Annotated in this window: 53 protein-coding genes; 34 read left to right on the forward strand and 19 right to left on the reverse strand. The window is 62.2% G+C overall.

Features of this window, described 5'->3' with window-relative positions:
* The 9 genes from J0I79_RS11605 to J0I79_RS11645 form a co-directional block, all read left to right on the forward strand.
* A partial coding sequence (locus J0I79_RS11605) for an aspartyl/asparaginyl beta-hydroxylase domain-containing protein (RefSeq protein WP_292857932.1) occupies positions 1 to 544 on the forward strand: 544 nt, incomplete at its 5' end.
* Between the two features lie 267 nt (positions 545 to 811).
* Positions 812 to 1783, forward strand: a complete 972-nt coding sequence (locus J0I79_RS11610; RefSeq protein WP_292857935.1) for a helix-turn-helix domain-containing protein — start codon at positions 812 to 814, stop codon at positions 1781 to 1783.
* Between the two features lie 142 nt (positions 1784 to 1925).
* Positions 1926 to 3443, forward strand: coding sequence for an aldehyde dehydrogenase (gene adh / locus J0I79_RS11615; RefSeq protein WP_292857938.1), 1518 nt, complete (start codon positions 1926 to 1928; stop codon positions 3441 to 3443).
* Between the two features lie 104 nt (positions 3444 to 3547).
* Positions 3548 to 3916, forward strand: a complete 369-nt coding sequence (locus J0I79_RS11620; RefSeq protein WP_292857941.1) for a DUF779 domain-containing protein — start codon at positions 3548 to 3550, stop codon at positions 3914 to 3916.
* Between the two features lie 39 nt (positions 3917 to 3955).
* Positions 3956 to 4330, forward strand: coding sequence for a fluoride efflux transporter CrcB (gene crcB / locus J0I79_RS11625; protein WP_292857944.1), 375 nt, complete (start codon positions 3956 to 3958; stop codon positions 4328 to 4330).
* Between the two features lie 60 nt (positions 4331 to 4390).
* Positions 4391 to 5371: an RluA family pseudouridine synthase gene (locus tag J0I79_RS11630; RefSeq protein ID WP_292857946.1), complete on the forward strand. Its 981-nt coding sequence runs from the start codon at positions 4391 to 4393 to the stop codon at positions 5369 to 5371.
* Between the two features lie 2 nt (positions 5372 to 5373).
* Complete coding sequence (locus J0I79_RS11635; RefSeq protein ID WP_292857949.1) at positions 5374 to 6291, forward strand: DMT family transporter; 918 nt, start codon at positions 5374 to 5376, stop codon at positions 6289 to 6291.
* Between the two features lie 11 nt (positions 6292 to 6302).
* A complete protein-coding gene (locus J0I79_RS11640; RefSeq protein ID WP_292857952.1) occupies positions 6303 to 7094 on the forward strand; it encodes an ATP12 family chaperone protein in 792 nt (263 codons plus the stop codon).
* Between the two features lie 183 nt (positions 7095 to 7277).
* Complete coding sequence (locus J0I79_RS11645) at positions 7278 to 9167, forward strand: MFS transporter (protein ID WP_292857954.1); 1890 nt, start codon at positions 7278 to 7280, stop codon at positions 9165 to 9167.
* Positions 9168 to 9244: 77 nt separating this feature from the next.
* Here J0I79_RS11645 and J0I79_RS11650 read toward each other — a convergent pair whose 3' ends face one another.
* Entirely contained in the window at positions 9245 to 9439 is a 195-nt protein-coding gene (locus J0I79_RS11650; protein ID WP_292857957.1) for a DUF2735 domain-containing protein, read from the reverse strand.
* A gap of 311 nt (positions 9440 to 9750) precedes the next feature.
* On the opposite strand from J0I79_RS11650, the gene J0I79_RS11655 reads away from it, so the two are divergent.
* The gene (locus tag J0I79_RS11655; RefSeq protein ID WP_292857960.1) at positions 9751 to 10791 is read left to right on the forward strand and encodes a glutamine synthetase beta-grasp domain-containing protein; all 1041 of its coding nucleotides are present in this window, start codon (positions 9751 to 9753) and stop codon (positions 10789 to 10791) included.
* A 113-nt stretch (positions 10792 to 10904) separates the two neighbouring features.
* Here the strand turns inward: J0I79_RS11655 and J0I79_RS11660 are convergent, their stop codons facing one another.
* On the reverse strand, positions 10905 to 12071 hold the full coding sequence (locus tag J0I79_RS11660) for a P1 family peptidase (RefSeq protein ID WP_292857963.1): 1167 nt from the start codon (positions 12069 to 12071) through the stop codon (positions 10905 to 10907).
* A 32-nt stretch (positions 12072 to 12103) separates the two neighbouring features.
* The gene (locus tag J0I79_RS11665; RefSeq protein WP_292857966.1) at positions 12104 to 12706 is read right to left on the reverse strand and encodes a TetR/AcrR family transcriptional regulator; all 603 of its coding nucleotides are present in this window, start codon (positions 12704 to 12706) and stop codon (positions 12104 to 12106) included.
* Between the two features lie 147 nt (positions 12707 to 12853).
* Between J0I79_RS11665 and J0I79_RS11670 the strand changes: the two genes are divergently transcribed.
* On the forward strand, positions 12854 to 14278 hold the full coding sequence (locus J0I79_RS11670; RefSeq protein ID WP_292857969.1) for an APC family permease: 1425 nt from the start codon (positions 12854 to 12856) through the stop codon (positions 14276 to 14278).
* A 770-nt stretch (positions 14279 to 15048) separates the two neighbouring features.
* On the opposite strand, the gene glnA is transcribed toward J0I79_RS11670, so the two are convergent.
* Together glnA and J0I79_RS11680 are read right to left on the reverse strand one after the other, a co-directional pair.
* Positions 15049 to 16458, reverse strand: a complete 1410-nt coding sequence (gene glnA / locus J0I79_RS11675) for a type I glutamate--ammonia ligase (RefSeq protein ID WP_140730138.1) — start codon at positions 16456 to 16458, stop codon at positions 15049 to 15051.
* A gap of 63 nt (positions 16459 to 16521) precedes the next feature.
* Entirely contained in the window at positions 16522 to 16860 is a 339-nt protein-coding gene (locus tag J0I79_RS11680) for a P-II family nitrogen regulator (protein ID WP_006205430.1), read from the reverse strand.
* A gap of 356 nt (positions 16861 to 17216) precedes the next feature.
* On the opposite strand from J0I79_RS11680, the gene J0I79_RS11685 reads away from it, so the two are divergent.
* On the forward strand, positions 17217 to 18746 hold the full coding sequence (locus J0I79_RS11685; protein WP_292857975.1) for an NAD(P)H-hydrate dehydratase: 1530 nt from the start codon (positions 17217 to 17219) through the stop codon (positions 18744 to 18746).
* Between the two features lie 25 nt (positions 18747 to 18771).
* On the opposite strand, the gene J0I79_RS11690 is transcribed toward J0I79_RS11685, so the two are convergent.
* Both J0I79_RS11690 and J0I79_RS11695 read right to left on the reverse strand, forming a co-directional pair.
* Positions 18772 to 20304: an acyl-CoA carboxylase subunit beta gene (locus tag J0I79_RS11690; protein ID WP_292857978.1), complete on the reverse strand. Its 1533-nt coding sequence runs from the start codon at positions 20302 to 20304 to the stop codon at positions 18772 to 18774.
* Positions 20301 to 20618, reverse strand: coding sequence for a hypothetical protein (locus tag J0I79_RS11695; protein ID WP_292857981.1), 318 nt, complete (start codon positions 20616 to 20618; stop codon positions 20301 to 20303). Before J0I79_RS11695 ends, J0I79_RS11690 begins: the two co-directional genes overlap by 4 nt.
* A gap of 77 nt (positions 20619 to 20695) precedes the next feature.
* Between J0I79_RS11695 and J0I79_RS11700 the strand changes: the two genes are divergently transcribed.
* Positions 20696 to 22132 (forward strand): DEAD/DEAH box helicase, encoded by a 1437-nt coding sequence (locus J0I79_RS11700; RefSeq protein ID WP_292857984.1) that lies wholly within the window; start codon positions 20696 to 20698, stop codon positions 22130 to 22132.
* A gap of 92 nt (positions 22133 to 22224) precedes the next feature.
* Here J0I79_RS11700 and J0I79_RS11705 read toward each other — a convergent pair whose 3' ends face one another.
* Positions 22225 to 23199, reverse strand: coding sequence for an alpha/beta fold hydrolase (locus J0I79_RS11705; protein ID WP_292857987.1), 975 nt, complete (start codon positions 23197 to 23199; stop codon positions 22225 to 22227).
* Between the two features lie 94 nt (positions 23200 to 23293).
* Positions 23294 to 24115, reverse strand: coding sequence for an SDR family oxidoreductase (locus tag J0I79_RS11710; RefSeq protein ID WP_292857990.1), 822 nt, complete (start codon positions 24113 to 24115; stop codon positions 23294 to 23296).
* Between the two features lie 227 nt (positions 24116 to 24342).
* On the opposite strand from J0I79_RS11710, the gene J0I79_RS11715 reads away from it, so the two are divergent.
* The 6 genes from J0I79_RS11715 to J0I79_RS11740 all read left to right on the forward strand — a co-directional run bounded on the left by J0I79_RS11715 (position 24343) and on the right by J0I79_RS11740 (position 28885).
* Positions 24343 to 25377: a cysteine synthase A gene (locus J0I79_RS11715; protein WP_292857993.1), complete on the forward strand. Its 1035-nt coding sequence runs from the start codon at positions 24343 to 24345 to the stop codon at positions 25375 to 25377.
* Positions 25377 to 26120, forward strand: coding sequence for an alanyl-tRNA editing protein (locus J0I79_RS11720; protein WP_292857996.1), 744 nt, complete (start codon positions 25377 to 25379; stop codon positions 26118 to 26120). Before J0I79_RS11715 ends, J0I79_RS11720 begins: the two co-directional genes overlap by 1 nt.
* Positions 26121 to 26161: 41 nt before the next feature.
* The gene (sseA, locus tag J0I79_RS11725) at positions 26162 to 27028 is read left to right on the forward strand and encodes a 3-mercaptopyruvate sulfurtransferase (RefSeq protein ID WP_292857999.1); all 867 of its coding nucleotides are present in this window, start codon (positions 26162 to 26164) and stop codon (positions 27026 to 27028) included.
* Between the two features lie 5 nt (positions 27029 to 27033).
* Positions 27034 to 27597: a GNAT family N-acetyltransferase gene (locus J0I79_RS11730; RefSeq protein WP_292858002.1), complete on the forward strand. Its 564-nt coding sequence runs from the start codon at positions 27034 to 27036 to the stop codon at positions 27595 to 27597.
* Positions 27598 to 27696: 99 nt separating this feature from the next.
* Entirely contained in the window at positions 27697 to 28254 is a 558-nt protein-coding gene (locus J0I79_RS11735; protein ID WP_292858005.1) for an OmpA family protein, read from the forward strand.
* 163 nt (positions 28255 to 28417) lie between these two features.
* Positions 28418 to 28885, forward strand: a complete 468-nt coding sequence (locus J0I79_RS11740) for a DUF1203 domain-containing protein (RefSeq protein ID WP_292858007.1) — start codon at positions 28418 to 28420, stop codon at positions 28883 to 28885.
* A gap of 237 nt (positions 28886 to 29122) precedes the next feature.
* Here J0I79_RS11740 and J0I79_RS11745 read toward each other — a convergent pair whose 3' ends face one another.
* Together J0I79_RS11745 and ald are read right to left on the reverse strand one after the other, a co-directional pair.
* The gene (locus tag J0I79_RS11745; RefSeq protein WP_292858010.1) at positions 29123 to 30430 is read right to left on the reverse strand and encodes an outer membrane beta-barrel protein; all 1308 of its coding nucleotides are present in this window, start codon (positions 30428 to 30430) and stop codon (positions 29123 to 29125) included.
* A 210-nt stretch (positions 30431 to 30640) separates the two neighbouring features.
* Positions 30641 to 31756 carry an alanine dehydrogenase gene (ald, locus tag J0I79_RS11750; protein WP_010909316.1) on the reverse strand — a complete coding sequence of 372 codons (1116 nt, stop codon included), beginning with the start codon at positions 31754 to 31756 and terminating at the stop codon, positions 30641 to 30643.
* Positions 31757 to 31913: 157 nt separating this feature from the next.
* On the opposite strand from ald, the gene J0I79_RS11755 reads away from it, so the two are divergent.
* Complete coding sequence (locus J0I79_RS11755) at positions 31914 to 32387, forward strand: Lrp/AsnC family transcriptional regulator (RefSeq protein ID WP_013531467.1); 474 nt, start codon at positions 31914 to 31916, stop codon at positions 32385 to 32387.
* 16 nt (positions 32388 to 32403) lie between these two features.
* Here J0I79_RS11755 and J0I79_RS11760 read toward each other — a convergent pair whose 3' ends face one another.
* Positions 32404 to 33057, reverse strand: coding sequence for a 5-formyltetrahydrofolate cyclo-ligase (locus J0I79_RS11760; RefSeq protein WP_292858014.1), 654 nt, complete (start codon positions 33055 to 33057; stop codon positions 32404 to 32406).
* Between the two features lie 163 nt (positions 33058 to 33220).
* Here J0I79_RS11760 and J0I79_RS11765 point away from each other — a divergent pair, with 163 nt between their 5' ends.
* The 3 genes from J0I79_RS11765 to J0I79_RS11775 all read left to right on the forward strand — a co-directional run bounded on the left by J0I79_RS11765 (position 33221) and on the right by J0I79_RS11775 (position 37537).
* A complete protein-coding gene (locus J0I79_RS11765) occupies positions 33221 to 34486 on the forward strand; it encodes an NAD(P)/FAD-dependent oxidoreductase (protein WP_292858017.1) in 1266 nt (421 codons plus the stop codon).
* Between the two features lie 149 nt (positions 34487 to 34635).
* On the forward strand, positions 34636 to 36615 hold the full coding sequence (locus tag J0I79_RS11770; protein WP_292858020.1) for a bifunctional 2',3'-cyclic-nucleotide 2'-phosphodiesterase/3'-nucleotidase: 1980 nt from the start codon (positions 34636 to 34638) through the stop codon (positions 36613 to 36615).
* 262 nt (positions 36616 to 36877) lie between these two features.
* The gene (locus J0I79_RS11775; RefSeq protein WP_292858023.1) at positions 36878 to 37537 is read left to right on the forward strand and encodes a hypothetical protein; all 660 of its coding nucleotides are present in this window, start codon (positions 36878 to 36880) and stop codon (positions 37535 to 37537) included.
* 71 nt (positions 37538 to 37608) lie between these two features.
* Here J0I79_RS11775 and J0I79_RS11780 read toward each other — a convergent pair whose 3' ends face one another.
* From J0I79_RS11780 to J0I79_RS11795, 4 genes are all read right to left on the reverse strand, one after another.
* The gene (locus J0I79_RS11780) at positions 37609 to 37911 is read right to left on the reverse strand and encodes a hypothetical protein (protein ID WP_292858026.1); all 303 of its coding nucleotides are present in this window, start codon (positions 37909 to 37911) and stop codon (positions 37609 to 37611) included.
* Between the two features lie 120 nt (positions 37912 to 38031).
* Complete coding sequence (locus J0I79_RS11785; protein ID WP_292858072.1) at positions 38032 to 39288, reverse strand: cyclopropane-fatty-acyl-phospholipid synthase family protein; 1257 nt, start codon at positions 39286 to 39288, stop codon at positions 38032 to 38034.
* 59 nt (positions 39289 to 39347) lie between these two features.
* A complete protein-coding gene (locus tag J0I79_RS11790) occupies positions 39348 to 40193 on the reverse strand; it encodes a DUF1365 domain-containing protein (protein ID WP_292858029.1) in 846 nt (281 codons plus the stop codon).
* Positions 40194 to 40207: 14 nt separating this feature from the next.
* Positions 40208 to 41551 carry an FAD-dependent oxidoreductase gene (locus J0I79_RS11795; RefSeq protein ID WP_292858032.1) on the reverse strand — a complete coding sequence of 448 codons (1344 nt, stop codon included), beginning with the start codon at positions 41549 to 41551 and terminating at the stop codon, positions 40208 to 40210.
* A 211-nt stretch (positions 41552 to 41762) separates the two neighbouring features.
* Here J0I79_RS11795 and J0I79_RS11800 point away from each other — a divergent pair, with 211 nt between their 5' ends.
* Together J0I79_RS11800 and J0I79_RS11805 are read left to right on the forward strand one after the other, a co-directional pair.
* Positions 41763 to 41897, forward strand: a complete 135-nt coding sequence (locus tag J0I79_RS11800) for a hypothetical protein (protein ID WP_292858035.1) — start codon at positions 41763 to 41765, stop codon at positions 41895 to 41897.
* Between the two features lie 164 nt (positions 41898 to 42061).
* Positions 42062 to 42352, forward strand: a complete 291-nt coding sequence (locus J0I79_RS11805; protein WP_292858037.1) for a Dabb family protein — start codon at positions 42062 to 42064, stop codon at positions 42350 to 42352.
* On the opposite strand, the gene J0I79_RS11810 is transcribed toward J0I79_RS11805, so the two are convergent.
* Positions 42322 to 43581, reverse strand: a complete 1260-nt coding sequence (locus J0I79_RS11810) for a glycosyltransferase family A protein (RefSeq protein WP_292858040.1) — start codon at positions 43579 to 43581, stop codon at positions 42322 to 42324. The genes J0I79_RS11805 and J0I79_RS11810 overlap by 31 nt on opposite strands.
* A 49-nt stretch (positions 43582 to 43630) precedes the next feature.
* Positions 43631 to 43798 carry a hypothetical protein gene (locus J0I79_RS11815; protein ID WP_292858075.1) on the reverse strand — a complete coding sequence of 56 codons (168 nt, stop codon included), beginning with the start codon at positions 43796 to 43798 and terminating at the stop codon, positions 43631 to 43633.
* Between J0I79_RS11815 and J0I79_RS11820 the strand changes: the two genes are divergently transcribed.
* From J0I79_RS11820 to J0I79_RS11835, 4 genes are all read left to right on the forward strand, one after another.
* Positions 43751 to 44647: a VOC family protein gene (locus tag J0I79_RS11820; protein ID WP_292858043.1), complete on the forward strand. Its 897-nt coding sequence runs from the start codon at positions 43751 to 43753 to the stop codon at positions 44645 to 44647. The genes J0I79_RS11815 and J0I79_RS11820 overlap by 48 nt on opposite strands.
* A complete protein-coding gene (gene kdsA, locus J0I79_RS11825; RefSeq protein ID WP_292858046.1) occupies positions 44644 to 45489 on the forward strand; it encodes a 3-deoxy-8-phosphooctulonate synthase in 846 nt (281 codons plus the stop codon). Before J0I79_RS11820 ends, kdsA begins: the two co-directional genes overlap by 4 nt.
* 85 nt (positions 45490 to 45574) lie before the next feature.
* Complete coding sequence (locus J0I79_RS11830) at positions 45575 to 45778, forward strand: dodecin family protein (RefSeq protein WP_056567944.1); 204 nt, start codon at positions 45575 to 45577, stop codon at positions 45776 to 45778.
* A gap of 84 nt (positions 45779 to 45862) precedes the next feature.
* A complete protein-coding gene (locus J0I79_RS11835; RefSeq protein WP_292858051.1) occupies positions 45863 to 46228 on the forward strand; it encodes a PRC-barrel domain-containing protein in 366 nt (121 codons plus the stop codon).
* A 52-nt stretch (positions 46229 to 46280) separates the two neighbouring features.
* On the opposite strand, the gene J0I79_RS11840 is transcribed toward J0I79_RS11835, so the two are convergent.
* Positions 46281 to 46406, reverse strand: a complete 126-nt coding sequence (locus J0I79_RS11840) for a hypothetical protein (RefSeq protein WP_292858054.1) — start codon at positions 46404 to 46406, stop codon at positions 46281 to 46283.
* Positions 46407 to 46605: 199 nt separating this feature from the next.
* On the opposite strand from J0I79_RS11840, the gene eno reads away from it, so the two are divergent.
* The 5 genes from eno to J0I79_RS11865 all read left to right on the forward strand — a co-directional run.
* On the forward strand, positions 46606 to 47880 hold the full coding sequence (gene eno, locus J0I79_RS11845; protein WP_292858057.1) for a phosphopyruvate hydratase: 1275 nt from the start codon (positions 46606 to 46608) through the stop codon (positions 47878 to 47880).
* A gap of 154 nt (positions 47881 to 48034) precedes the next feature.
* The gene (locus tag J0I79_RS11850) at positions 48035 to 48358 is read left to right on the forward strand and encodes a septum formation initiator family protein (protein WP_292858060.1); all 324 of its coding nucleotides are present in this window, start codon (positions 48035 to 48037) and stop codon (positions 48356 to 48358) included.
* A 190-nt stretch (positions 48359 to 48548) separates the two neighbouring features.
* On the forward strand, positions 48549 to 49586 hold the full coding sequence (gene pdhA, locus J0I79_RS11855) for a pyruvate dehydrogenase (acetyl-transferring) E1 component subunit alpha (protein WP_292858063.1): 1038 nt from the start codon (positions 48549 to 48551) through the stop codon (positions 49584 to 49586).
* A 14-nt stretch (positions 49587 to 49600) separates the two neighbouring features.
* Complete coding sequence (locus J0I79_RS11860; RefSeq protein ID WP_292858066.1) at positions 49601 to 51001, forward strand: pyruvate dehydrogenase complex E1 component subunit beta; 1401 nt, start codon at positions 49601 to 49603, stop codon at positions 50999 to 51001.
* Between the two features lie 18 nt (positions 51002 to 51019).
* On the forward strand, positions 51020 to 51660 hold a 641-nt coding region (locus tag J0I79_RS11865), incomplete at its 3' end, for a biotin/lipoyl-containing protein (protein WP_292858069.1).

Genomic DNA, 51660 nt, shown 5'->3' on the forward strand with positions numbered 1-51660 from the left:
GGTCAACGAGGTCCTTGATCTCTTCAAGGCCCGCAAGGACGAGATCATCGCCGACATCGACGCCAATTTCGGCGCCGGCCGGCGCGGCATGTATGTCTACCAATGGTACGGCAAGCACAAGATCGACAACGTCGCTGAATTCAACAAGGATTTCAAATACATCAAGACGATCGCCGTGTCCGTTTTCAGCAAGCGCGAATCGACCTCCTGGCACTTCGGTCCGCTGCGGCTCAGCTTGCGCATCCTGTACAATCTGATCCCGGTGAAAGCCGAGATTTTCGTCGAATGCGGCAACGTCAAGAACTACTGGTACGACAATCCGCAGTTCATCTTCGACGACACGCTGCTGCATCGTTCGGTCAACGAATATGACGGCCGCCGCTACTGCGTGTTCATGGACATCATCAGGCCGTCTCCGTTCCCGCGCCTCATCGCGGGCATGCTGGCCGTGGTGTCGGTCAGCGTCGAGCGCATCAATTCGATGTTCTACAAGAACTGGAAGATGATCGGCTCGACCAAGCCGAAGAAGGTCGAAACCACCTGAGCTGAAAAAGCTAGAGAAGATGCCGCCGCCGCGACTGTCGGCATCTTCCGCGTTGTGATGTCGGCCGTCGCGCCGCGATGCAATTTCGGCTAGCTGCGACTTCCGCCGGAGATCCCGGACCGGTCGCCAATCCTTCCCGATGACCCTTGTTACACCATCGTCCTATAGCGGGGCCGCGCCGCGATCCTTAAAACTCGATGCGGCGGATATATCTGGTCCGATATAACGCCGTTGAGTTGGAAGCGACAATCGCCTTGGGAGGAAGAGGTGAGCGGAAGGCAGCCGACTGGCCATCATGCGGATTTCATCCAGGCGTCCATCGCCAGCAGCGATGCGGCCCGTTCAGCGCTTGTTGCGTCATGGCGACGCTCGCTGACCCTGCACGGGCTTGATCCGGCCGAACGCAAAGCGCCAAGACGCCTCACCGCCGGCGAACTGAGCGAGGCCCGGCAGCGTATAGAACCATTGCTGCGCGCCGCCGATGCCAGCCTCGACCGCCTCTACCTTGCCGTAGGCGGCGTTGGCTGCTGTGTCCTGCTTGCCGATCGCGAGGGCATTCCCGTGGAACGCCGCGGCGCTGTCGCGGACGATGACACGTTCGATGAATGGGGGCTGTGGACTGGTACGGTTTGGAGCGAGGACTCCGAAGGGACGAACGGCATCGGTACCTGCCTTGCCGATCAGCGCGCGCTTACCATCCATCGCGATCAGCACTTCTTTTCGCGCAACACGCTGATGAGTTGCACCACGGCGCCGATTTATGATCACGAGGGCAATCTCGCGGCGGCGCTCGATGTTTCGTCGTGCCGGTCGGACCTGACCGAGGGCTTTGTCAACCTCATCGCCATCGCGGTCGGCGACGCGGCGCGGCGCATCGAAGCCGAGAACTTCCGCCTGGCATTTTCCAATGCCCGCATCCTGCTGGCCCCCGTCGCCGAGCGCAGCGCCAGTGCCTTGATCGCCGTCGATGCCGACGATCTGGTGGTCGGGGCGACACGCTCGGCGCGTCTCGGCCTCGGCATCACCCAACAGGTTCTGGCCAAGGGCCTTCCGGCGGCCGACATCCTCGGCGCCTTGGCCAGGACGGCCGAAGATCTGGACGAAGCCGAGCGCGGCGTGGTTCAGCGGGCCATGGCGCGCGCCGAGGGCAATGTGTCGGCCGCCGCCAGCAATCTCGGCATTTCGCGGGCAACCCTGCACCGCAAGCTTGTCCGGTTCGGCATCCGCCGTCCGCATTGAGCTTTGCGCCCAGGGACTGTCGCAGATCTGCGACAGTCCCGCCTTGCCGAGTACCCGGCACTGGCTGACAGAGATCGAGACATCCGCAATTCTTGCCTCCGACGCGTCACATCCTGTGGCGCCGCCACTTGGGAGGAAGATCATGAACAAGGTGGAATTTTCCCGCACGGCCAAGGTTCCCTTCGCCAAGCGCTATGACAATTACATCGGCGGCAAATGGGTCGCGCCGCATTCGGGAAAATATTTCGAGAACATTTCGCCGGTGACCGGCCGGCCGCTCGGCGAGGTCGCCCGTTCCGATGCCCATGACATCGAAGCCGCGCTCGATGCCGCGCACAAGGCCAAGGACGCCTGGGGCAGGACAAGTGCCGCCGCCCGCGCCCTGATCCTCAACCGCATCGCCGATCGCATGGAAGACAACCTCGATCTGCTCGCGCTGGCCGAAACCTGGGACAATGGCAAGCCTATCCGCGAGACGACCGCCGCCGATTTGCCGCTGGCCATCGACCACTTCCGCTATTTCGCCGGTGCCGTACGCGCGCAGGAGGGCGGCATCTCGGAAATCGACCACGATACCGTCGCCTATCATTTCCATGAACCGCTCGGCGTCGTTGGCCAGATCATTCCATGGAACTTCCCGCTGTTGATGGCGGTCTGGAAACTGGCGCCGGCACTGGCCGCCGGCAACTGCGTGGTGATCAAGCCGGCGGAACAGACGCCCGCCACCATCATGCTGTGGGCGGACCTGATCGGCGACCTGCTGCCGGAGGGGGTGCTCAACATCGTCAACGGTTTCGGCCTGGAGGCCGGCAAACCGCTCGCCTCGTCGAACCGCATCGCCAAGATCGCCTTCACCGGCGAGACCACGACGGGCCGGCTGATTTCGCAATATGCCAGCCAGAACCTCATCCCGGTGACGCTGGAACTCGGCGGCAAATCACCCAACATCTTCTTCCAGGACGTGACGTCGGAGGATGACGATTTCTTCGACAAGGCGATCGAGGGCTTCGTCATGTTCGCTCTCAACCAGGGCGAAGTCTGCACATGCCCGAGCCGTGCGCTGGTGCATGAGAAAATCTACGACAAGTTCATGGACAAGGCCTTGAAGCGCGTCGCCGCGATTGTCCAGGGCGATCCGCTCGATCCGGCAACCATGATCGGCGCCCAGGCCTCGAGCGAACAACTGGAGAAGATCCTGAGCTACTTCGACATCGGCCGCAAGGAAGGCGCCGAGGTGCTTGCCGGCGGCGAGCAGAACCATCTGCCCGGCGATCTGGCCGGCGGCTACTACGTCAAGCCGACCGTGTTCAAGGGCAACAACAAGATGCGCATCTTCCAGGAAGAGATCTTTGGGCCGGTCGTGTCCGTGACGACCTTCAAGGACGATGACGAGGCGCTGTCGATCGCCAACGACACGCTTTACGGCCTCGGCGCGGGCATCTGGAGCCGCGACGCCAACCGCTGCTACCGCTTCGGCCGCGCCATTCAGGCTGGCCGGGTGTGGACCAACTGCTACCATGCCTATCCCGCGCATGCCGCCTTTGGCGGCTACAAGCAGTCTGGCATCGGTCGCGAGAACCACAAGATGATGCTCGACCACTATCAGCAGACGAAGAACATGCTGGTCAGCTACAGCCCCAAGAAGCTCGGCTTCTTCTGATCGCCTCCCAAGGCGGCGCATGATCCTTTCCGAAGGGTCATGCGCGCTCTATCTGGGGCGGGACCTGCTGGGTCATGCCCCGGTTTGTCGTCAAGGAGGAAGACATGCCCGACAAGGTTTCCCTTGGAAAAGTCTCGGCCACGCCCGAGGCCTCGGCCTTTCTGGCGGAGATCATCGCCGACCATGGGCCGGTGCTGTTCCACCAGTCGGGCGGGTGCTGTGACGGCTCCTCGCCAATGTGCTACCCCCAGAACGATTTCATCGTCGGCGACAATGACGTGATGCTGGGTGAGATCGGCGACACGCCGGTCTATATCAGCGCCTCGCAATACGAGGTCTGGAAGCACACCGACTTGCTCATCGATGTGGTGCCGGGCAGGGGCGGCATGTTCTCGCTAGACAACGGGCGCGAAAAGCGGTTTCTGACCCGCTCGACCGTCTGTGCCATTCCCGAAACGCCGCCGCGGGCCTGAGGGTTGACGCCGCTCCCTTTGCGGGGGCAGTAAACGGTGATGTTCAATCTCTTTCTCGTCGTCACTGGCGGTGGCATCGGCGCCGGCATACGCCATCTGACCAATCTGGGCGCACTGCGCCTCGTCGGTCCCAACTATCCCTGGGGCACGATGGTCATCAACATCGTCGGCTCGTTCGCGATGGGCCTGTTCATCGCGACGCTTGTGCGTCGCGGCGGATCGAACGAGCTCAGGCTTTTTGTCGCCACCGGCATCTTTGGCGGCTTCACCACCTTCTCGGCCTTTTCGCTCGACTTCGCGACCTTGTGGGAGCGGGGCGCTACCTTGCCGGCCCTGGGATATGCGCTGGCCAGCGTCATTGGCGCCATTATCGCCCTGTTTTTGGGTCTTTGGCTCGCAAGAAGCCTGCCATAATGCTATTGCCGCGCCGAGAACAGGCCGAGTCCTGGCCGGAAAACAGGTAGACGAAGAACTATGGCAGGCGTCGAACAGATCACGGTGGAGGCCGGCGAGGCGGGCATGCGGCTCGATCGCTGGTTCAAGGCCCATTTCCCGGGCCTCGGCTTCGGTCACCTGCAGAAACTGCTGCGGTCGGGCCAGATCCGCGTCGATGGAGGCCGCGTCAAGGCCGACACCCGTGTCGAGCCGGGCCAGATGGTGCGCGTGCCGCCGCTCGAGGTCGACAAGAAGGGCGATGTGCCGCTGACCGGCCATTCGATCCGCAACCAGGGCGATGCCGACGTTCTGGCGAAAATGCTGATCCATGAAGACCCGAAGGTTTTCGTCTTCAACAAGCCCGCAGGCCTGGCGGTGCAGGGCGGCTCGGGCGTCACCCGCAATGTGGACGACATGCTGGAAGCCTGGCGCAACCAGAAGGGCGAGAAACCAAGGCTGGTGCACCGGCTCGACCGCGACACATCAGGTGTGCTGGTGGTGGCCCGCACGAGACTGGCCGCGATGAAGCTCTCCGAGGCGTTTCGCGCGCGCGAAACGAAGAAGACCTACTGGGCGCTCGTGAAGGGCGTGCCGCCCAAGCGCGAGGACAAGATCTCGACCTGGCTGATCAAGGAAGCGACGCCGGACGGCGACCGGGTACGCATCGCCAAGCATGGCGAGAAGGGCGCCGACCATGCCGTCTCCTATTACCGCATCGTCGAACAGGCGGCGCAGGCGCTGAGCTGGCTGGAGATGGAGCCCTATACCGGGCGCACCCACCAGTTGCGCGTGCATGCCGCCCATATCGGCTGCCCGATCATCGGCGATCCCAAATATTTCGAGGCCGATACCAACTGGGAATTTCCAGGCGGCATCCAGAATCGCCTGCATCTGCATGCCCGCCGCATCATCATCCCGCATCCCGACCAGGGCGTTATCGACGTCACCGCGCCGATGCCGCCACACATGCGCCAGAGTTGGAACCTGATCGGCTTCGACGAGCAGAGCGCGGAGGACTGACCTTGAGCGGCGTCACCGATGCGCTCGATCGGCGCGACACGGTCGACCTGGCCGCAGCCGCGATCATGGTTGGCCTGACCTTTTCCTGGGGGCTGAACTACGTCGCCGCCAAGATCTCCTATGCCGGCTATGATCCTGTCTTCCTGTCGATAGCCCGCTCGGTCATCGGCGGTTTCTGCGTCTTTCTCTGGTGCCGCTGGCGCGGCATCGCCCTGTTCGGCCGCGATGGCACATTGCTCGCGGGCACTGCCGTCGGCGTTCTGTTCGGGATCGAGTTCCTTTGCCTCTATGTCGGCCTGGAGCATACGACCGTTGCCCGCAATACGCTGCTGGTCAACTCGATGCCGTTCTGGATGCTGGTCGGCGGCCACTTCCTGCTTGGCGAGCAGATCACGCTGCGCAAATTCCTCGGGTTGCTGCTCGCTTTTGGCGGTCTTGCCGCGGTCTTTTCCGACAAGCTTGGCGGCGGGGGGGACATGCTGTTCGGTGACCTGCTGAGCCTCGGCTCGGGGTTTTTCTGGGCTTTGACCAACATCCTCATCAAGCGCTCGAAGCTGGTCGAGGCGAGCGCCGAGAAGCTGCTGCTCTATCAGCTCGCCGGAGCCGCGGTCGTCGGCGTCCTGGTCATGCCGCTCGCCGGCCCGCCTATTCGCGACCCCGCGTTGTTGCCGACACTGGCCCTGCTTTTCCAGGCGATTTACGTCGTCGCCTTCACCTATGTGCTGTGGTTCTGGCTGCTGCGCCGCTATCCCGCCTCAGGCCTGTCGAGCTTCACCTTCCTGTCGCCGGTCTTCGGCGTCCTGTGCGGCGCGCTGATCTTGAAGGAGCCGCTGACAATACGCATTTTCCTGGCTCTTGGCCTCATCGCCGCCGGCCTGATCATCGTAAACCGGCGGGCGCGCAAGCTGACGCCGGTCTGAGAAAGATTCACATGCGCGATATCCTGAACGACCTCGAAGCCGGAAAACTGCTTTCCGATCCCGATCCGGTGCGCCGCGCCCAGATCCAGATGAAGACGCCGCTGCCGAAGCGATTCTATGCGACTGTTTCGGTTGCGCCGATCGAGAACGGTTTTGCTGTCCATCTCGACGGCAAGCCGGTGCGCACGCCCGGCAAGGCCTTGCTGGCATTGCCGACCGAGAAGGCGGCGTACCTGGTCGCCGAGGAGTTCGCCGCCCAGGGCGAGACCATCGATCCGGTGACGATGCCGGTGATGCGCCTGGTCAACACCGCGCTCGACGGTGTCGCCATCGATCCGCAGGCGGTGCTCGAGGACATACTGCGCTTTGCCGCTTCGGACCTGCTCTGCTACCGCGCCGACGCGCCGCAAGGGCTTGTCGAGCGGCAGAACGAGCAGTGGGATCCGGTGCTCGACTGGGCGCGTGCCTCACTTGGCGCGCGCTTCAACCTCGCCGAGGGGATCATCCATGTCGAGCAGCCGCGCGAGAGCATCGCGGTGCTGGGGGCGCATCTTGGCCAGCGCGCGCAACCGCTGCGCCTTGCCGCAATTCACGTGATGACCTCGCTGACCGGTTCGGCGCTGCTGGCGCTGGCCGTGGATTTCGGCGAACTCGACGCGGAGGCGGCGTGGGCCGCCGGCCATGTCGACGAGGACTGGCAGATCGAGCATTGGGGGCAGGATGCCGAGGCGGTCGCGCGCCGGTCCGCCCGCAAGCGCGACATGATGGCCGCCGTCGGCCTGCTGGACGCGCTCAAGGTGTGACCTCGAGCGCCAGGATACCGCACCGCATCTAAGACCAAAGTCATAATCCCATCGTCGCTCTGCCGCGGGCGGGGGCTTTCTGTCATTTTTTCGTGATGGCTCGGCATTCGAGTCCGCGTTCGGAGGAGAGCGCGGACATCGGTGCACAGCATCGAGGACAGGGTCTCACGGGAGGACATATCAATGGCAATTGCATCGACCGTCGGCGGAGAAAGCCGCGGCATGACGCGAGAGGAGAAGAAGGTCATCTTCGCCTCCTCGCTCGGCACCGTTTTCGAATGGTACGATTTCTATCTCTACGGATCGCTCGCGGCCTTCATCGGCTCGACTTTTTTCAGCCCCACTATTCCAGAGGCGACGCGTAACATCTTCGCCTTGCTGGCATTTGCCGCCGGTTTTCTTGTTCGCCCGTTTGGCGCTCTCCTGTTTGGCCGTATCGGCGACCTTGTCGGGCGCAAGTACACATTCCTCGTCACCATGACCATCATGGGCCTTTCGACCTTTCTGGTCGGTCTGCTGCCTGGCTATGCGACCCTGGGCATCGCGGCTCCCGTGATCCTGATTGTCCTGCGCATGCTGCAGGGCCTGGCGCTCGGCGGCGAATATGGCGGGGCGGCGACTTATGTTGCCGAGCACGCGCCTGACGACCGTCGAGGGTTCTACACGTCATGGATCCAGACGACGGCAACGCTCGGCCTGTTCCTGTCGCTTGTCGTCATCCTGATCGTCCAGGGTTCGCTCAGCAAGGAAACCTACGCCGCCTGGGGTTGGCGCATTCCTTTCATCGTCTCTTTCTTGCTGCTCGCCGTTTCGATCTGGATTCGCTTGTCTCTGTCCGAGTCCCCAACCTTCAAGAAGATGAAGGAAGAAGGGAAGGGCTCCAAGGCACCGCTTTCGGAAGCCTTTGGGCAGTGGAAGAACGCCAAGATCGCCCTGCTGGCGCTGCTCGGCCTCACCGCCGGTCAGGCTGTGGTCTGGTACAACGGCCAGTTCTATGCGCTGTTCTTCCTGCAGAACGTGCTGAAGGTCGACGCGCAATCGGTCAACATCATGATCGCCATCGCGCTGGCGCTCGGCTCGATCTTCTTCGTCGTGTTCGGCTGGCTGTCCGACAAGGTCGGTCGCAAGCCGATTATCATGGCCGGCCTCGCACTCGCCATCGTCTGCACCTTCCCGCTGTTCAAGGCGCTGACCTGGGCGGCCAATCCGGCTCTCGCCAAGGCGCAGCAGAACACGCGTGCAACGGTGACGGCAGCACCCGGCGACTGCAAGTTCCAGTTCAATCCGGTCGGCACGGCGAAGTTCACGACATCGTGCGACATCGCGACATCGTTCCTGACCAAGAACTCGGTTCCTTACGACGTGGTGTCGACGGCCGCGGCCGGCACGGCCGCGTCGGTCAAGATCGGCAGCGAGACGGTGGCGTCGTACGACGCGGTCGCCGCCGGCGATCAGGCCAAGGCCAAGGACGCGGCCTTCGTCAAGGCTGTGAACATGTCCCTGCAGGATGGCGGATATCCGCTGAAGCGCGCGGCGATCAAGGTCGCCGACCAGAAACTGGACGCCTTCATCGCGGCCAACCCTGAGCTTAAGCTCGATGCCGCGGCCATACGCGGCGGCGAAAAGACAGCGGTGCCGGTGGATCAGGCGGTCAAGGACAAACTACTGACCACGGATGAGGCAGCGGGTGCGCCCGAGATCACGGTTTACAACATACCGGGTGGTGGGGCGTTTGCCATGTTCGCGGATCCGGCGGCCGTGAACTGGCCGATGACGATCGGTATCCTGTTCATCCTGGTGCTGTTCGTGACCATGGTTTACGGGCCCATCGCGGCGATCCTGGTCGAGATGTTCCCGACCCGTATTCGTTACACCGGCATGTCGTTGCCGTATCATATCGGCAATGGCTGGTTCGGCGGCTTGCTGCCAGCGACGGTTTTCGCACTTAGTGCCTACAAGGGCGACATCTACTACGGCCTTTGGTACCCGGTAGTGATCGCTGCGTTTACGCTCGTCATCGGCATGATCTTCGTCAAGGATACGCTCGGTACGAATCTGCACGCCAAGGACTAGCGATCGGCAGACAAAACAAAAAAGCCCGGCGCGAGCGATCGCGCCGGGCTTCGCCATGTCTGGACCGAAGGAAAGGATCAGCTCTTGGGCAGCCGGTTCTCTTCCTCGACAGCTGCCTCGTGATACCAGCTATCAAAATCAGCGTGCGTGTTGCGCAACGCGGCGAGCTCTGCCGCGAATTTGGCCTTCGCGCCTAAATTTGAGGCAGACCTGCGTGCTGCCAGGGGGAAGGGCAGGATTTTTGCCGACGGACGGGCGGAGACGATCTCCATAGCCGGTCTCCTTTCTTCTCTATGAGCTTTTCGATTCACCTGTTCTGCAAGATAGGTTGTGCGATTCATTTAGGCAATATGCTCACAAAAAGATCAGTAAATGCACAATATTTATGCATATTGAAACTCTGGTTGATCCCGGCGCATTGCTGAGGCGGCTCAGCGAATTCAGTGCGATGTCGCGACCATTTTGCCGCACCCTCCGCCGGGAGAGTGGCACACGAATTGCATTTTAAGAGATTGGCAGGCCGGCTTCGTCCGGCCGCGCGTCGACACCGTTCCGCGGTGATCAAGCAACGAGAGGCTCTAGAATGACCAAATACAAGCTCGAGTATATCTGGCTCGACGGATACACCCCGGTCCCCAATCTGCGTGGCAAGACCCAGATCAAGGAGTTTGCCGAGTTCCCGACGCTCGAGCAGTTGCCGCTGTGGGGCTTCGATGGCTCCTCCACGAACCAGGCCGAAGGCCGCAGTTCGGACTGCGTCTTGAAGCCGGTCGCGCTCTATCCGGATCCGGCGCGCAGCAACGGCATCCTGGTCATGTGCGAAGTCATGATGCCCGACGGCGTCACCCCGCACGAATCCAACAGCCGCGCGACCATTCTCGACGACGAGGGCGCATGGTTCGGGTTCGAGCAGGAATACTTCTTCTACAAGGACGGCCGTCCGCTCGGTTTCCCGGAGAGCGGTTATCCCGCCCCGCAGGGCCCGTACTATACCGGCGTCGGCTACAAGAACGTCGGCGATGTCGCGCGCCAGATCGTCGAGGAGCATCTCGACCTCTGCCTGGCGGCCGGCATCAACCATGAAGGCATTAACGCCGAGGTCGCCAAGGGCCAGTGGGAGTTCCAGATTTTCGGCAAGGGTTCCAAGAAGGCCGCCGACCAGATCTGGATGGCTCGCTACCTGCTGCTGCGCCTTACCGAAAAATACGGCATCGATATCGAGTTCCACTGCAAGCCGCTCGGCGACACCGATTGGAACGGCTCTGGCATGCACTGCAACTTCTCGACCAAGTTCATGCGCGAAGTCGGCGGCAAGGCCTATTTCGAAGCGCTGATGGCGCAGTTCGACAAGAACCTGATGGACCACATCGCTGTCTATGGTCCCGACAATGACAAGCGCCTGACCGGCAAGCACGAGACGGCGCCGTGGAACAAGTTCAGCTACGGCGTTGCCGACCGTGGCGCCTCGATCCGCGTGCCGCATTCCTTCATCAAGAACGACTACAAGGGCTATCTGGAAGATCGCCGCCCGAACTCGCAGGGCGACCCCTACCAGATCGCTTCGCAGGTGCTGAAGACGATCTCGCAGGTCGCGACCGACGCTTCGGTTTCGGCGGCCGCCTGATCGCTCTTGCCGGCAAGCGGGACATAGGCCCGCACTGGCGATTGAGACTGAAAAGCCCCGGCGGGACAACCGCCGGGGCTTTTTCTTTGCGCTGGTGGCCGCGTGAGCCGCGCTCAGGCGGCAGCCGCTCCGCGCGCCTTCAGCGCCGCCGATAGTTTCGTGTGCGGCAGGGCGGGGCTGCGATTGCCGTCGCGGCCGGTCATGTCGCTGTTTGCGACGAGCGCGTTGAGCACGGCTTCCTCGGAGGCCTGGACGACCGCCGCGTAGAAATCGTCCATGCGGCCCCATGGAATGAAGTCCATATAGCTGTAGCTCTGATCGGTCGGCGGTCCCTTCGGGAAGCGGCCGTTGAGAGCGTCGCGGTTGGCGGTCGAGAAGGCGAGGAAGATGTCGCCTGAGAAATGCGAGCCGGAGGTGCCGGTGCGGGCAAGGCCGAGCGGCACGCGGCGGGCCAGGGCCTTGCACTGGCCAGGCAGCAGCGGGGCATCGGTGGCGACGATGCCGATGCAGGAGCCGGCGCCGGTCGGCCCGCCCCGGAAATAGGACTCCATCGGATTGTCGGCCGCCAGGTCAGCGCCAACGGGCACGCCGGCGATCGTGAGCTCATGGCGCGAGCCGAAATTGGCCTGCAGGAAGACGCCGACAGTGTAGGAGCGATGGCCGTAGTCGACGACTCGCGAAGCGGTGCCCGAACCACCCTTGAAGGCATAGCAGTTCATGCCGGTGCCGCCGCCGACCGAGCCCTCCTCGATACGGCCGCTCGCGGCGGCGTCGATCGCGGCAATGGCATGATCGACCGTGACATGCGAGCCGTTGATGTCGTTGAGATAGCCGTCCCAGGTCTCCGCCACCACGGGCAGCAGCCACTGGTTGGCGACATCGGGCTTGTGGCGCGCCACCCAGTCGATGACGCCGCGATGGCATGTGCCGACCGCGTGCGTGTTGGTGATCAGGATCGGCAGGCTTATGCTGCCGGCCTCCTCGATCCAGGAAGCGCCCGTCATTTCGCCATTGCCGTTGAAGGAGTGGTAGCCGGCCGCGCAGGCGAGGCCGACACCTTCACGGCCGAACGGCAGAATGGCCGTGACGCCGGTGCGCACCGGTCCTTGTCCGACAAGCATCTTGCCATCGCCCTTGACGATCGTGGAGTAGCCGACCTGGACGCCGTCGACATCGGTAATGGCATTGGCGGAACCAGGCGTGCCTTGCAGGGGAATGGCGAGCGCGCGGGCGCGCGGCTTGCCGGCTGGGGTGGTGGTCTGCGTCGGCAGTTGGTCCATGCTTTGGTTCCGCTCCGTTTGACTAAGCCGGCTCAGCGAAGGCTGCAGCCGGTGGCAAGTTCCGCATAGCTGGTCAGGATCGCCAGCGCCGAGGATTTATCGACCGCGGGCACAACGTTGACGAGATGCAGCCCAAGGCCGTCCTCCAGGACGACAAGGCTGCGCGCGATCGTCTCGCTGGCCGTTTGCAGTTTGAAGATGCCGGTGGCGGCGCCTGCCTCGAGGATGCCGACATAGATCGACACCTGCCGCTCGAACAAGGTGATGTGACGGGCCGCGTAGCTGGCGTCCGAACGCGAATAGGCGCCGAGCTCCAGCAGCAGGCGGCAGAGCTGGTCGTCCGGGTCGGTAGGCAGGCCGCTTTCGATCATGGTTTTCAGCCGCAGTCGGGGATCGGCGATCTCGGCAATCGATGCCGCACGGATCGTGCAGAACCGCTCGACCGCCTTGCGCTGCACGTCATCCAGAAGGTCCTTCAGGCCCGGATAATAATAGAGCAGGGCGCTCGAGCTCATCCCGGCCTCGTTGGCGACATCACGCAGGGTGACGCCGGCAAGGCCACGTTTGGCGATCATCGATTCCGCCGCCGCGACCAGCGTCAGGCGGCGGTCGGTCTGAGTCTTGGGTCTGCCCATTTTCGTTTCCTGAATTGAATTCAATTTAAAGCGAGCGTCTGAAAATTTGCAAGCACCAATACGCCATATTTGTTGACGATATGCGACTCTGCCGATAGGTTCCGTCGCGGAGGATAATTTTTATCTCATTAAAAAAAGGGGAGGACGATGTCTACAAACGAAGCAACAAGAGGCGCGGTGGACAAGGCCGCGCCAGCCGCCAAGGGCCTTGATCGGGCGCTCAATGCCCTGGGCACGCTGATGATTGTTCTGTCGGCGGTGACGCCGGCATCATCGGTGTTCATCATCGTGCCGGGCGTCATCGCGCTGGCCGGCACGGGCTCGTTCCTGAGTTTCGTGATCGCGGCCGTGATCGGCCTGTTCATGGCCTTCGTCTACGCCGAACTGTCCTCGGCCTATCCGATGGCGGGCGGCGAATACACCATGATCGGCCGTACGCTTGGCCGGTTCTGGGGTTTTGTCACGCTGGTCCTGGTGTTCGTCTCGATCGTGCTGATCGTCGCCGTCATCGCGCTTGGCGTCGGCACCTATCTCGGCGTCCTGATCCCCAATCTCAGCCCGCAATGGGTGGGCGTGGTGACGATCGCGCTCGCGGGTGCCGTGGCGGCGATGCGCATCAAGCTCAATGCCTTCGTCACAGGCATCTTCCTCGGCATCGAAATGCTCGCGCTGCTCATCCTCACAGGCCTGGGCTTTGCCCATGTCGAACGGCCGCTGAGCAGCCTGTTCACGTCGCCGCAGCTCCTCGATGCCACCACCAACTCGCTTGTCCCGGCTTCGGCCGGCATCATCCTGGCGTCAACCGCCGTTTCGCTGTTTGCCTATAACGGCTATGGCGCGGCCGCCTATTTCGGCGAGGAGACACAGGACGCCAAGCGCAATATCGGCAAGGTGGTGCTTTGGGCGCTGGTGATCACCGTCGCGGCCGAACTCATTCCGCTGACGGCGGTGCTGCTGGGATCGCCGGATCTCGCCGGCCTGCTCGCCGCGCCGCAGAAGATCGAATATTTCCTCGAGGCGCGCGGCGGTCATGCGCTGACGGTGCTGATCAGCCTCGCGATCGCCGTCGCCATCTTCAACGCGGTCATCGCCATCATCCTGCAGGCGGCAAGGCTGCTGTTCAGTTCCGGCCGCGACAGGACCTGGTTTGGACCGATCAACGCCGCGGTCGCCTCCGTCCATGGCAGCTATGCCTCGCCGTGGATTGCCACCATCGTGGTTTCGGTGCTGGCGGCTGCCGCCTGTTTTATCGACATCAACCTGTTGCTGGTGGTCAGCGGCACGTCGCTGGTCGTCATCTACGCGCTGCTGTGCGTAGGCGTGTTTGCCGGTCGCCGTAACGGCACGACGGCTGGCGGGCATTACCGCATGCCGCTGTTTCCGGTTCCGGCGATCCTGGCCTTCGTGGCGCTGGTCTATGTCGCCTACCAGAACCTGCTCGACGCCGCCTTCGGGCGCCCGAGCCTGATCGCGACGCTGCTGATCATGGTCGTGGCGGCTGTCTACTACGTGCTGGTCCTGGCCAGGCGGACGGACTGGAATCTGCACGGCCCCGACGAGCTTGCCGGATAGGCGTCACCCTCCGACGGTCTGTCCTTGCGAGAACCCCGGCCCCCTGCCGGGGTTCTTTTTTTTGCTCGGACCAGGCGGATTGCGGTGGGCGGCTATGGCAGCGAGGACGGCGCGGCGGATGCCGGCGAGACTCGCTCCGGCGATGCCACACTCACGGCCAGCGTACGTGTCAGCTACTGAAGGCGCGCCCGAACCTGTCGGGCCGGGACGGCTGGAAATACCCAAAAAAAGTCAAGCGGAAAAGCTCCGGTCAATTGCGGCCTGTGAAGAGCTTTTTCACTGGCATATCGCGGCAGGCCACGATCTTCTGCTTTTGCGAATGCGTTGAAAAAGCCCGGAAAACAGGCTGTTCCGGGTCATCCGTACACCAACGATCCCTCGTATAAGCTACTGTTCAGACACGGAAATCGCCGATTGGCGCCACCCGCCGGCGGCGTTGACAGATGACGATGCGGCATGCGTATTCGTGGTCCTGGGGTTACGCCAAAGCGATGCTGTTCGAACGGGGCGGGGTTTCTTGAACGACAGCGTTGGCGGGGGCGCCGGACGAGCGGGCATTGCAGCCTGAGGCAGTGCGCCGCTCGCTCCTGGCGATTCAGTGCGCAATCAGCAGCGTCGCGCCGACTGTGGGGCGTCTTCTAAGCCATGTTCATTTGACCGCTGCGGCCTTGGCGCGCTGTGCAGGGCCGCCATCGACTGGCTATCGCGGACAGCAAAAAGCCCTTGAGGGAGAAATCCCTCAAGGGCTTGGCTTAGAGTCCGGAAGGACTTCAGACCGAATAGTACATGTCGTATTCGACCGGGTGCGGGGTCATTTCGAAGCGCATCACCTCGGCCATCTTCAACTCGATGTAGCTGTCGATCTGGTCATCGTCGAAGACGCCGCCGGCCTTCAGGAAGCCGCGGTCCTTGTCGAGGCTTTGCAGCGCTTCGCGCAGCGAGCCGCAGACGGTCGGGATCTTCTTCAGTTCCTTCGGCGGCAGGTCGTAAAGGTCCTTGTCCATCGGCTGGCCGGGATGGATCTTGTTCTTGATGCCGTCAAGGCCGGCCATCAGCAGCGCGGCGAAAGCGAGATAGGGGTTCGCGCCCGGATCAGGGAAGCGAACCTCGACGCGCTTGGCCTTCGGCGATGAGCCGAACGGGATACGGCAGGAGGCCGAACGGTTACGCGCCGAATAGGCGAGCAGCACCGGCGCTTCATAGCCCGGCACCAGACGCTTGTAGGAGTTGGTCAGCGGGTTGGTGAAGGCATTGATCGCCTTGGCGTGCTTGATGACGCCGCCGATGAAGAACAGGCAGTTTTCCGAAAGGCCGGCATATTCATTGCCGGCGAAAGTCGGCTTGCCACCCTTCCAGATCGACATGTGGACGTGCATGCCCGAGCCATTGTCGCCGAAGATCGGCTTCGGCATGAAGGTGGCCGTCTTGCCGTAGGCGTTGGCGACCTGGTGCACGACATATTTGTAGATCAGCATCTTGTCGGCGTTGCGCACCAGCGCATCGAACTTGATGCCGAGCTCGTGCTGCGCGGCGGCGACCTCGTGGTGATGCTTCTCGACGCGCACGCCCATCTCGGCGAGCACGGTCAGCATTTCGGAGCGCATGTCCTGCGCCGAGTCGATCGGCGGCACCGGGAAATAGCCGCCCTTGACGCGCGGGCGGTGGCCGAGATTGCCGGTCTCATAATCGGTGTCGTCATTCGACGGCAGTTCGGTCGAGTCGAGGCGGAAGCCGGTGTTGTAGGGATCGGCCTTGTACTTGACGTCGTCGAACACGAAGAATTCGGCTTCCGGGCCGACATAGATGGTGTCGCCGATGCCTTCCGACTTCATATAGGCCTCGGCCTTCTTGGCCGTGCCGCGCGGATCACGGTTGTAGGATTCGCCCGAGACCGGGTCGAGGATGTCGCACAGGATGACCATGGTCGACTGCGCGAAGAACGGATCCATATGGACGGTGTCGGGATCGGGCATCAGCACCATGTCGGACTCGTTGATTGCCTTCCAGCCGGCGATCGAGGAGCCGTCGAACATGACGCCGTCGGCGAACATGTCTTCCTCGACCTCGACGACATCCATCGTCACGTGCTGCAGCTTGCCCTTCGGGTCGGTGAAGCGCAGGTCGACGAATTTTACGTCGTTGTCCTTGATCTGCTTCATGATGTCTTTGGCTGTCGTCATGTCATGTATCCCTGTGTGATGACGTTTTTTGATGATGACGGTTCGGAAGGATGGCCGGTCGGATCAGACCGCGTCCATGCCGGTTTCGCCGGTGCGGATGCGCACGACTTCCTCAATGTTGGAGACGAAGATCTTGCCGTCGCCGATACGGCCGGTCTGGGCCGCCTTGCGGATGGCCTCGATCGCGCCCTCGACGGCGTCGTCGCCGAGCACGACCTCGATCTTCACCTTGGGCAGGAAGTCGACGACATATTCGGCGCCGCGATAGAGTTCGGTGTGGCCTTTCTGCCGGCCAAAACCCTTGGCCTCGGTCACGGTGATGCCTTGCAGTCCGGCCTCCTGAAGCGCTTCCTTCACTTCGTCCAGCTTGAATGGCTTGATGATCGCTTCGATCTTTTTCATGTAAAAAGTGGCCTCCACTGCCAAAAAAACGGGTTGTGAGCCCCCGCTTGCGCCTCTTTCAAGCACGAACCGTGCCAGATAGACGGATTCGAAGCGGTCTCATAGGATTTCGAAGCCGCGCGGCGCCGGAATGCAAATTCGCGTCATTCCCTGCGCCAGATGCGGCACGGGCCTTCAAGGTATGCTCGGCATTTTGGGAAGCTATGGCCTAACAGGTAGGCATATCGCCCACATAATAGGCAACTTCTGCCCGCAGTGCCTCCGATCCGACCATTTTGACCGTGGTCTGCCACTCCTCCTCGTTTGCGTCGGATCGAAAACTGGACAATGCTTGATCGAACGCGGATCGGCAATCCATGAGCAACGAACTTCTTACTTCCGCCGAGATGGGCGAGGCGGACCGGCTGGCGATTGCCACCGGTCCGATCGATGGCATCGGCCTGATGCGCCGCGCCGGGGAAGCGGTCGCGGCGCAGGTTTTGATCCGCTATCCCCAGGCGACCCACGTCCACGTGCTTTGCGGGCCAGGCAACAATGCCGGCGACGGCTATGTCGTCGCGCGCATCCTGGCCGACAGCGGCGTCGGCACCACCGTCTGGGCGTCGGGCGCACCGAAGCCGCAGAGCGACGCGGCGCTCGCCGCGGCAGAGTGCGCAATCGCGTCCCGGCCACTATCCGGCTTCGAGGCCGAGCGCGGATCGATCGTCGTCGATGCGCTCTATGGGGCAGGGCTCTCCAAGCCGCTGTCGGGTGATGCCGCCAGGGCGGTCGACATTGCCGCCGCTCTGCATCTGCCGGTGGTGGCGATCGATCTGCCCTCGGGTGTTTCCGGCGACAGCGGCAAGGTGCTGGGCAAGGCATTTTGCGCAGAGATCACCGTGACCTTTGCTCGCAAGAAACCCGGCCATTTGCTGCTTCCCGGCCGGGAGCAATGCGGCGAGATCGTGCTTGCCGATATCGGTATCGGCGACGACATCATCTCGCTGATCCAACCCCGGACGTTCGAGAATCGCCCCGTGCTCTGGCTAGCTGATTTCCCGGTGCCGGCTGTGGATGCCCACAAATACAAGCGCGGCCATGCTGGCGTCTTTTCCGGCGGGCCGAGCGCCACGGGAGCGGCGCGATTGTCGGCACTTGCCTCGGCCCGGAGTGGGGCAGGCGCCGTGACAGTGCTGTCGCCCGGCAATGCAATGCAGGTCAACGCGGCCCATCTGACCTCGGTCATGCTGCGCAAGACCGATGATGCCGCCGACATCGAAGCGTTTGTCGGCGAGCGCCGGCCTTCGGCTTTCGTTCTCGGCCCCGGTTTCGGTGTCGGTGAAAAGACGCGGACCTTCGGGCTGACACTTCTTTCCCTGAGCTACAAGAAGGATTCCGCCGCGCAGCTCGACGGGCTTGTGTTCGACGCCGACGCGATTACGTCGTTTCGTGAAGCGCCTGACGTCTTGTTCGAAGCGGCACACACACCCGGCGCGCCGGCACTGGTGATGACGCCGCATGAGGGAGAATTCGCCAGGCTGTTTCCCGATATTGCCGGCGACGATGCTTTGTCCAAGCTGGACAAGGCCCGCGCGGCGGCCGGACGCGCCAACGCCATCATCGTCTACAAGGGGGCCGATACAGTGATCGCCGCTCCCAACGGCAGGGCGGCGATCAATTCCAACGGTGCGGCCTGGCTTGCCACAGCCGGTTCCGGCGACGTGCTGTCCGGCGTCTCCGCCGGCCTGCTGGCGCAAGGCATGCCGGTCTTCGAAGCGGCCTGCGCCGCGGTGTGGATCCATGCCGAGGCGGGCAGCCGGTTCGGGCCGGGGCTGATCGCCGAGGATCTGCCGCAGGCCATGCCGGCTGTCCTGCGCGAGCTTATGGCTGATCGAGGCCGGCGCTGATCAAAGGCGCTCGCGCAAACCGCGCTCACAGCGGAATGTTGTCGTGCTTCTTCCAGGGGTTCTGCATGTCCTTGTTACGCAGCATCCTGAGTGCGCGCGCAATCCGTCGACGCGTCGAATGCGGCATGATCACCTCGTCGACATAGCCGCGTTCGGCGGCAACGAAAGGCGACAGGAAGCGATCCTCATAAGTCTTTGTATGGGCTGCGATCTTCTCGGCGTCGCCGATGTCCTTGCGGTAGATGATCTCGACCGCGCCCCTGGCGCCCATGACGGCGATCTGCGCCGTCGGCCAGGCATAGTTCATGTCGCCGCGCAGATGTTTGGAGGCCATCACGTCATAGGCGCCGCCATAGGCCTTTCTGGTGATGACAGTGATCTTCGGCACGGTCGCCTCGGCATAGGCGAACAAGAGTTTGGCTCCGTGCTTGATCAGGCCGCCATATTCCTGCGCGGTGCCCGGCAGGAAGCCCGGCACGTCGACGAAGGTGACGATCGGAATCGAGAAGCAATCGCAGAAACGCACGAAGCGCGCCGCCTTGCGGCTGGCATCGGAATCGAGCACGCCCGCCAGCACCATGGGCTGGTTGGCGACGAAGCCGACCGTGCGGCCCTCCACGCGCCCGAAACCAGTGACGATGTTCTTGGCAAAGCTCTCCTGGATCTCAAAAAAATCACCTTCGTCGGCGACCTTCAGGATCAGTTCCTTGATGTCGTATGGCTTGTTGGCATTGTCCGGGATCAACCGGTCGAGCGACATGTCGTGGTCGGTGACCGACTGGTAGCATTCGATCTCGGGAATATCTGACGTGTTGGAGGCTGGCAGCAGGTCCACCAACCGGCGCATCTGCAACAGCGCCTCGACGTCATTGTCGTAGGCGCCATCGGCGATCGAGGATTTCGTCGTGTGGACGGAAGCGCCGCCGAGACTCTCGGCGGTCACCGTTTCGTTGGTCACGGTCTTCACCACATCCGGTCCGGTGACGAACATATAGGAGGTTTCGCGCACCATGAAGATGAAATCGGTCATGGCGGGCGAATAGACGTCGCCGCCGGCGCAGGGACCCATGATGACAGAAATCTGCGGAATGACGCCCGAGGCGAGTACGTTGCGCTGGAAAATCTCGGCATAGCCGCCGAGTGCCGCCACGCCTTCCTGGATGCGCGCGCCGCCGGCATCGTAGAGGCCGATGATCGGCGCGCGATTGCGCAGCGCCATCTCCTGGACCTTGATGACCTTTTCAGCATGGGCTTCCGACAACGAACCACCGAAGACGGTAAAATCCTTGGCGAAAAGATAGACCGGCCGGCCGTTGACCGTGCCCCATCCGGTGACGACGCCGTCGCCGGCGATCTTGGTCTTCTCCATGCCGAAATCGGTCGAACGGTGCTCGACATACATGTCGAACTCCTCGAACGAGCCTTCGTCGAGAAACACCTCGATGCGTTCGCGCGCTGTGAGCTTGCCCTTCTTGTGCTGGGCGTCGATGCGGGCCTGACCGCCGCCCATGCGGGCGATGTCGCGCCGGCGCTCGAGTTCCTTCAGCACATCCTTCATCGCATGGTCCCCAACAACGGAAGCTGGGTTTGTGGTAATGATGCCCGCGGGGGAGTGCAAGCGTCGGCTTTCAGACGGTTTTTGCTGCGCTGCAACATGATGCCCTTGCATTTCCAAGCGAACTCCGCCATATGCAGCCCATAGGCGCTTGGGCCGGGAATCAATCCGGCCTTCTCGACGAATGAGACTGGTTGCGTCTGTTTTCCCTCTTCCGGCTGATCGGCAAGGTGGTGAAAAAGCCCCGAGGCATAATGCTTGCGGGCACGACAGCGCAGCCGAGCGGACAGTCCTGTCCGCCGCCTTGTCGTTTCCATGAGAGATATCCGACGGCAGGTTGCGCCCTGTCGCCCCCGATGTTTGCGGCCAAGAGGCCGCTCGAAAGAAGATTATTTTGACCAACGAAAACACTTTGCCCGGCAACGACACCGCGGAGCTTTCCGGCTTCGCCGCGCTGGGGATTACGGGTGCGCTGCTCAAGGCCACCCATGCCGCCGGCTTCACCGATCCGAAGCCGATCCAGATGCAGGCCATCCCGCCGCAGCTGGAAGGCCGTGACATTTTCGGCATCGCGCAGACCGGCTCCGGCAAGACCGCGGCCTTCGCGCTGCCGATCCTGTCGAAGATCATCGCGCTCGGCACCAAGCGACGCGCCAAGACGACGCGTGCGCTGATCCTGGCACCGACGCGTGAGCTTGCCGTACAGATCGAAGACACGATCAAGCTGCTCGCCAAGGGCGCGCACATCTCGACGGCACTGGTGCTGGGTGGCGTTTCCCGCTTCAGCCAGGTCAAGAAGATCGGGCCCGGCGTCGATGTCCTGATCGCCACGCCTGGCCGGCTGACCGACCTTGTGCGCGAGGGCGACCTCATCCTTTCCGACACCAAATGGCTGGTGCTCGACGAAGGCGACCGCATGCTCGACATGGGATTCATCAACGACGTCAAGCGCATCGCCAAAGCGACCGCGCCCGACCGCCAGACGGCGCTGTTCTCGGCCACCATGCCGGACGAGATCGCGGAACTCGCCAAGGGCCTTCTGAAGAACCCCGTCCGCATCGAAGTGTCGCCGCAGAGCACGGCCGCCGCCGAGATCGTGCAGAGCGTGGTGCTCGCCCGCACCAAGCAGAAGCGCCAGGTTTTGTCGACGATGCTTGCCGACGAGGCGATGAAGTCCGTCATCATCTTCTCGCGCACCAAGCATGGTGCCGACCGGGTGACCAAGGACCTCGAGCGCGACGGCTTCAAGGCCGCCGTCATCCATGGCAACAAGTCGCAGAATGCCCGGCAGAAGGCGCTGAACGATTTCCGTGATGGATCGGTGCGCATCTTGGTCGCGACCGATATCGCCGCGCGCGGCATCGATGTCCCCGGCATCAGCCATGTCGTGAATTTCGATCTGCCGGATGAGGCCGAAAGCTACGTCCACCGCATCGGCCGCACCGGCCGCAACGGCAGGGACGGCATCGCGATCACGCTTTGCGATCCTTCCGAGAACAGCAAGCTGCGCCAGGTCGAGCGGATCATCCGCACCAAGCTGCCTGTGGTCGCCGACCATCTCGGCAGCCCCGATCCGCAGCGCAATCCGGCGGAGAGAAACGAGCGTCACCACGAGCCCGCCAATGACCGCGCCGACCACAATGGCCGCCGCGATGGCCGGCGGCCCGGCGGCGGCAATGGCAACGGCAAGAAGCGTTTCGGCGCCAAGCCGGCCGGCGACCGCCCGTTCGCGGGCAAGCCGCAGGGCGAACGCCCGGAAGGCCGCAAGCCGTTCAAGGGCAACAACAAGCGCCGCTTCGGCGGCAAGCGGCCGGCAACGCGGGCTGCGTAAGCCGGCCAACTGGTGAAAGAAACAAAGAAGGCGACCACGGCGATGTGGTCGCCTTTTTCGTATGGGCGTTATCTATCAGGATGCTGGCAGGCTTATTTGACCACGGCCTCGATCCAGACCGAAATTCGCTGAGCGACGAATGCCGTCGTCGATGGTGACAGCGCATCGCCGGCAATGACGTGGTTGTCGGGGTCGCCCGTGCCCTCGATCGGCACCAATTCATGCGGCGCCCCCCAGCGGGCGGCGATCTCGCGGGTGCGATCCGGTCGCACCACCTTGTCCGAATCCGAAAAGATGAACAGGGCAGGGACCTGCGCCTTTTCCACCGGCGCACCATAGGCAAGTTCCGTCAGCGCCTGCATCGGCAGGGTCGCGGCGACCGGATATTTGTATGTCCAGAATTTCTCGTGCAGCGCATTGCGCGGCACGAAGCTGCGCTCCCTGCCGATGACCATCTCGGCGATCTGCTTGCCCCATGGCATGGTCAGGATCTCGGCGCCCGATGCCTTCACCCCGAAATTCGGCGAGATGAATGCAATAGCGGCCACGCCGTCCGAGGCGCTGGGCTGCGTTGCCGCCCAGGCCGCGAGCGATCCGCCGGTCGAAGTCGAGATGACGATCACCTTGTCGCCGATGGCGCGGCCGATGGCGAGCGCCTCCTCATAGTCGTTGATCCAGGCATTGACGCTGCCTTGCGTCATGGCCTCGCCGTCCTGCCCATGGCCGGTGAGGCGGGTGTAGAACAGGTTGGCATCGAGCGTGTCGGCCACATCATCCGGCAGCGGGCGCACTTCGCCCTTCGATGCGGAGAAACCGTGGATATAGACGATGGCCAGCGGCGTCTTGGCGTGCACCATCGGATTGGCCCAGACGATCTCCTTCTCCAGCCCGTCGCGGATGCCCGGTACAGCGGCTTCCGCCTTGGCTATGTAAGCTTGTGGATCGTCACCGATGACGGAGGGGTTGAAACGGATCGTCGTGTCGACGGCAACGCGTGGACCAAGTGCGAAGGCCAAGGCAAGGACGGCGATCAGGCCCAGCACAGCAAGCACGATCCGTCGCCCCATCGCAGACTCCACGCAGACAATATCTCAACCTATGGCGGCGGCCAAAGACAGGCAACGGGCGGCACAACGACGTCTTGTGAATTTCGGCGGCGTACTATCCGGCCGGCGGCTTGCGGTCGTAGTTCAGCGGCCGTGCCTTCCAGCGCGTCAACAGGACAATCGCGGCCCTGGACAGGGGTCTGGGCAGCAGGCTCATGAATTTCAGCGGCCAGCTTGTGCGATACGGGAAAGTGACCTCGAAGCCGCCGGACTTGATGCCACGCATCATGCGCCGTGTCGCCCGGCCGACCGGCATCAGGCCCGGCATCGGCAGCATGTTCTTTTCGGTCAGCGGCGTGTCGACAAAACCGGGGTTTATCACCTGGACGCGGATGTTCATCTTGTCGAAATCGTATTTCAGCGACTCGGCCAGGATGTTGATCGCCGCCTTGGTGCCGCCATAGGCGGCCGTGGTCGGCCAGCCGAAATAGGCGGTGACCGAGCCAACCAGCACGACATGGCCGCGCGCACGCACGCGCATATGCTCCACCACCGGTACCAGCCCGTTGATGATGCCGAAATAGTTGACCTCGAAGGAGCGGCGAAAGTCGCTGACGACGAGGGCCTCTCCAGGCGTCGAAATGTAGTTTCCCGCATTGAAGACCGCGAGCACGATGGGCCCCAGTTCCTTCTCGATCGCGGCGACGGTCCTTGCCATGCGCGGCTCGTCGGCGACGTCGCAGGGGAATGCCGTGACGCTGCCCGGCATCTGCGCGGTCTCGACGATGAGCGTATCGATCGGATCGTTGTCGAGTGCCGTTACCGCCACGGCATAACCCTGGGCAGCCAGGTCCCTGGCCAGCGAGCGACCGATGCCGCTGCTGCCACCGGTCACCCATGCGACGCCGTGTTTGGGATCTGCCCGATAAAGTGTCATGCCGTGCTCGTCGAATTACTGGTGCCTTGCTCTAGCGGCGAAGAAATCAGATGAAAAGGGTGCTTTTCGGCCGTGGGGGCAAATGAACCGTGCGATATCGGTCCGGTTTTATCGAGGGACTCGCCCGAACGCAGTGCCCGAAATGCGACTGGACCAGGCAAATTCTTGCCTTGAAACGAAGGCGTCGGGTTTCTAGGGTTTCGGCGCACGCACACAAGGAAACCTGAATGCCCCGTTCTGTGATCGACGCGATCGGCAACACGCCTCTGATCCGCCTCAACAAAGCTTCCGAAGAAACCGGCTGCGAGATCCTGGGCAAGGCCGAATTCATGAATCCCGGGCAGTCGGTCAAGGATCGAGCCGGCCTGTTCATCATCCGCGATGCCGAGCAGCGCGGCCTGTTGAAGCCCGGCGGCGTTATCGTGGAAGGCACAGCGGGTAACACCGGCATCGGCCTGACCCTGGTCGCCAAGGCGCTGGGCTACAGGACAGTCATCGTCATTCCGGACACACAGAGCCAGGAAAAGAAGGATACGATCCGGCTGCTCGGCGCGGAGCTGATCGAAGTGCCGGCGGTGCCCTACAAGAACCCCAACAATTACGTGAAACTTTCGGGACGGCTGGCCGAGCAGATGGCCAGGACCGAGCCCAACGGCGCCATCTGGGCCAACCAGTTTGACAATGTCGCCAACCGCGACGGTCATATCCGTACCACGGCGGAGGAAATCTGGGCCCAGACCGGCGGCAAGGTGGACGGTTTCGTTTCGGCTGTCGGGTCCGGCGGCACGCTTGCCGGCGTCGCCATGGGGCTGAAGGCCAGGAGCAAGGATGTCAAGATCGCGCTGGCCGATCCGCTGGGTGCGGCGCTCTACAGTTTCTACACCAGCGGCGAATTGAAATCCGAGGGCAGCTCGATCACCGAAGGCATCGGGCAGGGGCGTATCACGGCCAATCTGGAAGGGTTCACGCCCGACTTCTCGTTCCAGATCAAGGACGAGGACGCTTTGCCGATCGTCTTCGACCTGATCCAGGAAGAGGGCCTCTGCGTTGGCGGCTCGACCGGCATAAACATTGCCGGCGCGATTCGGCTGGCCAGGGAATTGGGGCCGGGCCATACCATCGTGACCATCCTTTGCGACTATGGCACCCGCTACCAGTCGAAATTGTTCAACCCGGAATTCCTGCGCGACAAGAACTTGCCGGTGCCGGGCTGGATGGAGTTGCAGAGCAAGATTTCCGTGCCGTTCGAAAAGGTCGCGTGATGGCGCACAAGACGGAAGCGCTGTTTCGCGACGACGCCTATCTGCGCACGGCGGAAGCCGCGGTCGTTGCCATCAACGATCGTGGCGGCATTATCCTCGACCGGACGATCTTCTACGCTACGTCGGGCGGCCAACCGGGCGATACCGGTCATCTCGAGCGCATGGACGGTAGCCGCATTGCTATCGCGGCCACCATCACGGGCGAGACCAAGGACGAGATCATCCACGTGCCAGGTCCGGACCAGGCTAAGCCAGAGGTTGGCGAGCGCCTGAAGCTCTCGATCGACTGGGAGCGCCGGTACCTGTTGATGCGCATGCACGCGGCTTGCCATCTGCTCACCGTCGTTTGCCCCTTCCCGATCACGGGCGCGGCGGTTTCCGAGGACGACAGCCGCGTCGATTTCGACATTCCGGACGCCGGCTTCACCAAGGAAGAGGTGACGGCGCGCCTGATGGATCTGGTGCGCGCCGATCATCCGATCTTCACCAGGCTCATCAGCGACGACGACCTTGCCGCCAATCCAGGCCTTGTGAAGTCCAAGAACGTGCGGCCACCGGTCGGCACCGGCAAGATCCGCCTGGTTTGCATCGGCGACAATGGTACGGTGGACAGCCAGCCCTGTGGCGGCACGCATGTGAAGAGCACCGGCGAAATCGGTGAAATCCATATCGGCAAGATCGAAAAGAAGGGCCGTGAGAACAGGCGTTTCCGCATCCGCTTCGGCCCGATGCCCGCAGCCTGACACACACGACTTTGGACTATTCAGAAATAGAGGAAACCGGAATGGCCGAAGACAGTCCTTTCACCGTCGATGCGGACTGGCTGCAGGCGCGCCTGGGCGAGCCGGGCCTGACGATCGTGGACGCGTCCTGGTACCTGCCGGCGCAAAAGCGGGATGCGCGCGCCGAATACGATGCGGCCCACATCCCGGGAGCCCGCTTCCTGGATCAGGACGCGGTGTCCGATCCCGATGCCGCCTTGCCGCATACGCTGGCGTCACCGGAGCACTTCGCCAGATATGTCGGCGCGATGGGGGTCTCGGCCGACGACACGATCATTGTCTATGACGGCCCGGGTTTCTTCTCCGCACCAAGGGCCTGGTGGATGTTTCGCGTCATGGGCGTGTTTCAGACCTATATTCTGGATGGCGGCTTCGATGGCTGGAAATCGGCAGGGCGGCCGGTGACCGCCGAGCCGACGAAGATCGCGCCGAGCGTGTTCCATGCCGATTTCGATACCAATCGAGTGGCCAGCCTTGCCGAAATGCGCAAGATCGTCGAGACCAAGTCAAGTCAGATTGCCGATGCCCGGGGAGTGGGCCGCTTTACCGGCGCCGAGCCCGAGCCTCGTGCTGGTGTCCGCTCAGGCCATATGCCGGGCGCGCGCAATGTGCCTTACTCCGCATTGTCGGAAAACGGCGTGCTTTTGCCGAAGAGCCGCCTGCGCAAAGTGATCGAGGAAGCCGGCATCGACCTGTCGAAGCCCGTCGTCACATCCTGTGGCTCGGGTGTTACCGCCGCCGTGATCACTCTGGCACTGGAGACGCTCGGCCACACCGACAACCGGCTTTATGACGGCTCATGGACCGAATGGGGCGGGCTTACGGATACGCCTGTCGTGACCGGCCCCGCGACCGCCGCCAAGGAATGAACGCGATGGAAAACGGTGCTTTGGAGGACATTGAAGTCACTGTGACTTTCCTCGAAATGCATGCTCCGCCGGCTGTCTCGCCGGCGGTGCCCTACAACCGACAGGTGGCACTGCTGAAAACCAGGGACATTCCGCTGCATTTCTACCGCTACCTGATGGACCGGGTAGGGCGCAAATGGCACTGGGTGAATGTTCTGCGGCTGAATGACGACGAACTCTCGGCCGGGATTCACCGGGAGGATCGCGACATCAGGGTGCTCTATCTCGATGGTTCGCCGGCAGGCTTCTTTGACCTCAAGCCTCATCTGCCGGAAGAAGTCGAACTCGCCTATTTCGGTATGATGGATCATGCGACAGGGCAGGGCATAGGCCGCTGGTTCCTGGGCTCGGCGATCGCCGCGGCATGGTCGCATGGGCCGAAACGGGTCACGGTGCAAACCTGCACGCTCGACCACCCGGCCGCTCTGCCGCTCTACCAGAAGCTAGGGTTCAGGCCGGTCGCGCAGAAAAAGGAAGTCGTGCGCCCATTGCCCTTCGCCGAGCGCTCGGCCAGCGTCATGCGGCCGTGAGTTCAGCCCAAACCTGAACCGGCTGTTCATCGGCGCTTCAGCCTGACTTCTCCATGGTGCCCGCATTACCAATGCGGCGCAGGCCGAAGGAGAAAAGACATGCTGACCCGACGTACACTTGCCGCCGCGCTGATCGCAGCCATCGCCATGCCAAGCCTCGCAGCGGCACAGGCCACAATGCCTTCAGCCGCCACCATCGAGCGTAAGCTCGAAGCAGCGCCCCAGATGAAGTTGCGGCCGAACGAACGCGTCACGATCCGCGAATTCAAGCGCCGCCCGGATCTGCGCCGCATGGCCCGGTCGATCGATATCCAGTCGATCAACTTTGCTTTCGGCTCAGCCGCCATTTCGAGTTCGCAGTACGACAAGATCGAGAACATCGCCGACGCGCTTCACCGCATCCTGCGCCGCGATCGCGGCGCACGCGTCCTGATCGAGGGGCATACCGACGCTGTCGGATCCTTCCAATCGAATCAGGTCCTGTCGGAGCAGCGCGCGGCTTCGTTGAAGCGTACGCTGGTGCGGGAATTCGGCGTCCCCGGCTATGCGCTCGAAACCGTCGGCTACGGCGAGGAGTTCCTGCTGGTGCCGACGCAGAATGAAAACTGGCAGAATCGGCGGGTGACGCTTCGCCGTTTTGACGACTTCATTCGCTGATTCTGCTTATTTGTTAGTCGGCGTAGTTATTGATTCGAAGCCGTCTCGCGCGCTGTTCCGGACTGATCGGCAAGCCAATCGGTCCGGAACATTTGGCAGGAATCGGGTGGGAGCCTCGGGCGTGGACGCATAATTTCTGGTCGACGACACCGGAGATTTCACCATGGCCATCCAGTTCAAGGCTCTTCCAACCCAAGATGTGCGGGCTCTGCAGTTTGGCGGCCCGGATGCTTACGGCCACACGCCGGAGCGAAAGATTTCCGACGGCGACGGCATGCCTTGCCGGCACTGCTTGAAGAACATCGCATCTGGCGACGCCTATCTCGTTCTTGCATATCGGCCGTTCCCGGCGCTTCAGCCCTATGCCGAGACCGGGCCAATTTTCCTGCATGCGCAGGAGTGCGAGCGTGCGCCTGATACGGAGGAACTTCCCGAGATTCTCGGAAGTTCCGATTACATCGTGCGCGGCTATGGCCGTGACGATCGCATCGTCTATGGCACAGGTGGCGTCATCACAACCGGGTCGATTCGTGCGTGGGCAGCGACGCTTTTCGAGCGCGACGACATTGCCTATGTCCATGTGCGTTCGGCACGCAACAATTGCTATCAGTGCCGGATCGAGCGGGCCTGATCTCGGAAACCTTGCCGGCTTACAAATGCGCTGTCGTATTCCCGTCGCATAGATGCGCTAGAACATGACTGTCGATTGATTTGTCGACCGCGGATGGACCGGCGGCACATCTCGACACCGAGGAAGCGGGGCTTTGGCTCCGCTTTTTTGTTGCCCGGATTTCACTACGTCCTTTATCGAGCAACGAAAAAGCCCGCCGGCAGTGCCGACGGGCTTTGGTAGTTTTGCCTGGAGGGCTTAGTTGAACTTGTACTTGGCGCCGATGCGCACGGTGTGGAACGAGGAGGTGTCGGTCACGAGATCGCTCGGGATCGGAAACTCATCCGAAAAATCCTTCTTCGCGAACTGCGAATAGCGATATTCGATGCCGAGAGTAACATTGCTGGAAACGGCAGTTTCCAGACCGCCGCCGACGGAGAAGCCGCTGGAGCCCCACTTGGCAGGCAGGAAGGGTACAGGCTGCGATGCATTCAAGTCGAAATGCTGCCAGCTGTAGCCGCCCAGAACATAGGCAAGCGTCGATTCGTTCATCTTCATGCCGACGCGGCCAAGCACGTCAAAGCCGTAGTCCGTATCCAGATTGATCGATCCACCCGGGATATTGAGCTCGGTGGTCATGCCGGAATAACGAGCGTCGACCATCAAGCCTGCAACCCAGTTACCGAAGTCGTGATCGTAACCAACGCTCAGCTCGCCGAGTACGCCTTCTCCACCCAGGCCGTTAAACTTGGCGCCGCCAAGCGGAGGGATTTCGATCTGATGGACAGATGCGCCTGCGCCCAAAGCGCCACCCGCATAGAAGCCGGTCCAGTTGTAAGCGGGGGCTGCAAACGAAGCAGGAGCACCGTTCTGAGCGCCAAAGCGGTAGGCGGCTGCGATCTGGAATGTGTGCCGCGACGTATCGAGGTTCAGCAGGCCATCAGGCGCGCCGACAAGCCCGGCCTCGTTCAGGAGATCGCCCTTGGTGCCGAAACGGGTGTAACGGTACTCCGTCTTGATCGTCCAGTTGTTGTTGATAGCGGTTTCGAGACCCGCGCCGACGAAATAACCGCTCTGATCCCAGTCGAAGCCGAAGCCCGCATTGGTATCAAGCTTGTACTTCTGCCAGGAATAGCCACCCAGCACATAGCCCAGCGTGTTCGGTGTGAGGAGATAGCCGAGACGCAGACCGGCGTCGAACCCGTATGTCTCCTGGATAGAGGCATTGAAGCCAGCAGCATCCAGCTTGGTTTCAATGTTGCCGACATGTGCGTCCAGCAACCCACCGAGCAAGAAGCGGGGCGAGACCATGTAGTCGTAGCCAACCGTCAATTCGCCATAGACGCCTTCTCCACCGATGCCGTTCAACGAGATCGGGACGAAGTCGCTGCCAAGTTTATGAACATTGGCGCCGGCGCCGACACCGAAGCCGACGTACAGGCCGCTCCAGTTGAAACCGCTCGCTTCGACCGGCTGAACCATGTCAGCGGCATGCGCAGCCGACATCAGAGCCACGGCCGAAACGGCGCCCAAGAGAAAAGATTTCGCGGAAACGCGAAGAAGCATAGCCCAAACCCCTAATCAATAAACCCATCTTGGTTCTAGCAGGCTTGGTAAAATTAGAAATGACAAATATGCAACAGTTTTGGGCAAACCTCCGTCCACACTGACGCGGACCTGCCTAGTAATCCGGCTTACCAGCCTTGATCGGCCAGTAAAAAGCCCGCCGGGGCGAACCGGCGGGCGGCAACGGGACCTTGACTTTTTCTGGGTGTATCAGGCTGCAAGCACTGCCTTGGGCTCGACCAGTTCGTATCCAAGTGCTTCGGCGACCGCCCGGTTGGTGATCTTGCCCTTGTGGACGTTGAGGCCGTTGCGCAGGTGATGGTCGTCGACCAGAGCCTTCAGGCCCTTGTCGGCCAGTTGCAGGCCATAGTGAAGCGTCGCGTTGTTGAGCGCATGGGCCGAGGTGACCGGCACCGCGCCCGGCATGTTGGCGACGCAATAGTGGATCACGCCATCGACCTCGTAAGTCGGCTCGGCATGCGTCGTGGCATGTGAAGTCTCAAAGCAGCCGCCCTGATCGATGGCGACGTCGACCAGCACAGAGCCCTTCTTCATGCCGGACAGCATTTCGCGGGTGACCAGCTTCGGCGCGGCGGCGCCCGGGATCAGCACGGCGCCGACGACGATGTCGGCCGAGAAGCACTCTTCTTCCAGCGCCTCGACGGTTGAATAGCGGGTATGGACGCGGCCGGCGAAGAGATCGTCAAGCTGGCGCAGGCGTGGGATGGAGCGGTCGATGATGGTGACGTCGGCGCCGAGCCCGGCCGCCATGCGGGCTGCATGCAGGCCGACGACGCCGCCGCCGAGCACGGTGACCTTGCCGGGCAGCACGCCGGGCACGCCGCCGAGCAACACGCCGCGTCCGCCATTGGCCTTCTGAAGCGCCGTGGCGCCGGCCTGGATCGACAGGCGGCCGGCGACTTCCGACATCGGCGCGAGCAGCGGCAGGCCGCCACGGTCGTCGGTCACGGTTTCATAGGCGATAGCCGTCACGCCGGAAGCGAGCAGGCCCTTGGTCTGCTCCGGATCCGGAGCCAGGTGCAGATAGGTGTAGAGAATCTGGCCGTCACGCAGCTGGACCCATTCATTGGGCTGCGGCTCCTTGACCTTGACGATCATGTCCGACTTGGCGAACACGTCGGCGGCGGTCTTGGCAATGGTGGCGCCGGCGGCGCGGTAAGCGTTGTCATCGGCGCCGATGCCGGCGCCTGCGCCTGCTTCGACCAGCACTTCGTGGCCATGAGCGACATATTCGCGGACCGAGCCGGGCGTAAGGCCGACCCGATATTCGTGATTCTTGATTTCCTTGGGGCAACCGACACGCATCTTCTTCTCCTGATCCGGGCCCTTTTGGGCTCACTCCCTGTATTTTCGGAGTGAACCATGAATCGGCGCGCAGGTGTTTGCGAATGCGCTTGCCTGAGCAGTCAGCTTTCGATTATTGTTGCGTAAAATAGCCAGATATTCGCAGGATTCACGAAAAATGCCGCTCGACAGGATTGATATCGCCATTCTCGAGGCCCTGCAGAAGGATGGCCGGATACCCAACGCCGCGCTTGCCGAGAAGGTTGGCCTGTCCCAGTCGGCCTGTTCGCGCCGGCTCGACAATCTCGAGAAATCCGGAACCATTCGCGGCTATCACGCCCGGCTTTCCAATGCGGCACTCGGCCATCAGATGACGGCGATCGTGCATATATCGCTGTCGGGCCAGTTCGAGAAAACGCTCTCGGATTTCGAGGCGGCGATCAAGCGCTGTCCCAACGTGCTGTCCTGCCACCTGATGTCGGGAGAATATGACTATATCCTGCGCATCGCGGCCAAGGACCTCGTCGACTATGAGCGAATCCACAAGGAATGGCTGTCGGCCATGCCTCATGTGACCAAGATCAACTCGTCCTTTGCCTTGCGTGAGATCGTTGATCGCACGGCCATGGGCATGAAGCCGGAAATGGCCTGACGCGTCTCTGTGGGTTCTAGCCGGCTTCGGTGACGATCCGGTCCATCGGGATGTCATGGGGTTGCGGATAGATGGTGGCGATGCGCTGCAATTCGTAGCCGACGCCGATGACCAGAGGCTTGAACGGCATCGCGGCCAGCGTGCGGTCGAAGAAGCCGCCGCCATAGCCCAGCCGATAGTTTTGCGGGTCGATGCCGACGATCGGCGAGATGACGATGTCGGGAAGCACCGGATCGCCCTCGGCCGGGATCGGTATGTTCCAGACGCCCTTTTCCAGACGGTCGCCGGGTCTGTAGGCGCGGAAGATCAGCGGCTGTCCCTTCTCGATCACGATCGGCAGCGCGGTGCGGCCGCCGCGTTCGTTGATCGAGGCCATCCACGGGCGCAGATCGGGTTCGCCGCGGAACGGCCAGTACAGGCTGACCATGCGGCCGTCGATCCCGCCGATGATTCTGTCCAGGCCCTCGGCGATGCGTTGCGACATCGCCGCCCGCGTATCGGCCGAAACGGCAAGCCGCGCCGCGATCAGGCGCTCGCGCTCCGCCTTGCGCCAACGCCGGACATCAGACCAATCCGTCATCGATGGTTGAAATGCAGGATCGAGTTCATGCATGAAGCAGGGAGGCGAGGCATATTGCGCCGGACCCGGGTCGTCATGATCGTCAGCCATGCTGTACCTCGTCGCGTGTTCGATGACGCTATACCTCGCGACACGATATAACAGGTGTATTGACGACATCCGACGACGAGTCTCGGGCATCGCCCTGCTGTTGTTGCACTGCACAAAAACACTTACATCAAGGCAGGCAATTTTGCCCGTCGGAGTGCATGAGATGAACGAAGCCAGCCATCATGTCGTGGTCGTCGGGGCGGGTTTCGGCGGCCTTGAACTCACGCACGCTCTCGCCGGTGCCTCCGTGCGCATCACCATGATCGACAGGCGCAACCACCATCTGTTCCAGCCGCTGCTTTACCAGGTGGCGACAACGGCGCTGGCGACTTCGGAGGTCGCCTGGCCGATCCGCCATCTCCTGCGCAAGCGCAAGGACGTGACGACGCTGCTCGCCAATGTCAGCGGCGTCGACCGCGCCGGCAAGCGGGTGCTGTTCGACGACGGCAGCGCCGTCGGCTACGACACGCTGGTGCTCGCCACCGGCGCGCGCCACGCCTATTTCGGCCATGACGAATGGGAGCCTTTCGCACCGGGACTGAAGACACTGGAGGATGCCACCACGATCCGGCGTAACATCCTCCTGGCCTTCGAGCAGGCGGAGCGCGAAACCGATCCCGCCCGACGCCAGGCGCTGCTGACGATCGCGATCGTCGGTGGAGGTCCGACCGGCGTCGAGCTCGCCGGCACCATCGCGGAGCTCGCGCATGACACGCTGCGCGGCGAATTCCGCAACATCGATACGCGCCAGACGCGCGTGGTGCTGATCGAGGCCGGAGACCGTATCCTCGCCAATTTCGCGCCAAAGCTCTCCAACTACGCTCGCAAGGCGCTGGAGAGGCTCGGCGTGACGGTCGAGCTTGGACGCGCGGTCACGCGCTGTGACGCAAATGGCGTCGCCTTTGGCGACACCGTTCTGCCGGCAAGGACCATATTGTGGGCGGCGGGCGTTGCCGCTTCACCCGCAGCCGAATGGCTGGAAGCCAAAGCGGACCGGGCGGGGAGGGTGCTGGTCGAGCCTGACCTCAGCGTGCCGGGCAGCCCCGATATTTTCGTCATCGGCGATGCCGCCCTTGTCATGCGGCCCGACGGAGGGCCGGTGCCTGGCGTCGCCCCTTCGGCCAAGCAGGAAGGCCGGCATGTCGCCGCCACCATCAAGGCCAGGCTGGGCGGGAACAAGGCCCCGCGTCCGTTCCGCTACAAGCATGCCGGCGATCTGGCCACCATCGGCAAGCGGGCGGCGGCAATCGACTTCGGTTGGCTCAAGCTGACCGGATGGCCGGCCTGGTGGCTGTGGGGCATCGCCCACATCTACTTCCTGATCGGTTTTCGTAACCGGCTTGCGGTTTCGTTGAGCTGGCTATGGATTTATGCCACCGGTCAGCGCAGCGCGCGTCTGATCACGCAGGGCGACGACGACAAAAGCTGAGTTTTCGCCACGCCGATATTCATGCGCGCGTCATCTGTTGCTGATCGACTGATCACCCGAAGCGCGACTTCTTGAATGGACTTGGATCCGTTTCAGCGCGAAGTTTGCTTCGGGGCTGGGCTTGTCACGTCGTCGAAGAAAGAGAAATCATGTCGCAACTGCTCCATCCCGTCTCTCGCCGCGGTCTCCTCGCCGGCGTCGCCGCCACCGGGGCACTGATCATGTTGCATCCTTTTTCCGCCCGCGCGCAGGCCAACCAGGCGCATCTGCGCATCATGGAAACCACCGACATCCATGTGAACGTGCTGCCTTATGATTACTATGCCGACAAAGCCAACGACACGATGGGCCTGTCGCGCACGGCGTCGCTGATCGATGCGGTGCGCAAGGAAGCCGTCAATTCGATGCTGATCGACAATGGCGACCTTCTGCAGGGCAACCCGATGGGCGACTATATCGCCTATGAGAAGGGCCTGAAGGACGGCGACCTGCATCCGATCATGAAAGGCATGAACCTGCTTGGCTACGAGTGCTCGACGCTCGGCAATCATGAGTTCAATTACGGCCTGTCATTCCTGGACAAGGTGCTTGCGGGCGCCAATTTCCCCTTCGTCTGCGCCAACCTGATCCGCGGCACCGAGCTTGCCGCCAGCCCGCGCGACGACAAGCTCTATCTCAAGCCCTATGTCATCCTGGACAAGAAAATCAGGGATGGTTCCGGCGCCGAGCAGCCGATCAGGGTCGGCATCATCGGCTTCGTGCCACCGCAGATCATGGTCTGGGACCTCAAGAACCTCGAAGGCAACGTCAAGACGCGCGACATTGTCGAGGCGGCCAAGGCCTGGGTGCCGCAAATGAAGGAAGAGGGCGCCGACATCATCATCGCGCTTTCGCATTCGGGCATCGACGTCAAGCAGGGCGACATGATGGAGAACGCCTCGTTCTTCGTCGCCGGCGTCGAGGGCATCGATGCAGTCTTCACCGGGCATCAGCATCTGGTGTTCCCCGGCAAGAAGGATTTCCAGTCACTCGAAGGTGTCGATACGCAGAAAGGCACCCTTCAGGGCAAGCCCGCCGTGATGGGCGGTTTCTGGGGCTCGCATATGGGCCTGATCGATCTGATGCTGGAGCGCGACGGATCGAAATGGAAGGTCGTTTCCGCAACCTCGGAGGCGCGGCCGATCTTCGAGCGGGTCGACAACAAGAACAAGCCGACCGTACAGGATGACAAGCGCATCGTGGCGGCACTGGAGCAGGACCATCAGGCAACGCTCGCCTATGTGCGCCGTCCCGTTGGCAAGACCTCGGCGCCGCTCTATTCCTATTTCGCGCTGGTCGCCGACGATCCTTCGGTCCAGGTCGTCAGCCAGGCACAGACCTGGTACCTCAAGGATATTCTCAAGAGCACGCAATGGAAGGATGTGCCGCTGCTTTCGGCGGCGGCCCCCTTCAAGGCCGGCGGACGCAACGGCGCGGACTATTATACCGACGTGCCGGCCGGCGACATCGCCATCAAGAACGTCGCCGACCTCTATCTCTATCCGAACACCGTGCGCGCCGTCGAAATCACCGGTGCGCAGGTCAAAGAATGGCTGGAAATGTCGGCCGGTATCTTCAACAGGATCGAGGCGGGGAAGGCCGATCAGGCGCTTATCAACACCGATTTCCCGTCTTACAATTTCGACGTCATCGACGGTGTCACCTACAGGATAGACCTGTCGCAGCCGCCGAAATACGACGCCAAGGGCGGCGTGGCGAACGCCGGCGCCAGTCGCATCATCGATTTGATGTTCGATGGAAAACCGATCGATCCCAATCAGAAATTCGTTGTCGCGACGAATAATTACCGTGCCGGCGGCGGCGGTAATTTTCCGGACATCAATGCCTCGAAGATCATTTACGAGGCTCCGGACACCAATCGCGATGTCATCGTTCGCTACATCGTCAGCCAGGGCACCATCAATCCATCGGCGGACGACAACTGGTCGTTCGCGCCGTTGCCGGGAACCAGCGTGGTCTTCGAAACAAGTCCGAGGGCCAAGGACTTCATTGCCGAGGTGAAGTCGCTGAAGATCGAGCCGGCGGGCGACGGCGAGGCCGGTTTCGCCAAATATCGCATTCTTCTTTGATGCGATCATGGCCAGGCGAGAGATCGCTTCGGCCGCTTCCCCCGTGCGGGAGATGACCCTGCCGTCGTGCGATAGCATGATGGCGTTTCCTGGCGCCCCTTTTTGAGGTGCCAGGGCATTGGCATCTGAAGACCCTTTTTGAATCTGACCGGCGGTGTATCGCCGGTAATGCACAGCCGTGCCCGTGACGGGCGGGCCGGCCCGATGTTTGACGTCGGAAGTCCTATGGGTGGGACCCTTTGGGGATCAAAGGAGTCCTTTCATGACCGACAAGATCTTTACGGGAGCAGCTCTCGAAGAAGCTTTGAAGAATGACGATTTTGGCCTGTCCGGCACGGAAATGACCGGCATGGTCAAGGCATCGAAGAAGGCGGGGCACATCGCCTTCACCCGCTCGGGTTGCGAAAACTGGGTCGACATACCGATTGGGCTTATCGAAAAGGCCGAGCAGCTCGGCAAGGCCCCTTGCAAGGATCATTGGCATCCGATCTTCAAGCTGACGCTGAAAGAGCCCAAGGATGCCGAGGCAAGGGTGTTTGCCGCCCTGTTGGCCGCGGTGCCGCAAGGTGGTGGGAGACCCCCGCAAGGCTGGCCAGCCGGCGGGCCTCCGATGCAGCCACAGCCAATGCCTCATATGGGCTCCGGCAGTTCCTTCAGTCGCGCGGCAGCCTCGGCGCCAGGCCGCGGTTCGCCACCTGGCTCGATGGGCGGGCGCCCCCAGACCGTCGCACGCATGGCGGGTGGACTTGGCGGCTTTGGCGGTCTTGGCAATGGCGGGTTGAATGCCTGGGGTTGCTGGGAATCGGAGTGCTGCGAGTGCATTCAATGGGGCAATTGCTGGTACACGGGCGATGGACGATGCATCCCCGAATGCCTGCAATATGCCTGTGAGCCTTGCGAACGCTGTATCTGGCCCTGGTGAATTTCGGCGTCAACCTGAACAGGCCCGCATCGCGACAGCGACGCGGGCCTGTTCGACAAGCGATGGCGGCTTCAGTTGGTCGTCGGCGTCAAGGCTGTCGCCGGAGCCGGCGGGCTGACCGGTTGCGTCGGCTCCAGGGATGCGCCTGTCGGATCGCTGGGTACGGTCAGGGGCGCCATGCCGGCTGGCGCATGGACCTCGTGGATCGTCGATGTCGGCACGGAGTTGAGAAGATCGCTGGCGCCTGGCGCCAAGGTTGGGCTGATGCTGTGGCCCAGCGGATCGTTCATGACAGTCGGTGGGGCTATGCGTCGGGCATCGGCAGCCGATATGGCGGCGAGCAGAATGGCAATGGCGGCAACGGTTCGCTTCATGGAAGCCTCCTATAGTCAGAGGCGCTCGGCGTTGGTTCTGGGCGCGGGGCGTCGGATGCGGCAGAACGCCGACCATGCGATCGCGGTTTCATCACGCCGTATCAGGAAATCGCGATCCGCTCAGGCCTTATAAACCACCTGGCGGACGTCGATGTAGCTGGCCCGGAATCCGGCCTCGCAGTAGTGCAGGTAGAACTCCCACAGCTTCTTGAACCGATCGTCGAAGCCGAGCGGCACGATCTTCTCCCACGATCCCCAGAATCGCTGGCGCCATTCGGCGAGTGTGCGGGCGTAATCCTCGGGGAAAACGCGCTCGCGCAGATGTGCAAGGCCATGATCCTTGCCGAGCGTTTTCAGGATCGACGGCGTCGGCAGCATGCCGCCGGGAAAGACATAGCGCTGGATGAAATCCGGCCGGGCGCGGTAGGTGTCGTAGGCCGCTTCGTTGATGGTGATGATCTGCAGGCCCGCCGTGCCGCCGGGCTTCAGGCATGACTTCATCTTGGAGAAGAACACCGGCCAATATTTCTCGCCGACAGCCTCGAACATCTCGATCGAGGCAATGCGGTCGTAAGTGCCGGTTTCGTCGCGATAATCCTGTAGCTTGATGTCAACCTTGTCGGCGAGCCCGGCCTTGGCAATGCGGGCCTTGGCAAAATCGTGCTGTTCGCGGCTGATCGTCAGTCCGGTTACGCGGCAGCCGATTTCGCGTGCAGCGAATTCCGCGAAGCCACCCCAGCCGCAGCCGATCTCCAGCACATGGTCCTTGCCGCTGATGCCGGTGTCCCTGGCCAGCGCGCGATATTTGGCGGCCTGGGCGCTTTCCAGATCGTTGGCGCCGTTTGCGTAAAGCGCCGAGGAATAGGTCATGCTGGGATCGAGCCATTCCTTGTAGAAGGCATTGCCGAGATCATAGTGAGCCGAGATGTTGCGTTTCGACCCGGAACGCGTGTTTTCGTTGAACCAGTGGCGGATGCGCTGGACAGCGTTGATCAACCAGCTTGCACCGCCGGCAACCTTCTCGCCGAGCGCGGAATTGACCACGAACAGCTCTAGGAAACTGGTTACGTCAGGACTTTCCCAATCGCCGTCCATGTAGGATTCGGCCACGCCGATCGTGCCGCCGGAAAAGGCGCGGCCAGGCAGGCGCCAGTTCTTCAGCACCAGTTCCGCGTCGGGCCCAGGCGCCTTGCCGCCGACGAGGACAGCGCGCCCATCCGGCATCCTGACCTTCAGCGAACCGCGGGGCAGGTTCATTGCTGCCGAGAGCACCATGCGCGCCTTGGCTGGCAGTCCCTTGACGATTTCGGCGAAGTTGAACTCATCAAGCTTGACCGCGTCGCCCGGCGTCATGCCCGAATGTTCCTCGTAAACCATATCATGCCCCTGGATTTCCACGGCGACGGCGACAATTGCCGGGTCGCGGTTGTCTTGGATCATTCGCCTGCTTCGAACGCCGACGCCTGATCCCGGTAGCTTACCGGCTCCGCGGCGGGCGGGCTCGAACGGAAGCGCGCGCCCTTTAACCAGAGCTTCAGCGCTTCCCAGTGAATGCCGGCGACAATCTTCCACGTCATGAAGGGAAACTTCAAGAGACAAGCCGCGAGCCGGGCTGTGCCAAGCGGCTGGTTTTTGCCGGCAAAGGTCGCGGACAGCAGGGGTTCGCCATTTTCTGTCTCGTGAATGCGCAGGCGCACCACTTTTCCAGGCGGCAGGATATGGAAATGATAGCGAGTCCCCATGTCGATAAATGGCGAGACGGGAAAGATCTTGGTTCTTGTCTGGCGCACGCCGGCAGGAGTGAGATCGCCTGCTTCCAACGGCGCGACATAGGTGTGACGTTGGCCAAACGTGTTGCGGACCGCGTAGATCAGGGCGATCAATGTTCCGGCCTTGCCGTAGCAGAAATAGACCGAGATCGGATTGAAGACGTAGCCAAGGATACGGGGGTAGGCGAGCAGCAGGATGCGCGCGGCAGGCTCCGACAGTCCGGCGCCGGCAAGCAGACGATCGGCAAAGCAGCGCAGCGTTTCGCCGTCGCGCTCGACATGGTCGCTTTCATGGAAAGAGGCCAGGCCTGCCCGATTCACCTTCAGCAGCCATGTCATGCGGTCCAGCTCGGCAAGCCTGTCTATGTCGACCAGCAGCGAAAAGACGGAATAGACGAAACGGTGGCCGAATGGCTTCAGCCGCGCGTGCATGACCTCACCTGGGTAAAGCGCGGCGGCTGCCTGCGGTGGGGCTCCGTTTTCCAACATGGTTGAGATGCGCTGTTTCGGCATGGTTGTGTCCGCGCCTATTCCGCCGCCAGGGCGCGCTCAGGCATGTCGTCGAAGCTGTCACGCCATGGCACTTTAGCACCGAGGGCAACTGCCGCCGCCAATCCCGAGCGCAGCCCGTCTTCGTGAAAGCCGTGCCCGGTCCAGGCCCCGGCAAAGTACACGCCGCGCGTACCCTGGATGTCATCGAGGCGTGCCTGGGCCGACAGAGCAGGGGCATCGTATTGGGGATGGTCGAATGTCCATTCACCGAATACGAGATCCTCGCGCGGCTCGATCACCGGATTGAGCGAAACGAACAGCGGCCGGCTTTCGTCGATGCCTTGCAGCCGGTTCATCCAGTAGGTGACTGAGACTTCCGGCTCGTCGCGATCACAGGAGCAGCGCAGATAGTTCCAGGCCGCCCATGCGGCCCGGCGCTTCGGCATCAGCCTGATATCGCGATGCAGGACGACCCGGTTCGGCCGGTACGGTATGGCGCAGAGAATTGTCTCTTCGACGCTGGTGGCGTCACCCAGCATGGCAAGCGCCTGGTCGCTATGTGCCGCGATGATCACATTGTCGAAGCGGTCCGGCGGCTGCTCGCCTGCCCACACCGTCACGCCAAAAGCGTCGCGCACGAGGGTCCTGACCGGCGATCCGAGTCTGACGCGTCCACGGAGCGGCGCCAGGAGCTTGTTCAGGTAATTGCGGGAGCCGCCGCTGACCGTGCGCCATGTCGGGCGCTCGGCGTGGATGAGCCTATGGTTCTCGAAGAAAGAGACGAAGCTCGCGGCGGGGTAGTCGAGCATGCTTGCCCTTGGCGTCGACCAGATCGCGGCCGCCATCGGCATCAGATAGTTGTCGCGAAAGGCGGCTGAGTATTTCTTCTTCTCCAGATAGCGGCCGATGGTCGTGTGCGCCAGCGAACCGCTGTCGCGGTCGACCACGCATTCCCTGTTGAAGCGCAGGATTTCACGCAGCATCCAAAGGAAGCCGGGTGAGAAAAAATTGCGTTTCTGGGCGAATATCGTTCGCAGCGTCGAGCCGCACCATTCGAGCCTGCCGCCGTCGAGGGACAGTGAAAATCCCATATCGCTCTCGTGCGTGCCGACGCCAAGATGCGCGAACAGAGCCGAAAGGTTCGGATAGGCGAGTTCGTTATAGACGATGAAGCCGGTGTCGACGGAGATCGGCGCGCCATCATAGTCGACATCCACCGTGGCGGTATGGCCGCCGGCGCGCGCCGATGCCTCGAACAGGGTGACGTCGGCCGAGGGATGAAGCGCCCAGGCTGCGGCGGCGCCCGAAATCCCCGATCCGATGACGGCTATTTTCTTCCTGCTGCCGTCTGCGCCGCGGTTGATAGGCACGATGTTCATCTGGTCCCCTTGCATCGACTTGTTTGCTTGAGAGGCGCTCTGGAACGCCAAGGCATGGTCAATGAAAGGTACGGGGCAGGCGACGCCGAGTTTCACCGCCGGGCTTTTCGGCATGCCGGCTGCCCTGGAAGCAATTGTCGGACTTTGAGGGGGCGTCGGCTGGCGATAAAACGCCTATGGCCGCCACGTCGCATGTGCGATAGCTTTAGCCATGCGTTACGTAATCATCATCGCCGCCATCGCATTCTTCCTGATCTGGGACGGCCTCTACAATCAGGGCCGGTATCTCGACATTTCGGTCAGGGAACTCTCCCATGTCGTGCGCTATGTCACCGGCAAGGCCTAGCTAGCTCCAAAAAAAGCGGCGGGCGATTCCTTCGGGATCCATGGTCGCGAGACGGCGTTGCGTACTGCCTCAGGCGCGTCGCAAGGACGCGTGGCGTCATGAACGGTTGACGCCAGGGGAGCGCCGTCACAAAAGACCGCGGCATTCAGATCGAGGAGGCGGAATTGATCCGGCATATCGTTTTCTTCAGCGCGCGGCGCAAGGAGGATGTGGAGGCGGTGCGCACCGGGCTGCAAGCGCTCGGCGACATTCCCCATTCCAGTCTTTTCGAGGTTACGTTCAACACCAAGGTTGACCCGCTGGGCGACGAGATCGATGTCGTCGTCTACGCGGAGTTCGCCGATGACGCCGCGCTGGCCGCCTACAAGGCACATCCGCTCTATGCGCAGACCACGAGCAAGGTCAAACCATTGCGCGAACTGCGCTATTCCGCCGACGTGGTGGCCGGGAGCTGATCCAGGGACTGCCGCGCCAGCAGGCGTCTCTTGCGCCGGCCCATGAAATAGCCCGGCAACACATGCAGGCCGCCAGGCAGATTGTCCGCCCGCCGCCAGGCCTTCAATTCGTCGAGCGCAACACCGAAATGGCCCTGCGCCACCGCTTTCAACGCGCCGCGCACCGTCAGGTAGCTGAGAATCGACCCGTAGCCAGCCGACCGATAGTCGGGGCAGCGGCTGACGAAGTCATCCAGCCCTTTGATGTAGCCGGCATGGGTGCGTGAGATCGAGTTCGCCGATCGGTATTTCAGGACATCGGTGGCCGTGCCGAAGGCTATCCGATGATGCAGCGCCAGGCGCAGCAGGAGTTCCCTATCCTGATGGCGGCGAAGGTCGGGATCGTAGCCGCCGACCGCCTCGAAAGCCGCGCGGCGGACGGTGACGGTCGAATTGGTCAGAGGAATGCAGTGGCAGAGCAGCAACTGCCGCAACGCTTCCCCATCGGGCGCGATCCGCGGCAGCCGATGGACACGCTCACCGCTGGGGGAAATATCGCTGAATCCATCTATGGTGCAGGCGATTTCGGGGTTCTCTTCGAAGAAGGTGATAAGCCTGTCGATACGCCCGGGTCGGAAGGCGTCGTCGGAATCGAGGAAGGCGATCAGCGGCGCGTGCGACAACGCCGCGCCCTCGTTGCGGGCCATGTTGGCGCCCGCCGGCATCGGCAGGCGGCGCCATTTCAGGCGTGGATCGTCGAACGAGGCCAGAAAGCTTTCGGTCCCGTCCGCCGATCCGTCATCTATCACCACCACTTCGATGTCTGTCCGGGACGCACAAAATATGGACGCCAGCGTGCGCGGCAAGCTTTCCCGGCGGTTTCTGGCCGGCACGACGACGGCGAGCCGAGGCGTGTCGAGAACGTTTGCCTGCTCTGGAAGCGTCTTTGTCAGAACTGTCACAGGCAAAGCTCGCTCGTCCCAGACAGCAGCATCGATCTTGGGCTGCCGGGGATGCAGCTGGTCAGGATAGTCTGGGTAGTGCCGACCTTGTCCATGCCTTTCGAGATCGTCCATGACTGATTTTGCAGTCCGCCAACCGGATCGAAGGCAACAGGCCACCTGCCGTGCCGGTAGAAATGCGGCGTGATCCGCAATATCCTGAGCATGCAGTTGCCCGTCATCCGTGGTTCCAGCCATGCAAGCAGGACGATAGCCGCTGTTCGACGTCGACTTGCGACGCCGCGACAATCGTCCAAGGTGGAACTCGGAACATCCCCCGTGCGTGGATATTCTTACTTCAAATCCACAGGCGGCAGAAGAGAACAGTCGTGACTATTTCTGATTGTCGCCATGCAGGGTCGGCAGGATTGACATCAAGCCTTGAACCGGCCGCCGGAATGATGCACATCGCGTCTGCATGACCCCAGCCGACACTCATACGCGCGGTCTCCTGCCGCTCGATCATCTGGTGCTTCCAACCTGGAGCCTTGATGTGGCGAGGGCTCGGCTCAACTCGCTTGGTTTCGTCGTCGCCCCGACCGGCATCCATCCGTTCGGAACCGAGAATTGCTGTGTTTTTCTCGCCGACGGGACCTATCTCGAGCCGCTGGCGATCGGCGATGAACAGCGAGCGAAAGTGGCTGTTGGCGAGGGCAATGTGTTCGTCGCGCGTGACCTGCTCTATCGCGAGAAACGCGGCGAAGATGGATTTTCAGCGGTGGTCCTGGGCACAGCCGATGCCGATCAAGACCATGCACGCTATATCGAAGCCGGCCTGTCGGCGGGAGACATGCTGAGCTTTTCGCGCGCCTTCACCGATGTGACAGGCAAAAGCGATGTCGCGTCGTTCAAGCTCGCCTTCGCGTCCGCCAAGATGGCCACGGATGCCTTTCTCTTTGCCTGCCAGCGGATCAACGCGCCTGATGTCGATCGCTCGGCCTTGCAGGCTCACCCCAACGGCGCCACGGGAATTCTCGAGGTGGTGGCAGTCAGCAAAGCGCCTGCCGAGCAGGATCGATTGATTTCGGTGGCGGCGTGCGGTCCAGCCTCGAAAGGGCAGGGTGGTGCGTTCGACTTGCCGAATGCGAGGCTGAGTGTACTGGACCCCGCAGCTTTCGCCTCGCGCTTTGGCATACCGGCCGGTGCGCCGACAGACCTTCGCTTCGCCGCCGTGGTGTTTTCGGTCCGCAGTTTCGATGCCGTGTCGCGATTGCTTGCAGCGGGTTCCATCGAGCACGATATAGCGGGCAATGACATTGTCGTGCCGCCGGCATCCGGGCAGGGCGCGGCGTTAATTTTCCGGGAGATCCCATGAGCAAGCCCCTGGCGCCCAATTCGTCCGTAACCGTCGGCAACGTCGTCTTCGACAACAAGGCGGCGCTGGCACTGATTGCCGGCCCTTGCCAGTTCGAATCGCGCCAACATGCCTTCGACATGGCCGGTGCACTCAGGGAATTGACGGGCAAGCTTGGCATCGGCCTCGTCTACAAGACCAGCTACGACAAGGCCAACCGTACCTCGCTGTCGGCGACGCGCGGCGCCGGCATGGACGCCGCTCTTCCGGTTTTCGATGAACTGCGTAAGGAGTTTTCGCTTCCCGTGCTGACCGATGTCCACACCGAGGAGCAATGCGCCATCGTCGCGCCGCATGTCGATGTGCTGCAGATCCCGGCCTTCCTGTCGCGCCAGACCGACATGCTGGTCGCCGCCGCGAAAACGGGCAAGGTGATCAACGTCAAGAAGGGGCAGTTCCTTGCGCCCTGGGACATGAAGAACGTGGTCGCCAAGATCACGGGGTCGGGCAACGCCAATGTCCTGACCACCGAGCGCGGCGCGTCCTTCGGCTACAACACGCTGGTATCTGACATGCGCGCTTTGCCTGTCATGGCCGAGATTGGCGCGCCGGTGATCTTCGACGCCACGCATTCGGTTCAGCAGCCCGGCGGGCAGGGTGGCTCCTCGGGCGGCGAGCGCCGCTTCGTTGAGACGCTGGCCCGCGCGGCCGTTGCCGTCGGCGTCGCGGGCGTCTTCATCGAGACCCATCAGGATCCGGACAATTCGACCTCTTCCGACGGGCCCAACATGGTGCCGCTGAAGGACATGCCGGCGCTGTTGGAAAAGCTCATGGCTTTCGACCGGGTGGCAAAAGGCCGCTAAACGGCGGCATTCAGCCGGTGCTTGTGGTCGGCTGGTGGCGGTTGTACGCTTGCCCGGCAAATGAGCGTTTTGGCAGGAGGAAGCCATGTCCGTTGCCCGCGTCACCGAAATCACCTCATCGTCTAAGAAGAGTTTTCAGGACGCCATCGAGAAGGGCATTGCCCGCGCGTCGAAGACCCTGAAGAACGTCGAAGGCGCCTGGATCCAGGATCAGAAGATCGTTGTCGAGGACGGCAAGATTTCCGCCTATCGGGTCAACATGAAGGTGACTTTCATCCTGGCGGAGTGAGCTCACGGCCGCTGAAAAAGTCGGGAACTTTCGCCCCCGCGCCTCATTGTCAAAGCAGAGTTCAACGACAACGAGGAGCGCATCATGACCACTCAGACAGGCCACACCGAAGCCATCGCTGCTTCGCGCGTGATCGGCACATCGGTCTACAACACCGAGGGCAAGAGCATTGGCGCCATCGAGGACATCATGCTCGACAAGACGTCGAACGGCATCATGTTCGCGGTGATCGGCTTTGGCGGCTTCCTTGGCATCGGCGAGAAATATCACGCCATCCCTTGGGCGAGCCTGGACTATGACGAGAACAAGGGCGGCTATGTCGTCCCCTTCTCGAAGGAGCAGTTGAAGGCGGCTCCGGCTTATTCGATCAACGAACTAGCCGGCGCGGACGGCGAAAGCGCGCGCGATGCGTCTTACGAATATTACAAGGTCACGCCTTACTGGCACTGACGCCGTAGTGAAAAGGGCCCCGTTTCGGGGCCTTTTTCAACCAAAGAGATGTTCACTCACTGATGTGAAAGGCAGGCAAAGGCGCGCTGGCTTTCGTTGGTGACTGTTTGGCGTCGCATGACGTCAGGAACGCGGCCGCGATCAGGAACAGACTGACGATACCGCTCAACTCGGACATGGCGAAACTCCTCCTGTTTCGCCCCTCGCGCCTGCAGCCATAACCCGAAATGGCTGGCTGGCAGCATGACTAATGATGACAGAGATTTGCGCTTCGTGACTCGGCGTGATGCCAATAATTGGCGCCGGCCCGATTGCCTTTTGCGTCGCTTTGGCTAAGACGGGCGCGACCTTCCTTCTGATCAATCGGGGACACCGCAATGACCGCCATCATCGATATTGTCGGGCGTGAAATCCTGGACAGCCGTGGAAATCCGACCGTTGAGGTCGACGTCATACTCGAAGACGGCTCGATGGGCCGCGCCGCGGTGCCATCAGGCGCTTCGACCGGCGCGCACGAAGCCGTCGAACTGCGCGACGGCGGCGCCCGGTATCTCGGCAAGGGCGTGCTCAAGGCCGTGGAGGCCGTGAATGGCGAGCTGTTCGAGGCGATCGGCGGCATGGAAGCCGAAAACCAGATCCATATCGACCAGACCATGATCGAGCTCGATGGCACGCCCAACAAGAGCCGCCTCGGCGCCAACGCCATCCTCGGCGTGTCGCTTGCGGTCGCCAAGGCCGCTGCCGATGCCGCCGGCCTGCCGCTCTACCGCTATGTCGGCGGCACCAAGGCGCACATCCTGCCGGTGCCGATGATGAACATCATCAATGGCGGCGCGCATGCCGATAACCCTATCGATTTCCAGGAATTCATGATCCTGCCGGTCGGCGCACCGACGCTGCGCGAAGGCGTGCGCTGGGGCTCGGAAATCTTCCACACGCTGCGCAAGAAGCTGAAGGATGCCGGCCACAACACCAATGTCGGCGACGAGGGTGGTTTCGCGCCGAACCTCAAGAGCGCGCCGGTGGCGCTCGATTTCATCATGGAATCGATCGAGAAGGCCGGCTTCAAGCCGGGCGAGGAGATCGCGCTCGGCCTCGATTGCGCCGCGACCGAGTTCTTCAAGGACGGCAACTACGTCTATGAAGGCGAGAAGAAGACGCGCGATCCCAAGGCGCAGGCCAAATATCTGGCCAAGCTCGCCGCCGACTATCCGATCATCTCGATCGAGGACGGCCTTGCCGAGGATGACTGGGAAGGCTGGAAGTATCTCACCGACCTGATCGGCAAGAAGACCCAGCTCGTCGGCGACGACCTTTTCGTCACCAACACGGCGCGCCTGCGCGACGGCATTCGCATGGGCGTCGCCAATTCGATCCTGGTCAAGGTCAACCAGATCGGCTCGCTAACCGAGACGCTCGACGCCGTCGAGACGGCGCACAAGGCGGCCTACACCGCCGTCATGTCGCACCGCTCGGGCGAAACCGAGGATTCCACCATCGCCGACCTCGCGGTCGCCACCAATTGCGGGCAGATCAAGACCGGCTCGCTGTCGCGCTCCGACCGCATGGCCAAGTACAACCAGCTGATCCGCATCGAGGAAGAGCTTGGCAAGCAGGCGCGCTATGCCGGCAAGTCGGTGATCAAGGGCTGAGTCTCAGCTACATTATTGGTCGAGGGGAAGGGCGGGGCATCCCGCCCTTTTTCATTTGCGGAAAGCCAAGCCGATCCCGCGTAACCGTCCGTTAAGCACAATCGGGCGAAAAAGGCTGACGGTCGTTCGAGTTCGCGGCCATGGGGAATCAGTCATGTGGACGCGTCATCACAAGCAGAGAAACACGGGCCGGCTGATCATTCCCTCGCTCTGCGTGGTGTTCCTGGCCTATTTCGGCTTTCATGCCTATCACGGCGAATTCGGCATCAATTCGAAATACAAGTTGGAGGCCGAGAAGGTCGCGCTGCAGGGGCAGCTCGATGCCATCAAGGCGCGCAGGATGGATTTGGAGCGGCGCGTCAAGCTGATGCATGACGGTACGCTTGAGAAGGATATGCTCGACGAGCAGGCGCGCAGGGCGCTCAATCTGTCCCAGGCTGACGAGATCACCATCATGCTGCCGGCCTCGGCGAATTAATCTTATTTCGGTTAATCGCCAATATTTTCAATGATTTTAATCGCTTAGGCGCATGCCAGCTATGCATTTTCGACATGGCGGAGTGCGTTTTTACGTGTTAGCCTCCCATAAATCGCAGGGGAGGGTGACCTCCCCGGAGTGGATTGTTCCGCTCCAATGTCCGCAAAGAGACGCCAACAGGGAGTGATGCATGGCCACCGCAGCCAGAAAAGCGCCTGCCAAATCCAAATCCGAAGGCAAATCCGGTCTTTCGGCGCCGAAGCCGGCCGACTTCACAAAAGACGAGGAGCTGTCCGCCTACCGGCACATGCTGCTTATCCGACGCTTCGAGGAAAAGGCCGGCCAGCTCTATGGCATGGGCTTCATCGGCGGCTTCTGCCATCTCTATATCGGCCAGGAAGCGGTCGTCACCGGCATGAAGATGGCGCTGATCGAAGGCGATCAGATGATCACCGCCTACCGCGATCACGGTCATATGCTGGCGATGGACCTGTCGCCGCGCGGCGTCATGGCGGAACTCACCGGACGCCGCGGCGGCCTGTCCAAGGGCAAGGGCGGCTCCATGCACATGTTCTCCAAGGAGAAGCATTTCTATGGCGGCCACGGCATCGTCGGTGCGCAGGTGTCGCTCGGCACCGGCCTGGCCTTTGCCAACCGCTATCGCGAGAACAAGAACGTCTCGCTGACCTATTTCGGCGACGGCGCCGCCAACCAGGGCCAGGTCTACGAGAGCTTCAACATGGCCTCGCTGTGGAAGCTGCCGGTGATCTACATCATCGAGAACAACCGCTACGCGATGGGCACTTCTGTGTCGCGCTCGTCGGCCGAGACAGACTTTTCGCACCGCGGCGCCTCGTTCAAGATCCCGGGCATACAGGTCGACGGCATGGATGTGCGCGCCGTCAAGGCGGCCGCCGATCTCGCCACCGAATGGTGCCGTTCCGGTAACGGACCTCTCATCCTCGAAATGCAGACCTACCGCTATCGCGGCCATTCCATGTCCGACCCGGCGAAATACCGCTCGAAGGAGGAAGTGCAGAAGATGCGCTCCGAGCATGACCCGATCGAGCAGGTCAAGGCGCGGTTGATCGAGAAGAAGTGGGCTACCGAGGACGAGCTGAAGACCATCGACAAGGAAGTTCGCGACATCGTCGCCGATGCCGCCGAATTCGCCCAGAACGATGCGGAGCCGGATGCGTCCGAGCTCTGGACCGATATCGTATTGTAAGGGAGGGCCAGGACATGCCGATCGAAATTCTCATGCCCGCTCTCTCGCCGACGATGGAAGAGGGCAATCTTTCCAAATGGTTGAAGAACGAAGGCGACAAGGTCGTCGCCGGTGACGTCATCGCCGAGATCGAGACCGACAAGGCGACGATGGAGGTGGAAGCCGTCGACGAAGGCACGCTGGGCAAGATCCTGATCGCCGCCGGCACCGAAGGCGTCAAGGTTAACACGCCGATCGCGGTTCTGCTGCAGGATGGCGAAAGCGCCGCCGATGCCGGCAAGTCCGCCGCTCCCGCCAAGGCTGAACCATCGGCCGCCAAGGCCGAGGCGCCGGCCGAAGAGAAGGCGGAGCCCGCCAAACCGGCGGCAGCACCGGTAGCGGCCGCGCCAAAAGCGGAAATCGCAGCCGATCCGGACATTCCTGCCGGCACGGAGATGGTCTCGACCACTGTGCGCGAGGCATTGCGTGACGCCATGGCCGAGGAGATGCGCCGTGACGGCGATGTCTTCGTCATGGGCGAGGAGGTTGCCGAGTACCAGGGCGCCTACAAGATCACGCAAGGGTTGCTGCAGGAATTCGGCCCGCGCCGCGTCGTCGACACGCCGATCACCGAGCACGGCTTTGCCGGCGTCGGCGTTGGAGCGGCGATGGCCGGACTGAAGCCGATCGTGGAGTTCATGACCTTCAACTTCGCCATGCAGGCGATCGACCAGATCATCAACTCGGCCGCGAAGACGCTTTATATGTCGGGCGGCCAGATGGGCGCGCCGATCGTCTTCCGTGGCCCGAACGGCGCGGCAGCCCGCGTCGCGGCCCAGCACTCGCAGTGCTATGCCGCCTGGTACAGCCATATTCCCGGCCTCAAGGTGGTGATGCCTTACACCGCCGCCGATGCCAAGGGTCTGCTCAAGGCAGCGATCCGCGACCCGAACCCGGTCATCTTCCTCGAGAACGAAATCCTCTACGGCCAGTCCTTCGACGTGCCGAAGCTCGACGATTTCGTGCTGCCGATCGGCAAGGCGCGCATTCACAAAGCCGGCAAGGACGTCACCATCGTCTCGTTCGGCATTGGCATGACTTATGCGGTCAAGGCTGAAGCCGAGTTGCGTGGCATGGGCATCGATGCCGAGGTTATCGATCTCAGGACCATCCGCCCGCTCGATCTCGACACGGTTATCGCTTCGGTCAAGAAGACCAACCGGCTTGTCGTGGTCGAGGAGGGCTTTCCGCAGAACTCGGTCGGCGACCATATCGCCAATCAGGTCTCGCAGCGCGCCTTCGACTTCCTCGACGCGCCGGTCATCACCATAGCCGGCAAGGACGTGCCGATGCCTTATGCGGCCAATCTCGAAAAATTGGCGTTGCCGAATGTCGGCGAGGTCATCGAGGCGGTCAAAGCCGTCGCGTATCGCTGAACGGGTCGGGAGGAACACATGCCAATCAACATCACCATGCCCGCCCTGTCGCCTACGATGGAGGAAGGCAATCTTTCCAAGTGGCTGGTCAAGGAGGGCGATCATGTTTCGCCCGGCGACGTGATCGCCGAGATCGAGACCGACAAGGCGACGATGGAAGTCGAGGCCGTCGATGAGGGTACGGTGGCGAAGCTTGTCGTGCCCGCCGGCACGGAAGGCGTCAAGGTCAATGCGCTGATCGCCGTGCTCGCCGCCGAGGGCGAAGATGCGGGCGCTGCTGCCAAAGGCAGCGGCACCGCCGCGCCGGCGAAGGCAGAAGCGCCTGCTGCAAAGTCTGAAGCTCCCAAGGCCGATGCACCAAAATCCGAGGCGCCTAAGGCCGAAGCTCCCGCGCCGAAGGCGGCGGCTCCGGCCGCCAATGGCCATGCCGACGGCGAGCGCGTCTTCGCATCGCCGCTTGCGCGACGCATTGCCAAGGAAGCGGGCGTCGACGTTTCGGCCGTGACAGGAACCGGCCCGCATGGCCGTGTGGTCAAGGCCGATGTCGATGCCGCGATCGCTGGTGGTGGCGCGAAGGCCGCTCCGGCCGCCAAGGCGCCAGCTGCCGCGCCGGCGGCCGCCGCTCCCGCTCCTGCCAAGGCGATGTCGGACGACCAGGT

Source organism: Mesorhizobium sp. (genome assembly GCF_017306585.1).
Taxonomy (GTDB): domain Bacteria; phylum Pseudomonadota; class Alphaproteobacteria; order Rhizobiales; family Rhizobiaceae; genus Mesorhizobium.

What these genes read in the sequence shown, in the direction of transcription:
- adh (WP_292857938.1), top strand. Translation starts at nt 1,926, where the DNA reads ATGAACAAGGTGGAATTTTCCCGCACGGCCAAGGTTCCCTTCGCCAAG.
- J0I79_RS11620 (WP_292857941.1), top strand. Translation starts at nt 3,548, where the DNA reads ATGCCCGACAAGGTTTCCCTTGGAAAAGTCTCGGCCACGCCCGAGGCC.
- crcB (WP_292857944.1), top strand. Translation starts at nt 3,956, where the DNA reads ATGTTCAATCTCTTTCTCGTCGTCACTGGCGGTGGCATCGGCGCCGGC.
- J0I79_RS11630 (WP_292857946.1), top strand. Translation starts at nt 4,391, where the DNA reads ATGGCAGGCGTCGAACAGATCACGGTGGAGGCCGGCGAGGCGGGCATG.
- J0I79_RS11640 (WP_292857952.1), top strand. Translation starts at nt 6,303, where the DNA reads ATGCGCGATATCCTGAACGACCTCGAAGCCGGAAAACTGCTTTCCGAT.
- J0I79_RS11645 (WP_292857954.1), top strand. Translation starts at nt 7,278, where the DNA reads ATGGCAATTGCATCGACCGTCGGCGGAGAAAGCCGCGGCATGACGCGA.
- J0I79_RS11650 (WP_292857957.1), bottom strand. Translation starts at nt 9,439, where the DNA reads ATGGAGATCGTCTCCGCCCGTCCGTCGGCAAAAATCCTGCCCTTCCCC.
- J0I79_RS11655 (WP_292857960.1), top strand. Translation starts at nt 9,751, where the DNA reads ATGACCAAATACAAGCTCGAGTATATCTGGCTCGACGGATACACCCCG.
- J0I79_RS11660 (WP_292857963.1), bottom strand. Translation starts at nt 12,071, where the DNA reads ATGGACCAACTGCCGACGCAGACCACCACCCCAGCCGGCAAGCCGCGC.
- J0I79_RS11665 (WP_292857966.1), bottom strand. Translation starts at nt 12,706, where the DNA reads ATGGGCAGACCCAAGACTCAGACCGACCGCCGCCTGACGCTGGTCGCG.
- J0I79_RS11670 (WP_292857969.1), top strand. Translation starts at nt 12,854, where the DNA reads ATGTCTACAAACGAAGCAACAAGAGGCGCGGTGGACAAGGCCGCGCCA.
- glnA (WP_140730138.1), bottom strand. Translation starts at nt 16,458, where the DNA reads ATGACGACAGCCAAAGACATCATGAAGCAGATCAAGGACAACGACGTA.
- J0I79_RS11680 (WP_006205430.1), bottom strand. Translation starts at nt 16,860, where the DNA reads ATGAAAAAGATCGAAGCGATCATCAAGCCATTCAAGCTGGACGAAGTG.
- J0I79_RS11685 (WP_292857975.1), top strand. Translation starts at nt 17,217, where the DNA reads ATGAGCAACGAACTTCTTACTTCCGCCGAGATGGGCGAGGCGGACCGG.
- J0I79_RS11690 (WP_292857978.1), bottom strand. Translation starts at nt 20,304, where the DNA reads ATGAAGGATGTGCTGAAGGAACTCGAGCGCCGGCGCGACATCGCCCGC.
- J0I79_RS11695 (WP_292857981.1), bottom strand. Translation starts at nt 20,618, where the DNA reads ATGGAAACGACAAGGCGGCGGACAGGACTGTCCGCTCGGCTGCGCTGT.
- J0I79_RS11705 (WP_292857987.1), bottom strand. Translation starts at nt 23,199, where the DNA reads ATGGGGCGACGGATCGTGCTTGCTGTGCTGGGCCTGATCGCCGTCCTT.
- J0I79_RS11710 (WP_292857990.1), bottom strand. Translation starts at nt 24,115, where the DNA reads ATGACACTTTATCGGGCAGATCCCAAACACGGCGTCGCATGGGTGACC.
- J0I79_RS11715 (WP_292857993.1), top strand. Translation starts at nt 24,343, where the DNA reads ATGCCCCGTTCTGTGATCGACGCGATCGGCAACACGCCTCTGATCCGC.
- J0I79_RS11720 (WP_292857996.1), top strand. Translation starts at nt 25,377, where the DNA reads ATGGCGCACAAGACGGAAGCGCTGTTTCGCGACGACGCCTATCTGCGC.
- sseA (WP_292857999.1), top strand. Translation starts at nt 26,162, where the DNA reads ATGGCCGAAGACAGTCCTTTCACCGTCGATGCGGACTGGCTGCAGGCG.
- J0I79_RS11730 (WP_292858002.1), top strand. Translation starts at nt 27,034, where the DNA reads ATGGAAAACGGTGCTTTGGAGGACATTGAAGTCACTGTGACTTTCCTC.
- J0I79_RS11735 (WP_292858005.1), top strand. Translation starts at nt 27,697, where the DNA reads ATGCTGACCCGACGTACACTTGCCGCCGCGCTGATCGCAGCCATCGCC.
- J0I79_RS11740 (WP_292858007.1), top strand. Translation starts at nt 28,418, where the DNA reads ATGGCCATCCAGTTCAAGGCTCTTCCAACCCAAGATGTGCGGGCTCTG.
- J0I79_RS11745 (WP_292858010.1), bottom strand. Translation starts at nt 30,430, where the DNA reads ATGCTTCTTCGCGTTTCCGCGAAATCTTTTCTCTTGGGCGCCGTTTCG.
- ald (WP_010909316.1), bottom strand. Translation starts at nt 31,756, where the DNA reads ATGCGTGTCGGTTGCCCCAAGGAAATCAAGAATCACGAATATCGGGTC.
- J0I79_RS11755 (WP_013531467.1), top strand. Translation starts at nt 31,914, where the DNA reads ATGCCGCTCGACAGGATTGATATCGCCATTCTCGAGGCCCTGCAGAAG.
- J0I79_RS11760 (WP_292858014.1), bottom strand. Translation starts at nt 33,057, where the DNA reads ATGGCTGACGATCATGACGACCCGGGTCCGGCGCAATATGCCTCGCCT.
- J0I79_RS11765 (WP_292858017.1), top strand. Translation starts at nt 33,221, where the DNA reads ATGAACGAAGCCAGCCATCATGTCGTGGTCGTCGGGGCGGGTTTCGGC.
- J0I79_RS11770 (WP_292858020.1), top strand. Translation starts at nt 34,636, where the DNA reads ATGTCGCAACTGCTCCATCCCGTCTCTCGCCGCGGTCTCCTCGCCGGC.
- J0I79_RS11775 (WP_292858023.1), top strand. Translation starts at nt 36,878, where the DNA reads ATGACCGACAAGATCTTTACGGGAGCAGCTCTCGAAGAAGCTTTGAAG.
- J0I79_RS11780 (WP_292858026.1), bottom strand. Translation starts at nt 37,911, where the DNA reads ATGAAGCGAACCGTTGCCGCCATTGCCATTCTGCTCGCCGCCATATCG.
- J0I79_RS11785 (WP_292858072.1), bottom strand. Translation starts at nt 39,288, where the DNA reads ATGGTTTACGAGGAACATTCGGGCATGACGCCGGGCGACGCGGTCAAG.
- J0I79_RS11790 (WP_292858029.1), bottom strand. Translation starts at nt 40,193, where the DNA reads ATGCCGAAACAGCGCATCTCAACCATGTTGGAAAACGGAGCCCCACCG.
- J0I79_RS11795 (WP_292858032.1), bottom strand. Translation starts at nt 41,551, where the DNA reads ATGAACATCGTGCCTATCAACCGCGGCGCAGACGGCAGCAGGAAGAAA.
- J0I79_RS11800 (WP_292858035.1), top strand. Translation starts at nt 41,763, where the DNA reads ATGCGTTACGTAATCATCATCGCCGCCATCGCATTCTTCCTGATCTGG.
- J0I79_RS11820 (WP_292858043.1), top strand. Translation starts at nt 43,751, where the DNA reads ATGACCCCAGCCGACACTCATACGCGCGGTCTCCTGCCGCTCGATCAT.
- J0I79_RS11815 (WP_292858075.1), bottom strand. Translation starts at nt 43,798, where the DNA reads ATGATCGAGCGGCAGGAGACCGCGCGTATGAGTGTCGGCTGGGGTCAT.
- kdsA (WP_292858046.1), top strand. Translation starts at nt 44,644, where the DNA reads ATGAGCAAGCCCCTGGCGCCCAATTCGTCCGTAACCGTCGGCAACGTC.
- J0I79_RS11830 (WP_056567944.1), top strand. Translation starts at nt 45,575, where the DNA reads ATGTCCGTTGCCCGCGTCACCGAAATCACCTCATCGTCTAAGAAGAGT.
- J0I79_RS11835 (WP_292858051.1), top strand. Translation starts at nt 45,863, where the DNA reads ATGACCACTCAGACAGGCCACACCGAAGCCATCGCTGCTTCGCGCGTG.
- J0I79_RS11840 (WP_292858054.1), bottom strand. Translation starts at nt 46,406, where the DNA reads ATGTCCGAGTTGAGCGGTATCGTCAGTCTGTTCCTGATCGCGGCCGCG.
- eno (WP_292858057.1), top strand. Translation starts at nt 46,606, where the DNA reads ATGACCGCCATCATCGATATTGTCGGGCGTGAAATCCTGGACAGCCGT.
- J0I79_RS11850 (WP_292858060.1), top strand. Translation starts at nt 48,035, where the DNA reads ATGTGGACGCGTCATCACAAGCAGAGAAACACGGGCCGGCTGATCATT.
- pdhA (WP_292858063.1), top strand. Translation starts at nt 48,549, where the DNA reads ATGGCCACCGCAGCCAGAAAAGCGCCTGCCAAATCCAAATCCGAAGGC.
- J0I79_RS11860 (WP_292858066.1), top strand. Translation starts at nt 49,601, where the DNA reads ATGCCGATCGAAATTCTCATGCCCGCTCTCTCGCCGACGATGGAAGAG.